Annotated in this window: 52 protein-coding genes (1 of these 52 running past the window's edge); 13 read left to right on the top strand and 39 right to left on the bottom strand. The window is 53.4% G+C overall.

All coding sequences use genetic code 11. The features are described from left to right. On the top strand, positions 1 to 817 hold the 3' portion of the coding sequence (locus OLTU_RS00260) for a glycoside hydrolase family 43 protein (RefSeq protein WP_141730772.1). It extends 215 nt beyond the left edge of the window; the window shows 817 of its 1,032 coding nt (coding positions 216-1,032); its start codon lies off the left edge, out of view; it ends in the stop codon at positions 815 to 817. Between the two features lie 65 nt (positions 818 to 882). Here OLTU_RS00260 and OLTU_RS00255 read toward each other — a convergent pair whose 3' ends face one another. The 12 genes from OLTU_RS00255 to OLTU_RS00200 form a co-directional block, all read right to left on the bottom strand. After that, the gene (locus OLTU_RS00255; protein WP_218109753.1) at positions 883 to 2,748 is read right to left on the bottom strand and encodes a hypothetical protein; all 1,866 of its coding nucleotides are present in this window, start codon (positions 2,746 to 2,748) and stop codon (positions 883 to 885) included. Between the two features lie 127 nt (positions 2,749 to 2,875). Then, on the bottom strand, positions 2,876 to 3,922 hold the full coding sequence (locus tag OLTU_RS00250) for a S66 family peptidase (protein ID WP_141730770.1): 1,047 nt from the start codon (positions 3,920 to 3,922) through the stop codon (positions 2,876 to 2,878). 35 nt (positions 3,923 to 3,957) lie between these two features. Beyond that, positions 3,958 to 4,740 carry a hypothetical protein gene (locus OLTU_RS00245; protein WP_141730769.1) on the bottom strand — a complete coding sequence of 261 codons (783 nt, stop codon included), beginning with the start codon at positions 4,738 to 4,740 and terminating at the stop codon, positions 3,958 to 3,960. A 137-nt stretch (positions 4,741 to 4,877) separates the two neighbouring features. Beyond that, the gene (locus tag OLTU_RS00240) at positions 4,878 to 5,873 is read right to left on the bottom strand and encodes a trypsin-like serine protease (RefSeq protein WP_218109752.1); all 996 of its coding nucleotides are present in this window, start codon (positions 5,871 to 5,873) and stop codon (positions 4,878 to 4,880) included. 267 nt (positions 5,874 to 6,140) lie between these two features. After that, positions 6,141 to 6,695 (bottom strand): hypothetical protein, encoded by a 555-nt coding sequence (locus OLTU_RS00235; RefSeq protein WP_141730767.1) that lies wholly within the window; start codon positions 6,693 to 6,695, stop codon positions 6,141 to 6,143. After that, entirely contained in the window at positions 6,692 to 7,099 is a 408-nt protein-coding gene (locus OLTU_RS00230) for a cupin domain-containing protein (protein ID WP_218109751.1), read from the bottom strand. The genes OLTU_RS00235 and OLTU_RS00230 overlap by 4 nt, the downstream gene beginning before the upstream one ends. A gap of 62 nt (positions 7,100 to 7,161) precedes the next feature. Then, a complete protein-coding gene (locus OLTU_RS00225) occupies positions 7,162 to 8,121 on the bottom strand; it encodes a shewanella-like protein phosphatase (protein ID WP_141730766.1) in 960 nt (319 codons plus the stop codon). Between the two features lie 85 nt (positions 8,122 to 8,206). Continuing rightward, positions 8,207 to 9,385, bottom strand: a complete 1,179-nt coding sequence (gene chrA / locus OLTU_RS00220) for a chromate efflux transporter (protein WP_176736212.1) — start codon at positions 9,383 to 9,385, stop codon at positions 8,207 to 8,209. Continuing rightward, positions 9,382 to 9,957 (bottom strand): phosphatase PAP2 family protein, encoded by a 576-nt coding sequence (locus tag OLTU_RS00215; protein WP_141730764.1) that lies wholly within the window; start codon positions 9,955 to 9,957, stop codon positions 9,382 to 9,384. The genes chrA and OLTU_RS00215 overlap by 4 nt, the downstream gene beginning before the upstream one ends. Continuing rightward, positions 9,954 to 10,391 carry a DoxX family protein gene (locus OLTU_RS00210; RefSeq protein WP_141730763.1) on the bottom strand — a complete coding sequence of 146 codons (438 nt, stop codon included), beginning with the start codon at positions 10,389 to 10,391 and terminating at the stop codon, positions 9,954 to 9,956. The genes OLTU_RS00215 and OLTU_RS00210 overlap by 4 nt, the downstream gene beginning before the upstream one ends. Before the next feature lie 40 nt (positions 10,392 to 10,431). After that, positions 10,432 to 10,563 (bottom strand): hypothetical protein, encoded by a 132-nt coding sequence (locus OLTU_RS00205; RefSeq protein WP_245676799.1) that lies wholly within the window; start codon positions 10,561 to 10,563, stop codon positions 10,432 to 10,434. A 345-nt stretch (positions 10,564 to 10,908) separates the two neighbouring features. Next, on the bottom strand, positions 10,909 to 11,712 hold the full coding sequence (locus OLTU_RS00200) for a class I SAM-dependent methyltransferase (protein WP_141730761.1): 804 nt from the start codon (positions 11,710 to 11,712) through the stop codon (positions 10,909 to 10,911). 535 nt (positions 11,713 to 12,247) lie between these two features. Between OLTU_RS00200 and OLTU_RS00195 the strand changes: the two genes are divergently transcribed. Together OLTU_RS00195 and OLTU_RS00190 are read left to right on the top strand one after the other, a co-directional pair. After that, on the top strand, positions 12,248 to 13,537 hold the full coding sequence (locus OLTU_RS00195; protein ID WP_141730760.1) for a coiled-coil domain-containing protein: 1,290 nt from the start codon (positions 12,248 to 12,250) through the stop codon (positions 13,535 to 13,537). A 116-nt stretch (positions 13,538 to 13,653) separates the two neighbouring features. Further along, on the top strand, positions 13,654 to 15,009 hold the full coding sequence (locus OLTU_RS00190) for a hypothetical protein (protein ID WP_141730759.1): 1,356 nt from the start codon (positions 13,654 to 13,656) through the stop codon (positions 15,007 to 15,009). A 17-nt stretch (positions 15,010 to 15,026) separates the two neighbouring features. Here the strand turns inward: OLTU_RS00190 and OLTU_RS00185 are convergent, their stop codons facing one another. The 3 genes from OLTU_RS00185 to OLTU_RS00175 all read right to left on the bottom strand — a co-directional run bounded on the left by OLTU_RS00185 (position 15,027) and on the right by OLTU_RS00175 (position 17,723). Continuing rightward, positions 15,027 to 15,713 carry a CBM21 domain-containing protein gene (locus OLTU_RS00185; protein ID WP_218109750.1) on the bottom strand — a complete coding sequence of 229 codons (687 nt, stop codon included), beginning with the start codon at positions 15,711 to 15,713 and terminating at the stop codon, positions 15,027 to 15,029. A gap of 105 nt (positions 15,714 to 15,818) precedes the next feature. Continuing rightward, positions 15,819 to 16,325 (bottom strand): hypothetical protein, encoded by a 507-nt coding sequence (locus OLTU_RS00180; RefSeq protein ID WP_141730757.1) that lies wholly within the window; start codon positions 16,323 to 16,325, stop codon positions 15,819 to 15,821. Between the two features lie 405 nt (positions 16,326 to 16,730). Further along, positions 16,731 to 17,723: a helix-turn-helix domain-containing protein gene (locus OLTU_RS00175; protein ID WP_176736210.1), complete on the bottom strand. Its 993-nt coding sequence runs from the start codon at positions 17,721 to 17,723 to the stop codon at positions 16,731 to 16,733. Between the two features lie 416 nt (positions 17,724 to 18,139). Between OLTU_RS00175 and OLTU_RS00170 the strand changes: the two genes are divergently transcribed. Beyond that, positions 18,140 to 18,781 (top strand): hypothetical protein, encoded by a 642-nt coding sequence (locus OLTU_RS00170; RefSeq protein ID WP_141730755.1) that lies wholly within the window; start codon positions 18,140 to 18,142, stop codon positions 18,779 to 18,781. A 12-nt stretch (positions 18,782 to 18,793) separates the two neighbouring features. Here OLTU_RS00170 and OLTU_RS00165 read toward each other — a convergent pair whose 3' ends face one another. Both OLTU_RS00165 and OLTU_RS00160 read right to left on the bottom strand, forming a co-directional pair. Further along, on the bottom strand, positions 18,794 to 19,156 hold the full coding sequence (locus tag OLTU_RS00165) for a DUF4180 domain-containing protein (RefSeq protein WP_141730754.1): 363 nt from the start codon (positions 19,154 to 19,156) through the stop codon (positions 18,794 to 18,796). A gap of 30 nt (positions 19,157 to 19,186) precedes the next feature. Then, complete coding sequence (locus OLTU_RS00160; protein ID WP_141730753.1) at positions 19,187 to 20,107, bottom strand: pseudouridine-5'-phosphate glycosidase; 921 nt, start codon at positions 20,105 to 20,107, stop codon at positions 19,187 to 19,189. A 154-nt stretch (positions 20,108 to 20,261) separates the two neighbouring features. On the opposite strand from OLTU_RS00160, the gene gcvT reads away from it, so the two are divergent. From gcvT to OLTU_RS00140, 4 genes are all read left to right on the top strand, one after another. Beyond that, a complete protein-coding gene (gene gcvT / locus OLTU_RS00155) occupies positions 20,262 to 21,371 on the top strand; it encodes a glycine cleavage system aminomethyltransferase GcvT (protein WP_141730752.1) in 1,110 nt (369 codons plus the stop codon). Positions 21,372 to 21,410: 39 nt separating this feature from the next. Then, positions 21,411 to 21,791, top strand: a complete 381-nt coding sequence (gene gcvH, locus OLTU_RS00150; RefSeq protein ID WP_141730751.1) for a glycine cleavage system protein GcvH — start codon at positions 21,411 to 21,413, stop codon at positions 21,789 to 21,791. A gap of 165 nt (positions 21,792 to 21,956) precedes the next feature. Beyond that, positions 21,957 to 22,175, top strand: coding sequence for a helix-turn-helix domain-containing protein (locus tag OLTU_RS00145; protein ID WP_141730750.1), 219 nt, complete (start codon positions 21,957 to 21,959; stop codon positions 22,173 to 22,175). Beyond that, positions 22,172 to 23,425 (top strand): type II toxin-antitoxin system HipA family toxin, encoded by a 1,254-nt coding sequence (locus OLTU_RS00140; RefSeq protein ID WP_141730749.1) that lies wholly within the window; start codon positions 22,172 to 22,174, stop codon positions 23,423 to 23,425. Before OLTU_RS00145 ends, OLTU_RS00140 begins: the two co-directional genes overlap by 4 nt. 14 nt (positions 23,426 to 23,439) lie before the next feature. Here OLTU_RS00140 and OLTU_RS00135 read toward each other — a convergent pair whose 3' ends face one another. The 4 genes from OLTU_RS00135 to OLTU_RS00120 form a co-directional block, all read right to left on the bottom strand. Continuing rightward, positions 23,440 to 24,432 carry a rod shape-determining protein gene (locus OLTU_RS00135; RefSeq protein ID WP_218109749.1) on the bottom strand — a complete coding sequence of 331 codons (993 nt, stop codon included), beginning with the start codon at positions 24,430 to 24,432 and terminating at the stop codon, positions 23,440 to 23,442. A gap of 117 nt (positions 24,433 to 24,549) precedes the next feature. Next, the gene (gene rnk, locus OLTU_RS00130) at positions 24,550 to 24,960 is read right to left on the bottom strand and encodes a nucleoside diphosphate kinase regulator (protein ID WP_176736209.1); all 411 of its coding nucleotides are present in this window, start codon (positions 24,958 to 24,960) and stop codon (positions 24,550 to 24,552) included. A 379-nt stretch (positions 24,961 to 25,339) separates the two neighbouring features. Next, positions 25,340 to 26,296 (bottom strand): sterol desaturase family protein, encoded by a 957-nt coding sequence (locus tag OLTU_RS00125; RefSeq protein WP_141730746.1) that lies wholly within the window; start codon positions 26,294 to 26,296, stop codon positions 25,340 to 25,342. After that, positions 26,289 to 27,488, bottom strand: coding sequence for an imelysin family protein (locus OLTU_RS00120; RefSeq protein WP_176736208.1), 1,200 nt, complete (start codon positions 27,486 to 27,488; stop codon positions 26,289 to 26,291). The genes OLTU_RS00125 and OLTU_RS00120 overlap by 8 nt, the downstream gene beginning before the upstream one ends. 339 nt (positions 27,489 to 27,827) lie before the next feature. Here OLTU_RS00120 and gcvP point away from each other — a divergent pair, with 339 nt between their 5' ends. Together gcvP and OLTU_RS00110 are read left to right on the top strand one after the other, a co-directional pair. Next, the gene (gene gcvP, locus OLTU_RS00115) at positions 27,828 to 30,698 is read left to right on the top strand and encodes an aminomethyl-transferring glycine dehydrogenase (RefSeq protein WP_141730744.1); all 2,871 of its coding nucleotides are present in this window, start codon (positions 27,828 to 27,830) and stop codon (positions 30,696 to 30,698) included. Between the two features lie 258 nt (positions 30,699 to 30,956). Beyond that, on the top strand, positions 30,957 to 31,277 hold the full coding sequence (locus OLTU_RS00110) for a DnaJ family domain-containing protein (RefSeq protein ID WP_141730743.1): 321 nt from the start codon (positions 30,957 to 30,959) through the stop codon (positions 31,275 to 31,277). 79 nt (positions 31,278 to 31,356) lie between these two features. Here the strand turns inward: OLTU_RS00110 and OLTU_RS00105 are convergent, their stop codons facing one another. Beyond that, entirely contained in the window at positions 31,357 to 32,553 is a 1,197-nt protein-coding gene (locus OLTU_RS00105; protein ID WP_141730742.1) for a hypothetical protein, read from the bottom strand. A gap of 136 nt (positions 32,554 to 32,689) precedes the next feature. Continuing rightward, the gene (locus tag OLTU_RS00100) at positions 32,690 to 33,493 is read right to left on the bottom strand and encodes a DUF4423 domain-containing protein (RefSeq protein WP_141730741.1); all 804 of its coding nucleotides are present in this window, start codon (positions 33,491 to 33,493) and stop codon (positions 32,690 to 32,692) included. 96 nt (positions 33,494 to 33,589) lie between these two features. Here OLTU_RS00100 and OLTU_RS00095 point away from each other — a divergent pair, with 96 nt between their 5' ends. After that, the gene (locus OLTU_RS00095) at positions 33,590 to 34,768 is read left to right on the top strand and encodes a hypothetical protein (protein WP_141730740.1); all 1,179 of its coding nucleotides are present in this window, start codon (positions 33,590 to 33,592) and stop codon (positions 34,766 to 34,768) included. Between the two features lie 24 nt (positions 34,769 to 34,792). Here the strand turns inward: OLTU_RS00095 and rapZ are convergent, their stop codons facing one another. The 7 genes from rapZ to pyrG all read right to left on the bottom strand — a co-directional run bounded on the left by rapZ (position 34,793) and on the right by pyrG (position 41,883). After that, a complete protein-coding gene (rapZ, locus tag OLTU_RS00090; RefSeq protein WP_141730739.1) occupies positions 34,793 to 35,695 on the bottom strand; it encodes an RNase adapter RapZ in 903 nt (300 codons plus the stop codon). 15 nt (positions 35,696 to 35,710) lie between these two features. Next, the gene (rpoN, locus tag OLTU_RS00085) at positions 35,711 to 37,171 is read right to left on the bottom strand and encodes an RNA polymerase factor sigma-54 (RefSeq protein WP_141730738.1); all 1,461 of its coding nucleotides are present in this window, start codon (positions 37,169 to 37,171) and stop codon (positions 35,711 to 35,713) included. 42 nt (positions 37,172 to 37,213) lie between these two features. Beyond that, positions 37,214 to 37,948: an LPS export ABC transporter ATP-binding protein gene (lptB, locus tag OLTU_RS00080; RefSeq protein ID WP_141730737.1), complete on the bottom strand. Its 735-nt coding sequence runs from the start codon at positions 37,946 to 37,948 to the stop codon at positions 37,214 to 37,216. Then, positions 37,945 to 38,661, bottom strand: coding sequence for an LptA/OstA family protein (locus OLTU_RS00075; protein WP_141730736.1), 717 nt, complete (start codon positions 38,659 to 38,661; stop codon positions 37,945 to 37,947). Before OLTU_RS00075 ends, lptB begins: the two co-directional genes overlap by 4 nt. Beyond that, positions 38,639 to 39,226: an LPS export ABC transporter periplasmic protein LptC gene (lptC, locus tag OLTU_RS00070; RefSeq protein WP_141730735.1), complete on the bottom strand. Its 588-nt coding sequence runs from the start codon at positions 39,224 to 39,226 to the stop codon at positions 38,639 to 38,641. Before lptC ends, OLTU_RS00075 begins: the two co-directional genes overlap by 23 nt. Positions 39,227 to 39,301: 75 nt before the next feature. Next, a complete protein-coding gene (locus OLTU_RS00065; RefSeq protein ID WP_141730734.1) occupies positions 39,302 to 40,267 on the bottom strand; it encodes a KpsF/GutQ family sugar-phosphate isomerase in 966 nt (321 codons plus the stop codon). Beyond that, the gene (gene pyrG, locus OLTU_RS00060) at positions 40,264 to 41,883 is read right to left on the bottom strand and encodes a CTP synthase (RefSeq protein WP_141730733.1); all 1,620 of its coding nucleotides are present in this window, start codon (positions 41,881 to 41,883) and stop codon (positions 40,264 to 40,266) included. The genes OLTU_RS00065 and pyrG overlap by 4 nt, the downstream gene beginning before the upstream one ends. A gap of 219 nt (positions 41,884 to 42,102) precedes the next feature. On the opposite strand from pyrG, the gene OLTU_RS00055 reads away from it, so the two are divergent. Next, positions 42,103 to 43,311: a hypothetical protein gene (locus OLTU_RS00055; RefSeq protein WP_141730732.1), complete on the top strand. Its 1,209-nt coding sequence runs from the start codon at positions 42,103 to 42,105 to the stop codon at positions 43,309 to 43,311. A gap of 20 nt (positions 43,312 to 43,331) precedes the next feature. Beyond that, the gene (locus OLTU_RS00050) at positions 43,332 to 44,396 is read left to right on the top strand and encodes a hypothetical protein (RefSeq protein WP_218109747.1); all 1,065 of its coding nucleotides are present in this window, start codon (positions 43,332 to 43,334) and stop codon (positions 44,394 to 44,396) included. On the opposite strand, the gene OLTU_RS00045 is transcribed toward OLTU_RS00050, so the two are convergent. From OLTU_RS00045 to dnaA, 9 genes are all read right to left on the bottom strand, one after another. Continuing rightward, positions 44,370 to 45,524 carry an NAD(P)/FAD-dependent oxidoreductase gene (locus OLTU_RS00045; protein WP_176736206.1) on the bottom strand — a complete coding sequence of 385 codons (1,155 nt, stop codon included), beginning with the start codon at positions 45,522 to 45,524 and terminating at the stop codon, positions 44,370 to 44,372. The two genes, OLTU_RS00050 and OLTU_RS00045, sit on opposite strands and share 27 nt — an antisense overlap. Next, a complete protein-coding gene (locus OLTU_RS00040; RefSeq protein WP_141730729.1) occupies positions 45,517 to 46,542 on the bottom strand; it encodes a serine hydrolase domain-containing protein in 1,026 nt (341 codons plus the stop codon). Before OLTU_RS00040 ends, OLTU_RS00045 begins: the two co-directional genes overlap by 8 nt. Next, entirely contained in the window at positions 46,529 to 48,016 is a 1,488-nt protein-coding gene (gene gatB, locus OLTU_RS00035) for an Asp-tRNA(Asn)/Glu-tRNA(Gln) amidotransferase subunit GatB (protein ID WP_141730728.1), read from the bottom strand. Before gatB ends, OLTU_RS00040 begins: the two co-directional genes overlap by 14 nt. Next, positions 47,970 to 49,457, bottom strand: coding sequence for an Asp-tRNA(Asn)/Glu-tRNA(Gln) amidotransferase subunit GatA (gatA, locus tag OLTU_RS00030; protein ID WP_141730727.1), 1,488 nt, complete (start codon positions 49,455 to 49,457; stop codon positions 47,970 to 47,972). Before gatA ends, gatB begins: the two co-directional genes overlap by 47 nt. Positions 49,458 to 49,478: 21 nt before the next feature. Continuing rightward, on the bottom strand, positions 49,479 to 49,772 hold the full coding sequence (locus OLTU_RS00025) for an Asp-tRNA(Asn)/Glu-tRNA(Gln) amidotransferase subunit GatC (RefSeq protein ID WP_141730726.1): 294 nt from the start codon (positions 49,770 to 49,772) through the stop codon (positions 49,479 to 49,481). Beyond that, the gene (gyrA, locus tag OLTU_RS00020; protein ID WP_141730725.1) at positions 49,772 to 52,213 is read right to left on the bottom strand and encodes a DNA gyrase subunit A; all 2,442 of its coding nucleotides are present in this window, start codon (positions 52,211 to 52,213) and stop codon (positions 49,772 to 49,774) included. The genes OLTU_RS00025 and gyrA overlap by 1 nt, the downstream gene beginning before the upstream one ends. An 18-nt stretch (positions 52,214 to 52,231) precedes the next feature. Next, positions 52,232 to 54,787 carry a DNA topoisomerase (ATP-hydrolyzing) subunit B gene (gene gyrB, locus OLTU_RS00015; protein WP_141730724.1) on the bottom strand — a complete coding sequence of 852 codons (2,556 nt, stop codon included), beginning with the start codon at positions 54,785 to 54,787 and terminating at the stop codon, positions 52,232 to 52,234. Positions 54,788 to 54,796: 9 nt separating this feature from the next. Beyond that, positions 54,797 to 55,915 carry a DNA polymerase III subunit beta gene (gene dnaN, locus OLTU_RS00010; protein ID WP_141730723.1) on the bottom strand — a complete coding sequence of 373 codons (1,119 nt, stop codon included), beginning with the start codon at positions 55,913 to 55,915 and terminating at the stop codon, positions 54,797 to 54,799. A 274-nt stretch (positions 55,916 to 56,189) separates the two neighbouring features. Next, positions 56,190 to 57,671, bottom strand: a 1,482-nt coding sequence (gene dnaA / locus OLTU_RS00005) for a chromosomal replication initiator protein DnaA (RefSeq protein ID WP_141730722.1), incomplete at its 5' end; no start/stop codon positions are given.

The following is a 57,671-nucleotide window of genomic DNA, read 5'->3' as shown; positions in this document are numbered from 1 at the left end:
GCTCGGACATAATTTCTGGGCGCCCGAAATCGCCACGGAAGGCGGGCGCTGGTATCTTTACTATTCCGTGGGTCACGGCGACAAACTTCATCAACTGCGTGTGGCCGTGAGCGATTCCCCTCTGGGACCTTATCTGGATTGTGCTCAGCTCACCGATCCCAAGGATGTGCCGTTTGCCATCGACCCGCATCCTTTCCGCGATGATGATGGGAAATGGTATCTGTTTCATGCGCGGGATTTTCTCGATACAAAGACCGATGCCATGGGCTCAATTCGAGCAGGAACGGCCCTGGTGGTTTCTGAGCTCGAAACGATGACCCGCCTTTCCTCGCGTGTGCACACGGTGTTGCGGTCCTATTGCGATTGGCAGCTTTTTGCAGCACAGCGGCCGATGTATGGACAGATCTTTGACTGGCATACGCTGGAAGGACCTTCGGTGATCAAGGAAGGGGGGCGTTACTACTGTCTTTACAGCGGCGGACGATGGGAGGCGGAGACCTATGGAGTCGATTATACGGTCGCCGATCATGTGCTGGGGCCTTATAAAATTGAGGTGGGAATCGAAGCGCCGCGCATTCTGCGGACGATTCCAGGGAAGGTGATTGGACCTGGGCATTGTTCAACGACCTTCGCGCCGGATGGGGTCACGCGGATGATTGTATATCATGCGTGGGATCCGGACATGCGGGCGCGGCGGATGTTTATTGATGAGCTTTATTTTGATCGTGGGGAGCCGCGGTCAGATGGCCCGACATGGATGCCTGCGGAGCTGCCGCAGGGGACGTTACGGGATGTGGATATGGGGGCCTCGGTTTAGTGGATGGGGCCTGGAGCCGTTGCTCCACGATGGGGTTCAGCCTGCCTGTTTCATAGGTGGGATCGTCACACCGCATGACCATGAAGCGGAACCAGGTTTCCTGCACTTTCACTCTTTCTGGAGTTTAAATGTACATAGAAGAGCCTCTTGGCTGCTGGGTCGTCTCTTACGACCACTCCACCTTCACCAAGTTCATATTCAGTGAACTCTTTCCGTAGCTCACGATCAAGGCTTATATGGACTTTCTCTTGAATAATCATTATGCTGCGCCCCTGATCTTTAAGAATAAGTTTTCGCATTCCCTCATACCGCGTTGACAAGATTAGGGCTCTTCCAAAGAGGTCATATTCTTTCGCCCCAGAATCTGGATAAAATCCAGACAGGCTATCAAGAGCAATACCAATACCGCAGCATATAGGTGTGTCCAGCTGAAGAAACTGCGATTCTTCCAGAAGGATTTTATAGAAGCGCTTTGCGAGATTTACGGCTTCATTTGCTGTATTAGGTGAAAGGGCTTGAAACGGATAACCAATTGAGCAAAGGAACCCATCGCCCATTTCCTTTATTCTGTATGCTGTTGACCTTAGGTTTTCACCATCATATCCATCAGCCATGACACTGTTGCATCTTGCAAAAAAGTTTCGATAGAATTCCTTTATACGAACATGCTGTATTTGAGAGCTACCTATTATATCAAAGCTAATGACACATGCTTCGCCAGGATGCGTGGGCATGGTCTTTTCAAGTTCAAAGGACTTCTTTATTAAATTGATTTGGTGTGGATAGAAAACCTTTTTAAGCTGCCTATAGGCGTGCTCGTTCTGCTTAAATGTCGAGTTGATCGACATCGTTAGCACAATGATCATGCTAAAATAGAAGACCAGCGACCAGAAATGCATAGGTATGTGAATACCCCGCGGGGCAAGTTCGAAGTGTCTGGCTATTTCCAACATGGAACTAATAAAAAGCCCCATGAGTCCAAATCCTACAACATTGCTGAAGGGTTCTTTATCTTTCATAGCTAATAAAGATCGAACAAAAATCGTTAAAGTTGCAAATGCAGTTACGGATTGACCTATATGTACAGTCGATAGAATTCGCACATAGCCGGATATAGAAAGAATAATGGATGCAGCAGCAAAAGCCAGTACAAGCCAAAATACAGTCCGCATGAACATGTAGTGTTTTTTCGAGAATATCTTTTCAAAAAAAAGAAAGGCAGGCAGTGGAACCAACAGTGTAGAGAAATGAAAAACATGGAAATTCAGATAGTAATTTTTGAATACAAACTGGCCCAAGACATTGGTTGGAACCAACATCAAGACGTTAGCAAGGAGAAATGCAAACAGCGACAGATGATGAATTTCTCTAAGTTTTAAATTCAGGCAACTAATTATCAGAAGAATAAGGGACATGAAATAGAACAGAAGCGCCACGGAGGAAACTGCGAGATTTGAAGAGAAGATGTCTTGAAGCAAGTTGGAGTAATTTCCTACCACGACATCGTAGAAAAGGCCTAAATTAACATGATCGGAATAGAGACGTATATAGAGGTGGTTTCCTTGATAATCAGCCGGAAGTCGTATGAGTGCGTGGCGAAACCCAGCAAATGTATCGTCCCCGAATTCAAAAAGAAGTTTATTCTTGAGATAAACCTTAATGGCGATATCGAAGCCCGGTATCAGAATCGTGGGATCCTTGACGTTCAAGTGCGTTGGCAACTTGACTCGCAACCATCCAATTTTATTCCCGTTCCGATGAGGAGGACGTGGGAGGTCTGCATGAAAGGCAGTCCAAGCGTTGTCATGAGTGTCAATTTCATAGGAATCAAGCTCAGTTCCAGGAGGAAAATCCCTCCAGTGATATTCCCAATCCAATAGCTTTATTGGTTCCGAAATTGTCCTATCCTGTGCCCGTAGGAAGGGCATCATGGAAAAGAATATGATGAGATAACGGATTATTTTACCCACTATGCATGCGGCCTTTAACTGATCTATAAGAAGATATTATAGAACGATGGGTATTTCATGCATACGGAATATTCTTCCTACTTGAGGCTTAGACAACTGATGAGTCGAGAATCGTTAGGCGACGCTCAATAGCATCCATTTCCATCAAAGCCCCATAAGGCAAAATCAGCATGGGCAGCGTATGTCCAAAATCAACATCGAAGCAGATGGGAAGATTCTGCTTTTTCTCCTGTTTCCGCACGATTCCGAGGACACTCTGCTTGATCTCCCAGGCAGTGTAATCAGAAACTTTGATGTGATGGCGGCCGATGATCAAGCCCTGGATCTGGTCCAGAATTCCCTGAGCGGCCAGATTTTGAAAAAACCAGCGCGTAAATTCCGCCTGGGCCATTTCATAGGACCACTCGAGAAACAGGATTTTGTCATTCCAAAAGCTCCTTGCGCGTGGCCAGATTTCCGTTCCAATCAAGAGAGGGCAAATGACCTCAACACAACCTCCAAAGAGTCGGCCTTGGGCTTTCGTTCCCCCCTCGGCCCAATCCCAGCCATTGGCCTGACGCCCGCGGACGGGATGCTTCAGCATTTCAGGTTTGTCCCAGGGCAAAGGTTCCACCGGCTTCAGGCCTTCGTATGGTTCCAGCACACCGATGGGGTCGGCCTGCATCAGTGTTCTTTCGAAGCTGGCCTTCGTGTAGGGATGAATGCCGCCGCCGTCGGCTATGCCGTACATGACGGTTGGGCTGTAATAACTGCGAACGCCTGCATGAAAGAACATGAGGTGGACCGCGGTGATATCGCTCATTCCACAAAAGACCTTGGGATACTGGCGGAGCTTGTCGAAATCCATGAAGCGCAAGAGCCGGATGCTGTCTTCGCCGCCTATGGTGGCGATGATTCCCTCGATATCCGGCCGCTCCAGGGCTTCATAAAGATCAGCGAGGCGAAGCTGGGGGGTTTCCGTCAGGACCTGCTGTGACGCCAGAGTGTGAGGCATCGCGACGACATCAAAGCCAAAGGCTTCGCGGAGCTGCTGGACGCCCCAGTTATAAACTCCAGGGAATTGGTGGCCAGCGGCCGACGAAACGCTGACAATGGCAACCCGGGATCCGCGGCTGAGGCGTTTGGGGATAATCATGAGTTCCTCCAGGCAAGCTTATCCCGCCCCGTGATCTAGAGCTGAACCGTCATCGCTTTCCGGGGCGGGCGCATGCGAAAGTAGATCAGCAAGGCCAAAGGACAGGCATAGCTCCCTGCCCGTTCAATAAACTCCCACATCGGGGCGCCCGACAAAGGATAAAGGAGTTCCGTGCAGATCTTCCAGATAAAAATGCCCAGAAAGATCAGAGGTGACGACCAGCCCAGTGCAGCAAAGCCCAGAATGATTTCAAACCAACCCAGCATCATGAACGACTGAGGATCCAGGCTCACTCCAACAGCCTGCCAGTGCTGCAGCAGCATTTTCTTTTGCATGAAAGCGCCGAATCCACCGTGACCAATCAGCAGGAGAGCCGTGGACATGCGCAGAACGAATATGGCCTTGCTGAATCGATGGTTGGTGTCTGGCATAAGGCGCGAGAAAAGTTTATGGCGATCAAAACCCCAATTGGAAAGCAAAAGGAGAGCAAACGGGGGACCATAGTTGCCGGCGCGCTCCAGAAATTCCCACCAGCCGAAGCCTGCCAGAGGGCGGCACATGGCGGTCCAGAGCGCCCAGAACGTCATGAACAGGAACGTGATGGGCATGGGGCGGAGCAGGGCCAGAATTCCCAGCGAAATGTCCATGACCCCAATCCATGGCATCAACTGAAGTGCCATGCCTTCCGAAATCCCCACAGTACCGAAGAATGGACACCAATCCTGCTTGGCCATGATGCCAAAGGCGCCGTGACCTATGAAGCAGAAGGCAGCACCCACCTGGCAAACGCGAAAGATCGTTGGATGAATCATTTGCATAGGACACCTCTCGACTTCATTTTAGATGGCTGTGTCGAAAGGAGTCAAACAAGGGGCTGGGAAGCTTACCCATTCCCTGAATCGTTCAACGCAAAGGAAAAAGCTCCGGTTGAACCGGAGCGTCGTGCTGATGTTTTTTATTGAACGACCGTTGTGCGATCACATGCGTCCTTGCTTTCATCCTTGAGCAGATAAGGCAGTGGCGTTCCGAGTTTCTCGTAGGCACAGCTCATCCAGCCTTGATGCGCGGTGATGTCCATCAAGGTTCCACTTCCCTGGGTGCAGCTGCCGTCGCCGGAGCGGCCAGGACCGGTGGTGGTACTGAGGGTTTTCAAACACATCCCGTTTTCGCTCAGAATGTAGCTGGGCCCACCGGAATCACCGAAGCAGCCACCCTGCTGTCCTCCAACCTGAAGCTGGATTTCCTTGAAGTTTCGATCGAAAAGAGCGACCGCTTTTTTAACCTGGGTGAGGGGGCGATCCTGCATGTCATCGTCGGAATAAGCTCCGTAACCGGCCAGGGTCACCTCGGTTCCAGCCTGGAGATTCGCCGTGGAGCCGACCGGTGCGATGCCAAAGCCCTGCGGGATCTTGCCATCAAAAGCAATGACGGCAACGTCGAAGAGTCTGACGTTGGGATAACCATTCTGCCCGATGGCGAGGCCCTTGTAATCGGGGTGTACGGAATAGCCTTTTACCTTCACATCAGGACTGGTGGCAGGCATGATTCCAAATTGAATCTGCATGGTATTAATCGCCGGGCTCTCTTCGAGGCAATGCGCAGCTGTGCTGATCTGGTTGGGACCTATGATAGTACCCGTGCACATGCCCTGGCCAATGATGAGGCGCACGGTGGATTTGGCCACCATATCATTCATGTTGGTCGGGGTTCCACCCACGATGCCGAGGCCACCGCAGTAAGTCGGAACAGGAGTCGATGTCGGTTTTGGTTCGGGCTTTGGATCCTTCGAGCCCTTGGGTTTGTCGGCATCAATGTCATCTTCGCCTTCAGAATCCTCTTCATCATCCGCGAGGATAGGATTCTGATTGCCGACGGGCGCGTTGGCGCTTGTTTGTGAACCTCTGTATCCAGCTGATTCCTGGGTACATCCTATGATCGGTATGCATGCCATCAATAAACAGATGAAAATAGTCTGCTGAGTCATACTCGGCCCTTTCTTGCGTTCGAAATTTTAGCTTGCAAGCGGCCCATTGCAAGGGGTGCACCAAATTCTTACGCGCAGTATGTCTCGCGTAAGATTGGGAAATTCAAGCGATGAGTCTGTCGACGGCTGATCATTCGACTGTCACTGCTGTATTTTTTCACAGACTGGGAAAAGGATCCGCTTTTTCGGCTTCCAAAGTGATAGGCCAATGCCTTGCAGGTTTTGGATATAACGCTATTTTTTGGACATGGTGTGAAGGAGCATAATGAGATCGAGAACGAGGCGATAGGGCTGAGGATCCTGCAGCGATTCCTTCCAGTGCTTTTCAATAATAAGGTCCAGTTCCTTGTTTTCAGAGAAATTATTCAGGATGACATGCACCTGACAGTCCGGTCTGCTGCTGCGCGACCCCATTTGGGGTGGACGGCACTGGGATATGATGTGAGCGTGGCTCCCTTTGGGTTGCTCCTTATTGTTGCGGAATTTTTGGATATGGGATGAGAGGCAGCTTTCGATAAAGGAGCTGAAGTTTGTGCTGCGTTCCAGCTGGACATCAAAGGGGCCTTTGTTCTGAATTATCTTGAAGCGTGCGTAACCCGATGGATAATGCCCATTGTGCATTTCAGAAAAACAGGACCGCATTTCATAGGCCAAAAGATTTTCGGATGTTCCTTGTCCGTTCTGCTCGCTCCAATTTGGAAAGAGCCGGGACCGGGCGTCGCCCGCCTGTGCGTTCCGCGGGAAGATGAAGACGATGACCAGCAGCAGGATAAAATTCACAACTTTCACTTCCGCGCATCACCTGGTGGGTTCTCCCGGAACCAGTCCACGATGGAGGGCATATCCTTTTCGAAGCCGCCAGGAATTGAAAAATTCAGGAGGCCGGCGCGCTGGTTGGTTCGATTCTCAAAATCATGCTTCATGCCACCGGGCGCGATGAGAAAGGAACCTTTCGGAGCATCGATCCACCGGTCGCCAAGCAGAAAGCTCAGGGTTCCTTCCAGGACATAGAAGACATCGTCCTCGTCATGCGAATGCGCACCAGGGCCGTGGGTATTGGGCTCCAGCCACCACTCTGATATGGAGTAGCGATCGCCGGTTTCCTCGCAATCGGCTTTAAAAATGCTGCTGATTCTTCCCATTGGGTAGGATCGTCCTGCGCCCGGTAAAAGAAATAGCCCTTTCCTACTCATGTTCGCCTCCTGCACGTCTGGTCTTATTATAGGCTTCCGGTCGCAGCCTGAACAGTCCCTTCTTAACGTGGGGCTGACAGCACCTTGACGTTATCACCCTGGATGTCCAGGACCTGAACATACTTTCCCTTGTAATAGGAGGAGAGACCGACATCAATGCGCCACACCTGGTTCTGGCAAGCGGCATTGATCCCGTTGTCCTGAACGCTGTGTCCCACCACCATGCGTTTGGCGCCCAAAGCTGCCAGGGTTTCCTTCAGCATGCCACAGGCCTCCGATGTTGGTGTGTCCGCGGAGTAGTCGCGCATCCAGAGGGGGCCCTTCGAATCCTTGACGAAGGATGGACGTTCGGATTTGCCGGACATCCACGCGGCGACCTCTTGATTCATGGAATCGATGCCTGCCTTCACATGCTCGGGGCGGATGCCACCATGTGCAAAGGCTGTGTTGCCCACGACCAGCATCACCGGGCGGGTCGCCAGAATTTTCGCATATCGGCCGCCCGGGAGAAAGGCGGCCGCGCGGGCCTGCTGATGGCTGGGCAGATCGGGAATTGGAGCCATGGTGGACGGGAGGTTTTCGGTAAAGTCCTTGAAGGATCCATCGGTCACGTAGCGGAAATCAAGGTAGACGTTCATCGCCTCATGGTTTCCGGAAAGCGGATACACCGAGCCGCCAGCAGCCTGAGCCTCGGTCCGCAGTCGTTCGAAGAGGTCGATCACCTGTCGGTCGTCGTCACCGCGGTCGATTTCATCGCCGGTTTGCACAACGATCATGTTGCCGCCAATCCAACGGCCTTTTGCGTCGACCGCTCCGGCGAGCTGCAGGGCTTTCATCGCTGCGGCAAGGTCACCATGGATGTCGCCGATTGCGACGATACGCTGGCTTGAGGCTGGGCGGAGTGGGGTGGTGGCTTTGAGTTGGGTCACGGCTGTGGGGTCGTGCGAGGGTTGACCGGAAAGGAGTTCACAGCCGAGCAGAGTGGAAATGAAGGCCAGGGCTAAATAGGTTTTCTGGTTCATGTGCTGGGAGTCCCCATGAGTTGAGTTGTTTGATCTGATGTTTATCAGCCGCGACGTGCGAGTAATGGCTTTCAATCGATGCCTCTCAGTTCATTCCGACCAGTAGACCAATCAATCCACCCCCGAGCACCAACCATGCTGAATTCACTTTATATCGGATAAGAAGCACGGCGCTACTTGCGGCTAAAATCAAAGTAGTGATATCGACCAATGCGCTGGTCGTAAGCTGTAGAGTAACAACAGCCATAAGCGCAAGTGAAGCAACATTCACCCCATCCAGGAATGCGCCAGCCAATTGCGACTTACGGAGTCGAGGAATCAATGGCCCGCTAAGTGCTACAAATATAAATGCAGGCAGGAAGATGCCAATGGTGGCAACCAATGCCCCAAGGTTCCCCGCGATCAGGTAACCAATAAATGTCGCCGTCGTAAAAACCGGACCAGGCGTGACCTGACCGATGGCAATCGCATCAAGGAGCTGAGACTCTGTTAACCATCCCAGCCGCTCGACGAGATCAGCCCGGAGAAAGGCTAGCAAAACGTATCCGCTTCCGAAAAGGACGGACCCGACTTTCAAAAAGAATAAGAAGAGACCTCCAAGGGAAGCTGGGACACCGAAGGACGCTGTGGAGACGGCAGTCCCCTGGCTCAACCAGCTCAATAGTACCCCGCCCCCGGCCATCGCAGAGCCGCCATCAGCAACCTGAGAGCGGCCCTTGACCCATCGCAGAAGCAGCATGCAGAGTCCCGCGCCGAATAAAACCGCCAGTTCGTTTATACCCAGATAGTTGAGGCCCGCGGCGATAATGCCAACTGCTGCGAGAACCCTGGTCTTGACTGCGGACTTGCTCAGTCCCCACAAGGCCTGGGCAACAACTCCAATGATGACGGGCTTGATACCGTAGAGCAGGTGAAGGACTTCCGGCTTGGCCCCGAATTTGACATAAGCCCACGCACAGGCTGTCACGATCAGCGCTGCGGGAAGGATGAATGCTGCGCCAGCAATCAATAGTCCGGGCCAACCCCCACGGCGATGGCCTAAATGAATCGCGAGTTCGGTTGAGTTTGGGCCAGGTATGAGGTTGGTTGCACCCAAGAGGTCAAGAAATTCTTCACGGCTAACCCATTTACGACGCCTCACAATTTCGTCTTCCATCATGGCGACATGCGCAGCCGGACCACCAAATGCTATGGTACCCAGTTTCAGGAATAACCAAAAAATTTCCTTCCGATGAGATACGGAATGCTTATTTGTCGATGTCACCAGTGCATCCTAGGATTTGTCTTCGCAACTCGATTTCGCGTATTTCCAGCCAGCAATGACCAGCAAAGATACATGAGAGTTCCTATGGTGCCACCCAACAGAAATCCTACAACAATATCGCTTGGGAAGTGCACGCCCAGGTAGACCCTCGACATGCCAGCGACGAGCGGGAGGAGAAGAAGCCATAACGACGACACCGTCCGCAGAAAATATATACCAGTGACGGCGACGGCCATCGTGTTGGCAGCATGATTGGAAGGCAAACTGTAAGTCCCTCCGCAGCTTTCCGCTGCAACTCTAACATTTGAAAGCTCATGGCATGGACGTAAGCGGCCAAAAGATGGTTTCAGCACACGAAATGCGATAACGTCTGCAAGAGCAGCAGACAAGGACGCAACCACCAACAGGTTGAGCCATGCTTTCTTTTTGAATACAACAGAGCCTATTAATAAGATGACACAAAGAACCACAGCCAGAATTTCGCTTGAAATCAGACGCATCAATGGGTCCAGGGCTGGAGTGCCGAGCTTGGAGTTGAACAGTTGAAGGAATATCGTATCAAAATAGTTCACGACTTCCTCGAATTGAGAAGCTTATGATCGAGAGACAATGCCCCAGCTCCCACAATCAGAAGGAAGATCGACCCCATGAGCATTGAAAAATCTGTTCTGGCGTCATGTGCCATCTTCCAAAATCCCTTATCCAGGAGAATAGGCACTTTGGTGGAAACTATTGCGACTGACATGATGCCTATGAGAGGTATTACAGATAGTCGGGTTAAAAAGCCTATAAGCACAAGTGTGCCAAAGACAATCTCATTGACTCCCACAAATGCAGCGACAAATTCAGGATTCGAAAAGCCAATTTTTTCAAAGCGGCCGGCACCTATATCAGCAGGAAACATGAACTTTTGAACTCCCTCTGAGAGGAAGATCAAGCCAACCATCAGTCTGATCAAAATTGCAGCCTTAGGCGCGTTCGATTTTAATAGTTTTTCCCATTGCATTCCAGTCATCCTGCTTTTTCAAGTCTCGAAGGACATCGCTTTATTCTTCGAACAATTCGCTGAATAGCTCTTTGACCTTCTCTTTTGCTGCGGCGAGTACCTTGCGGCCCGATGTGGTAGCACGATATTCGCGACGCAAGCTCCGACCATTTCTCAGTTCAACAGATTTCAAATATCCTTTCTTTTCCATCCTATCCAAGTACATACACGATTACGGAACGGCAAAAAACCCTATTTGCCTTGGCCGATTCGCTCCGAAGGTCAAATGGCGTCTTTTAAAACAGGACATCTCCCAATACCTGCCAAATGTATGGTTTTTTATCAAAGGCCTGGGCCGAAGATGCGATGTGGGTACCAGCAGGAAAACAGCACGGTTCTGACTAACGCCATCGGGGCTTGCAGATCAGGCCAGCTTGAGGGCTGGCGTTTGGCAGGAGCGAATGTTTCCGCAGGGACAGAACAGAGGCTGGAGCAGTGGGTAACTTTCGAAATGGAACAGATCCGGCTGTCCCGCGATCTAGTCTTGTGGCTTATAGAGAATTATCCGCAGGTATTCGTCATCAGCGGTTTGAAGTGGGTAGCTGTGCAGGACCGTGATAGGCAAATTGAAAGGACTGCTTTCCAGCCACAAACCTGTTCCATGGACCACGTCGCGGGTTCCGGAAAAATTGGGGATATCGTGGTTGGCCTTCTTTGTATCCTGAGTCGGCTGGGCGTCAGCTATAACAACATATTGGTATTTTTTCAGCTTCGGCAAAACCTTGAGGATGCTTTCATTGGATAAATGCTGAAAAACCTGGCGGATGATGCAAAGCTCACCATCGGGCAGTTCGTCGGTTATCATATTTCTTTGCAGAAAGTTGATCCGCTCGTTCCCGAATTTTTCCTGGTTATATTCGATCAACGGCCGCACGATATCGCAGCCGGTATAGTTAATACCCGGTTGTTGGGCCAGGTGACGTCCGACGCGAAAGTCACCGCAGCCCAGATCCACGATGGAATTGATATGATGCTTGCGAATGAAATCCTGCATGAACTGGATGTAGGGCAGGTAAGTCTCTTCGATGGAGCCCGTACCGGAAAAAAAAGGCGAATCGCTGCCCTTGCCCCATTTGCCTTGTAAATAAATATCGGTGAAGACGTCTTCAGCAGTTTTGGATTTAAGGTGCCACAATTTGACGCTCCGCAGGGACCTCAAAAAACCCTTTGGAATAAAACGCTTGGCCTGTTGAATCATAGTAGTCTCGTGGTATGAAGTCGAATGATGGCTAATTATACACATAGTTTCATATAACAAGATCAACGATTGCGCCAGCGTCACTTACCGTGGAGTGCGAGTATCCTCGCTTGGACCCAGGTATGGACAACAAGGATTGTGACACTTCCCACCACCTCAAAGCTCATCTTTGCTGAGATGCTCTTCGGTCTTGAATCACTGAGAACGATTTCTGCGACCTTATACTGAATCAGAAAGTTAACCGTCTCAGTTATTTTTTGGTCCTAGCCTGCCCAGGTGGCGATCTCTTGCGCTTCTGATTCGTTCCATAAAGGCGATTCTTTGAAACCATAAACTCCTTGGCAACCAATGGATCCAAATGAATTAACGATGACCGATTTTCTTTGACCGTTAAAATCCGTAACGGTTAAAGTTAATAATCTTATCAATATTTCCACGTATTCATCTTTTGATTTCTTAATATTGATCGGTTGACTTCTTTTCCTCTCTTCAATTATTCATCAGACGCGATGGGTGCTCTTCGCTCATCAATATAAGATTTCAACCCTATTCCATTTTCTGTGGACCAACATCAGCTCGCAGCTGGTGAGGTATTGTTTTTTCTTTCACTGGAGTATTCATGCAAATCAAGACACACTATGTTCTGGGCCTGGCTCTCGCTTTTTCTTTGGTCGCCTGCGGCAAGGATGAAAAAACCAAAACCGTCACAGTCGAAAATCCCAAAACTGTCGAAGCCCTCAAAGCGGCTGAAACGGAACGCGACAAGCTGAAAGCCGAGTTGGAACTCGTCGGCAATACCGAAGACGTGAAAGCCGAACTGGAAAAGGCCAACGCCCGCGTGGCTGAACTGGACAAGAGCATCAGTGACAAGGAAACCGAGATCGAGGCGGCAAAGAAGGAGCTTGAAGAAGCCCGGAAAAACGGTGACGCCAAGGCTTCGGAGCTGGAAGTCAAGGTCAAGGACCTGGAAGGTCAGAAGGGTGAGCTGAGCAAGGAACTGGAAACGGCCAAGAGTGACAAGACGCGCCTGGCGGCTCAAGTGGAAACTGCTCAGCGTGACGAAGAGCTTTTCAAGACTCTTCTGGACTATGCCGTCGCCCAGGACGCCAAGGACCGTGCCACCATTGGCGAAGCCCTCGATAAGGATATCCAGGCTATCGAGAAAACCCTGGAAGGTTTGGCTGGTAAGGAAGCCGATTTGAAAGCGAACATCACCACACAGGCTGAAGTTGTGGTGAAAGCGGCTGAGAATCTGGCGCATGTCAGTGAGAACATGAAAGGCGTTTATGATGCCTTGTCCGCGCGCGCGGAAAAAGGTGAAACGCTCTCCGCAGCTGATAAGTCCACTCTGGAAACATTGAAGGCTTATTATGATGCAGCGGCTGCAGAAGCGGCTGAAAAGAAAACCAAGGAGACGCTCGAAAAAGCAATCGGTGGCCTGAATCAGGACATCGCGACACTCAGTGCGTCCCTTGCAGCAGCTGAAAGCGATCTGGCCAAATACCAGGAAGAGCTTTTGGCTCTGGTTCTGACTGACAGCAAACTGGAGACTCCTCGGGCCAAGGAATTGACCTCGTTGATTGCAGATCGCAAAGGCAAGATTGCTCAAGCGATCAGCGACAAAGCGGCCAAAACCTCGGCTTTGGCTGAGCAGGACAAGCTTTTGACCGAAGCCAAGGGCAAGATCGAGGCGCTTGTCAAAACTCAGAATGAAAAGCTGACCGCTTATCAGGACAGCAATGTCTCGGCTGCTCGCGATGCCCTGACCAACGCTGAGAAGGAATTGGACGGTCGGGTCGCGGCTTATCATCAGTTTCAAAAGGACACTGCGGATGCTCAGAGCAAAAAAGCAGCCCTGACCGTTTTGAAAGAGTTTTACAATGCCAAGTTGAAGCCAGCTCAAGACTAAGAGTTGGGGAACTTTTGGGTCTCGTTTTAGGGTGGGTTCCTTGAACCCGCCCTTTCGTTTTTCGAGTGAATGATTGGTCTCTCTGTCGGAAAGTTAAACGCGGGAGAAACTTTGATATGAAAAAACTCTGGCTGGGCTGGTGGATCCTGGGTCTCTTGCATATGAATGCGTGTACCGGCAAAAGTCAGGATCAATCGCATGAACCACTGGACATTGATTTCTGCACGCGGATGTCTGGGGAGGGACTGGAGGAGTTTCAGCGCGAGCTTTTGCAAAAGATCAGTGCCAGCACCTGCCCGGGAACCTGTCCACTTGAGAATTTGGAGCTGACTCCAGGTGCGGCACGCGCGGAGAGTCTGGGACAGAGAATCCTACTGATTGATGATGCGGTGGACCTTCCAGCTTTCACGCGTTATCGTTCCCGAACCCTGGCCAGTCTGAGGCTTCATCCCTCGGGTCGTTATGAAGAAACACACTGGAAAACCAGCATCAATCGGGATGCTCTGGGAATCCTGGAGCAGGTGAACAACTACAAAAACTTTATTCCAGTCGCCTGTCTTGATGTGGCTCTGCCGTTTCTGGAGAAGTTTGGAGCACAACTGCCACAGCTCACGGGCCATGGCATGGATATCCTGCCCAGTCTGGCTGATGCCAATCCCAAGGCGCAGTTTGTCGTGAGCGAGGATCAGCTTTCCGATGTCTTGACCAAGGATCGCCTGTGTCCCTTGTTAAATGATGATGTAGGAGCCTGGTCGCAATTGGATGAGGCCATCAGTCATATGGAGGAATCTCTTGTGGCCGCTATACAGAAGCATGCGATCAACTACGTGCACCTTTCCTGGGGACTCGAGGATAAGGGTTTGCGGGAAAGGTTCAAGATGTGCGGATTGCAGCAGCCTTCAGTTGAAATCATACAGAAGATTTTGGATCGTTATGCGATGCTCTTTGAACGGATGACCCAATTGCGCAGCCCTACGGATCGGGGTGAGCAGCCGGTCTATATTTTTCAGGCGGCACCATCAGCTTCCTATACCCTACAGGAAAATGATCCGAATTATGCCCTGGATTGCCGTTTGATTCCTGGACGCATCCGTGTGAATGCAGCTTCGTATCATGGTTTCGATATCCCGGATGCGGGCAGTAGCGGAGCGCATGCGCTGGCGGCTCATGAAAGCAACGGCAAGGCTTGCACGAATTTTTACATTGTGACTGGATACAAGGGGCTCTTTGATCCTGAGGCTCGCAGGGAACGTATTCCTTCAGCTCCTCTGGGATTGGGTTATCTGCCCGCACCCAGCTGGCCTTCGGCTTCCTCCTTTGCCAATCCTCTGGGGTTGTCGCTGTTTCTATATCAAAGGCAGCTGTCTCCTCAGGCGGGGCATGAGGAGGTTTTGCAAGGGCTGTTAGGGCAGGGTTCGCCCAGGGTTTATGATCCTCTCCTGCACAAACAGCTGCAGATCTTTGAGGACTGAGCATGGGCCAAAGGCTGTCAGCGTCTGATGCGATAGTACAGCCCATAATTCGTATCCAGGAACTGGCCTGCCTTCGCTGAAATCAGAAGGCCGTTGACATCGAGGCCTTCGGAAACCGGAACAGCTGCCTGCCAAAGTTGAAAGCCGGATGGATAGGTTTCCTTATATTCAGCCTCCAGAGTCAGTACCTGATCTCCCTCTTCAAGCTGAACCTGCACCGGGTGGCCGTTGGCATAACGGCCATCCACAGCCAGGTCGATCCAAATCCTGTCATCTCCGCTCATGTGCGCGCTGGTCACGGCCAGGGGGCGGGCCTCGTCGAGGTGAAGGTCAATGCCATACCGTTTGTTTTGATAGTTTTGCCCCTGGTTGTTGTCCCAGTAGGTTGTGCCTGCCACGGAATAGGCGATGGCGAAAGCTTCCACGGGACCGGCGGCTTCGAAGGCCCAGGCTTCGTAACCATCATTGGCAGGCGCATGGTAAGTTGCCTTGGTTGTGATCCATTCGGTTCCGGTCCATGGGGTTTTGTAGGCGACTTCCACCACTTTTTCGAAGGCAAGATTTTTAACTTCGATGATGCCGAAGGTGCGTTCGTGGCGATAGCAGCCGCTGATCGGTGGGCATTGAATACTCTGAGCCCAGGCCAGGCGCACCTCCTCTGCGGCGAAGGTTGGAAGTGAGGAGCTGAATAGGATCAGAGCCATGAATCGTGTCAACATTGCTGTTCCCTTCTGTGTGATCGTTGCGTTGCGAGGATAGCTCAAACGATTTGTCTCGTCAGCTCGATCTGAGCAGGTTAACTGTCCAGCTTACGCAACATGCCCGGGAACACCAAACCGGGTCCTGCTTATTTCTTGACTCGCAAGCTCCTCCTCATCCGGAATCGTTCCACCATTCAAGAGAAGCCTCGCAGAGCCTGGTCTTCCGAGCTCCATTCCCAGGCGTTCCATGATGAGGTTGGCGAGAGTTGGACTCATGGCTTTGCCTTTGAATATATTCGTGACCGAGGCTTTGTGAAGGCCGAGAAGCTTTCCCAAGTCAGAGCGATTGACTCCCAGGATATCCTGTATGGCCTTAAGCTCGTCCGGAGTGATAGTACGTTGGCCCAGCAGGATAGGGCGGTACTGGTTTTTGAAAAACCTAAGGGCAAGTTCCCGTTCCATCCGGAGGATTTCAGTTGCAGAAATGCTGTAGTCGGCATTTTCAAGGTTTTCTTCATTGCTCCATCCATCAGGAACAGAGACGATCACTTGATCAAAAATCATTTCGCCAAAGGCGTTTCTGTATTTGTAATCGTTGATTGGTATGCTTCTCATTATTTTTCCCTCACGTCTCGATAGGCGTGAACCACCATTATTAATTGACCTGAATCATTGCGCTCAAAAAGTATTGCGATCTCAGTTTTTCGGCCCTCATCGTCCTTGCAAAGCCAAAGATACGAGCTGGGCAAGGCCGTTGGGTAACGATTATAATTGAAGGACGCCTTTGCTCTTGATGAGGCGGACCAGTTCCAGTGGAGAAAATCCTCTTTCCGGATGATCCTTCCAGGCGTGACGCCGTATTTCTATTGCGTTTCGGACTCGAAGCAGATTGAAGAGTTGTCGAGCCTCTTTTAGCTTCATCCCAACATATCCCCCTTTTCGGAAGTTGTCTAATACAACTTTAAACTGTACTTAATGTGGTCACTATGACCATTAAAAAGTCGTTCTTCTATTCTAAATTCAATGAGTTATACCTTGACCATGCACTGCAAAGGGGTACTGAAACAACTCAGCCATAAGCGAGGGCCACGGCTCGATATAGTTGTGAGACTTCTTCACAACAAACGAGGGAATCTGATCCATGATTTCCTGAATCTCGGCCTGGCTGTTTGCCATGGACAGGGCTTGATCCACTTTCTGAGTGATATCCCGTTTGTCTTTCTCAGCCATGTCGAAGCCTGAAAAAAGGAAATTGATACTATGAGCCCGACCCAGCAGATACGAATCCGACGCCAGCCTAAGCAGACGTTCCATATAAAAAATCTCATGCCCACGAATACGGACATATTGCTGAAGAAAAGTTTCCTTCTGTCCTTTGGTAACAGGCTTCTTTGTTACATCCTCCCAGACCTCAACAATCCGATCCACTTCAGACTTCATCGTGAAGATGTCACGGTCATCGGAACAGGAAGCTGTGGACTTGGGATTATCTTTCGGGTGGTCCTTCAAGGAATTAGGCAACGGCTCGCGATGGGGGGTGGTACGGGAACCGCGGGGGGAGGGGCCTTGTGAGGAGAGGGGAGGGGTGTGGATGAGAGTGAGACTCGAACGCCTGCGGATGCTTTTGATCTGGTTTCGGGAAGCCAGGACGTCGGTGTAAGTATCGAAGGCCTGGGTGGTGAAAGAGTAGTCGTTGGAGCTTTGCTGGAACTTGCCTTGTGTGTTGAGAAACCGCACGGTTTTGGTTTTGAGATAGTTCTTGGATTCGAGTGAGCGGAGTTTTTTGCGAACCGTGGATTCGCTAATTTTTGTGGAACGGGCAATCGTGGCTATGGAAGGGAAAGCCGGATGGTCGATAAAGCCTTTGTCGAAGGGCATCAGAGAGCCTAGATAGGTCAGGATGCTGTGTTCATAATGATCGATGTCATGCAAATGATCGAACGCTCTGAGGTAGCGACCGCCTGAAAATACTGGATGATCCGGGGAGTTATAAGAAAGCTGCGCGTTTGACATGAGTCCCTCATTCCATGAGGGAGACGCTGACATTGAAAAGCGGATGCAAGTCGCCTATGATCCGTCGAACGGAACGGCGGGGTCCGCTTTTTTGCGATTGTCAGGCTCCGTAGTTTCAGGAAGCTGGAGTTGGCGCTCCGGCTTCCACCAAAAGCCAAATGTTGCGCCTACCTTATGCACAACGGGTGAAAGTTCAAAGCGAAAATTTTGTCGTAAGTGAAAGCCCGCGCGTTGTTATCAAGAAAGCCCCAACCCGAACCGACCGCCTCTCCGAATCCCCTCCCAACGGACTATATAAATACCGACTGCCGGATGCAAAATACCTGCAATTTATTGATATTAATGCAGTTCTTGGCATTCTTATCCTTTTAGTAAGATTAGCCGATAAAGCTCTGAAATACAGAGCGAGAACCACCATGAAACAGAACCTGATCATCATAGTTTTCATGCTTCTGGCCTCTGCCATCGCACAGGCACAGAGTCAGGTTCCGACCAAACCACGTCCTGCCAGGTTTTCGCTTCAGCTTCCCGTTTTGAAATATACGACGAGTACCGTTGAGGCCAATGGGGCTTCAGAGAAGGTTAATGAACTGACCACTCAGGCGCTCGATGATGGTTTCATCGGTATCACGCACGGGAAAATCGGCCTCTACATTTTCCCCTTTGATGATGGGAATCACTTTGTCTCCATTGGCTACATGATCACCAATGACATCGAACTCGGTGCGGATATTGGCTTGAATCAGACGGCCAGCTCAGATTCCACGTTATTTGGCGGCTGGGGTGTATATTACACGTCCTGGGGATCCCTGGATCTCGAACATGGGGCGAGCTTTTCCTTAAGCAGCCGAACCGATAAAAATCCACCCAACCCGGATTCCAAGTCGAGTGAAACGTCCATTAAAATATCCGAGACGATTGTCTATCCCCTGGCGCGAAATCTTCGCTATTTCGGAGGCGCCTTCATTCGCAATAAGAGCGGGGAAGCGAACGGGGCCAAAACCTCGGCGTTTCAAATTGGTTTCATCCTGGCTGGTTTGCGGATCAAGTGGCTCTAAGGCCCCCGAATTTCAAGCTTGAGACAATTTCTTCACAGCAGCATCAATATCGTCAACAAAGAAAACTGTCCTGCCTCGATTGCATTCCACGATAAAATCGCGAAGGCTTTGGCTTTCATATTTGTCGAACGAACCGACGATGGCGAGTCGCATGCGGTAATTTGAGAACTTCTGCAGAATTTCACCTGCGATCCTGGTTTTCAGGTCGAAAAAATCCGGATCAAAATTTTTTTCATGAATGATGAGATTCTGGCAACCGTCGTAGCTGGCTGTCGCCATGATGTCGAGAATGTCCTGGGCTTCTTTTAACTGCAGGTCATCTGAAACAAGCTCGCCAAAAGTCTGACCATTCCGCTCAAAGATCCGAATTTCCATGTCCTCTCCCTTGCGCAGTCTTGTGGCGGATCAACGAGCGTCGCCTGCCGCCACACTTACAGCCAGCCGCGCCCCCACACGCGCATTGTTTTTCACCAGGGCGATATTGGATTTCAAGCTTCTCCCCTGCGTGCGCTCCACAATGTTTTTCAGCAAAAACGGGGTGACAGCCTTGCCGGAAATCCCCTGACGTTGAGCGTCACTCAATGCCTCTTCGATAGTCTTATCGATTTCGATAGCAGGAATCTCGTGTTCCGCAGGGATCGGGTTCGCCACGACCACGCCGCCCTTCAAACCCAGTTCATACTTGGTCCTGATGATGCCAGCCAGGGCCGCGAGGTCATCAACCCGTTGCAGCACAGGGCATCCACTCGATCGCGTGAAGAACGCAGGGAACTCATCCGTGCCATATCCGATCACGGGGACGCCCGATGTTTCCAGGACTTCGAGGGTCTTCGGTATATCCAGGATGGACTTCACGCCTGCACAAATAACGCACACATCCGTTTGCATGAGTTCGGTCAGATCCGCGGAAATATCCCAGCTCTCCGCAGCCCCGCGATGCACGCCTCCCAATCCTCCGGTCACAAAAATCCGGATGCCGGCCCATTGCGCCGCGATCATCGTTCCGGCGACCGTGGTGGCTCCGTCCATTTTTTGAGCAACCAAAAGAGGAAAGTCGCGTCGTGATACTTTTTCCACCGAACGGTTCTGTCCAAAGCTTTCCAGCTCCTCCTCGGTGAGCCCGATCTTGACCCGCCCCTTGATGATCCCAATCGTGGCCGGCACGGCTCCCTCCGATCGGATGATCGCTTCCACCTCACGCGCGGTGGCCACATTCTGCGGGTAAGGCATGCCGTGCGAGATGATCGTCGATTCCAGGGCGACGACCGCGCGCCCTTCCGCTTTGGCCTGGGCTACTTCGGGATGTATGTCAAGATAAGGGTGCATACCAGAGTCCTTTCCTTCGATCGAATGACCGGCTGACAAGACCTTTTTTTGCGACTCAAGTCAACTGCTCTGACGTCGGTGTGCTCTGGACTTTCGCAGGCGGCTTGAGTACCCTCGGGGCCTCGGTAAAATCGTTAGAAATAGGGGCGCCAATATGGAAGAAAAGCTCAAGACCACACCGTTATACGCCATCCATAAAAAGCTGAAAGCGAAGACAGCAGGATTTGGCGGCTGGGATATGCCCATCAGTTACGAAGGCGTGCTCGCGGAACATAAAACCGTGCGGGAAAGCTGCGGGATTTTTGATGTCTCCCACATGGGTGAGATTTTCGTTTCCGGCCCCGATGCTCTGAAATTTCTGCAGTTCCACACCGTGAACGACGTCAGCCGCCTCGGCATCGGCAATGGCCAGTACAGTGCGCTGCCCACGCCGGACGCGGGCTTTGTGGATGACCTCATTATATACAGATTGGCGGAAGACACCTATCTGCTCTGCGTGAATGCTTCGAATGCGGACAAGGATTATCAGTGGCTCGTCGATCACAAGGCCGGCAACAACGTGAAACTGGACAATCAATCCCCGCAGTGGGCGCAGATTGCCGTTCAAGGGCCGAAGAGCCAGGAATGTTTGAAAGCGCTTTTGAATCCGAATGATCAGAAGAAAGTCGAGGCGCTGAAATATACCGATATCGTGCCCACGGAATTTTTCGGACAGATGGGCTATACCGCACGCACGGGTTACACCGGCGAGTGGGGTTATGAAATCTATCTGCCGAACGCGGTGGCTGAGCAGGCGTTCGTGACTTTGCTCGAAAAAACACCAGCAAAACCGATCGGCCTCGGCGCGCGGGATACGCTGCGTTTGGAAGCCTGTTATCTGCTCTATGGCAATGACATGGATGAAACCGTGTCGCCGATCGAAGCGGGCATCGGCTGGGCTGTGCGTTTTGAAAAGGGTGATTTCCTCGGCAAGGAAAAGATGGAAGCGCAAAAAGCTGGGAAAATTCCTGCACGCAAAATGGTGGCCTTCCAGCTGGAAGAGCAGGGAATTCCCCGTCACGGCATGGATATTTATAAGGGCGATCGCAAGATCGGTGTCGTGACCAGCGGTTCGCATCTGCCGACGCTCAACTTTGCGGGCGGCATGGCGCTGATTGAAAAGGATGGCGGCCAGCCGGGTGACACGTTTGACGTTGATGTACGCGGCAAAAGAAAAGTTGCGAAGATCGTGAAAAGACCCCTATATTCGTCCCAGGTTAAGTGATCGCCTGAGCCGTATTTTCATGCTTGAAAGAGGTAAACAATGTCATTTCCTAAGGACCTGAAATACACCCGTGAACATGAGTGGATCCGCCTTGAAAACGGCAAAGCAACCATCGGCGTGACGGGCTATGCTTTGGAGCAGCTGGGCGACGTGGTTCACCTGGAACTCCCCAAAGTGGGTGAGACTTTCAAGGCTGGTTCAACCTTTGGCACCATCGAATCCACCAAGACGGTGTCGGACCTCTATATGCCGATCACCTGCAAGGTATCGGCTGTCAATGCCGATGCCACCAAAAACCTCGAAAGTCTGGCGGAAGATCCTTATAAAAAAGGCTGGCTGATTCAGGTTGAGTACGCGAAGGAAGACGGCGAGCTGATCTCGGCGTCAGAGTACGAGTCGTATATCGCGGAAGAAGAGTGAATTGTCCGGGCCGCCGGTCCAACCGGCCTGATTTTGTATAGCGTACTATACATTTTAGGCCGATATCCCGCCTTTCCCGCTCGGAAGTATAGTATTCTATACATTCTTTACCCGGTCCCTCCTGAAGCCTGATAAAGTATACTGAAGTATACATGGGAGGCGCGTATGCATATCAAGACCACGGCCCAACTCATCGAATTTCTTCGGGAAACACGCAAGAGACAGCATGTCACGCAGGAGCAGTTGGCCGACTTCACCGGTTTGCAGCGCATTGGTATTGTGCGTATTGAATCGGGGCAGACCGAACCCAGGATTTCCACAGTTTTGAGAATATGTGAGATGCTCGGCGTCAAACTCATCTGTCAGACCGATGGTGATGCATGAATCCGCTCTATCTGTTTTATGAAAAAAAACGGGTGGGGGCCTTTACACCAGATGAATCCCTGCGGCTGGAGTTTCAATACGATGAGACCTGGATCAAATGGTCTGAAGCTTTTCCGCTGTCACTCTCTTTGCCTCTGCAGAAGGCGGTTCATCTGCATCCACGTCCCGCCATATTTCTTGAAAACCTTCTGCCGGAGGAAAAAATTCGTCGGACCATTGAACAGGCGTATAAGCTGCCCAAGGATAGCCCTTACCAGTTTCTGAAAGAGTTTGGTGAAGACATAGCCGGAGCCTTTGTTATATCCGAGCACGAAGAAGCCGTGTCCCAGGCTGGTCAATTGATCGAAGTTCCTCTACAAACCATTGAAGATGCCATTGAAGACGGCCAGCAGCTCTATCAGTCCATGACCGCTACTTATGGCACAAAATTTTCACTGGCCGGTGCTCAGGATAAGTTTTGTATAGTGTACCAGGATGGAAAAGTCCATGTTGCAACGGGAAGTGCCCCATCCACACACATAGCCAAGGTGAATCTGGACTTTAGAAATTCACAAACAGTCTTCAACGAATATTTTTGCATGAAACTGGCTGAAAAGGTCGGCTTATCCGTGCCGGAGGTGGTCCTGATTCCCAAGCCTGCGCTGCTGATCATCAAGCGTTTTGATCGCACGGCTCAAGGCAGAACAGTTAAACGCATCCATCAGGAGGACTTCTGTCAAGCACAAGGAATAGCCAGCGGGCAGAAATACGAGGACCGCGGCGGCCCGGGTATTACACGGAATTACGAGTTGATTCGCCAACACAGTACGCAGCCCATCAAGGATCTTGAAGCCTTTCTGGATTGGATCGCATTCAACCTGATCATAGGAAACAATGATTCGCATTCGAAGAATATCAGCCTGCTCTACCACGAAAAAAATATCAGACTGGCTCCGTTCTATGACTTGCTCTCAACAACAGTTTATGAGCGGAGGTTTAGTCCGGATTTCGCGTTCAAGATCGGCAGCACCACGCGCTATGATGCCATACGCCGCTCAGACATTCAAATTCTTGAAAAATCCATCGGCGTTCGTGATGGCAAGTTTCTGAAAAATATGGCCCGTATCAGTGAAACCATTGCAGCTCATCTGGCTGATGTCAGAGCGTCCCTTGAAGAGCAGGCGCCAATGGCTACAATTGGCTCCCGCATTGAGCATGAAGTTCGCCAACGCCTTAAACATTTTCGGAAGCACGGGCATATCATCCCATGAAGGGCCGCGCAGACTCAGCTGCGCAACATCCGCAAAACCTCCATCTCCTCCAGCATACGGCCCGTTCCCCGCAGTGTTGCGCCGGCTGAATCGTTGGCGATGCGGACGGGGATGCCGAAGGACTCCTCGATCAGACAGCTGAGGTTTTTCAGTAGAGCGGAACCGCCGGTAAGGATGATGCCGCGATCGATCAGGTCGCCGGACAGCGTCGGTGGTGTGTTTTCCAGCGTCAGGCGAATCGTGCGAAGAATGGCGCTGACAGGGCCGAGGATGGCATCCTTGACCTGGCCCGAGGTGATTTTGCGCGTCTGGGGCAGATAGGAATGCACATCGATGCCTTTGACGGTGATTGTCTCCTCGGCCTGGCCATAGACATCGCAGAGCATGGGTTTCAGGCTTTCAATGGTGCGTTCACCAACAATCAGATCGCAGTGATTTCTAAAATAGTTGACCAGCGCATCGGTGATGGCATCACCGCCGACGCGGATGGATTCGGAATGCACGATGCCGCCCAGTGAGATGACGACAGCCTCGGTGATGCCGCTGCCGACATCGACGATCATGTTCGCCACGCTCTCGGAAATGTCGATATCCGCTCCAATCGCGGCGGCCAGGGGTTCCTCCACGACTCTGACGGTCGAGGTTTCAAAGACACTGGCCGCATCGAGAACGGCCCGCCGCTCCACATCGGAAATGCAGAAGGGCGCGCCGATCAGCACGCGGGGTTTTTTCAGGAAGCGGCCGATCCTGGTCCGCCGGGCAATCTCCCGAAGCATGAGTTTGGTGGCATCGAGCTGATCGATGACGCCGCCGTGCAGGGGGCGCACGGTTTCAACGCCGACCGGCTCCTTGCCGCGAATTTTGGAGGCCTCGTCGCCGATGGCCAGAATCGCTTTTTTGTGGCCGTACTCCCGAAAGCTGATGACAGAGGGTTCTTCGTAGACCCGCCCTTCGCCCTTGATGAAGACTGCCGTCTTTGATGTACCCAGGTCGATGGCAATGTCCATGGAGCTCAAATTTCTGTAGAACCTTTTCATCATCGAGAACAGTCCCCCTTTATTTCCTGTTCATGAGCTTAAAAAACTGGCTTGTCAATCCCTGAAGACCTGGAGCCAAACGCGCACCTAAAGATGCCAGTCGCCGCTGGACTCAGGCTGATACAGGATGGAGTCCACAACCAGGTTTCTGGTACGTCCGTTTCTACATTTCCAGGTGATGCGACGGCCCACGCGGGCGCCCAGCAGGGCCAGACCCAGGGGAGCCATGATCGAAATTCTGCCTTCATCAATATTGGCTTCGTGCGGAAAAACCAGCGACAGTTCGCCTATTTTTTCCAATTCACTATCCTCGCGGCAGCGAAACCTGGAATGCATGGTCACAAGATCAGACGGCACTTCGCTCTGCGGAATGATCTGCGCCCGTTCCATCTTCTCCTCCCAGGCTTCCAGAGCCGTGACGTCGACGGCAACATTATCCAGACAGTGGAGAATTCTTTCCAGGTCCTGATCTGTGATCATTTCATTCCATTTTACCATGTTTATGTCCCGAGTATTGAAGGTCCTGAGCATGAACGTTTCCTCCGATTTTTTGCAATGGAGTCAAGCAAACGCAATGTTCCAACGCATCTGAAGGATTCCAGATGGATGGGACATACGGATGCTATGTTTGTTTTGTGGGCTCCCCAGGATGCCTGGAGTTTTCCTGGCAGGAAAGTCCGTTGCACCCTGGGCTTAAGAGCGTGTGGGAACAGTAAGTCGACCAATACAAGTCAGCGAACCATTGGAAAATAGAACGCGAAGGCAGGCAATGCGCGAGATTCCCGGCAGAAAATTCTGTTTTTTGAGGAAATTATGCATAGCTCCACCACGGATCGACACGGATGCTCCAGGAACTATGGCACAACCTTGGGGGAAGTCAACCCGGGTTTTTCCGGCTGAAGGCCCGAAGATCACGGAAAGGCTGAAAATACAGGGTGATGACACTCTGCCGTTCATCCGACAGAGGCGAATCCTCGAGTCCAAAACGGAGGGGCTGCTGAACATTTTGCGGAAGAAAGTGGGTTTTCCAGAGCTTGTCCCACACGGCCAGACAGACCCCGAAATTTTTATCGTAATGCACGGAATCGCGACTGTGGTGAATCTGATGGGCTGCGGGACTGAGAAAGATCCGCTCCAGAGGACCGAAGTTTATCCAGACCTGAGAGTGTCGCAAATTGGAGCCGGCGAAATTGAAGAGAAAACCCAGGGCTTCCGCCCCGATGATATCCCAGCCGGAGACAGCTGAACCAAAGAGAAAGAAGAAAACGCCCGTGACCACACCATAGGTCAGCGCATTGCGAATGCGGGCCCAGAGAATGTCCACGGGATGGGTTCGCATCAGGGTCAGAGGCGTCATCACCAGCGCACTGTGATGAACCTGATGAAAGCACCAGAGCCAGCGCCAGCGGTGCTGCAAATAATGAAAGAAAAAACGGGCGAAGTCGTCGGCCAGAAAGATGACAACACTGTAAAGGGCTGTGACCCCGAACGGCGACCAGCCAAGGTCGGGCTTGCCGCCCATGATTTTGGTGAGCAGCAGGGAAATCACGGCCGCAATGCCGACCGCCGTGATGAAGGAGCTGGGAAAGACGAGCAGGCGGAAAAGATTATTGATCAAAATGATCTTCATATCCGCGAGCGAGGAGCGATGAAACCAGATACGCGGTGCAAACAGGGTTTTGAGGTTCTCCCCGCGCCGTGAGCCGGACACCACGATAATAAGCAGAAGGGAAGCCAGAAGGCTTCCCCAGAAAAATCGCTTGCTCGGATCGAAAAACATCAATCCGGGTTCAAGCAGCTGCTCAAGAACCATGTCCGGCTTTGTTTCAGTCATTATCACCCGAGCTTTGTGCTGGCGTGGACAGTTTCAGGATCTCCACGAATTCCGTCTTCAACTCATCCGTGATGACCTTGACATCCTGATAAAGAGCGCAGATCGCGACCTTGCGATCATCCGTCGTGGTCGCAGCGCAAGCGGCCTGATCCAGATTATTGATGAAATCCAAAAGGCTTTCGTCCGCGAGACTTTCCGCTGACGCCACAGCCTCGTCGATATCGGTCTGCATTTGCGTGGCCAGAGCCTCACCACCCGCGGCCTTCAGGTAATCATCAAAGCCGGCCTCGAACGCGGCCTTGAAACCGATCAGATTGTGCTGCACCGCGGCAAGACTTTGCTGAGACAGGGGATGCTCGATGCTTTCAGGACAGACATCGGTGCGGCAGGAGGAGTGAATTCCCAAGGGGATGCCGAGCTTTTTATCCTTCAGCGTGGCGTCGAGGAAGAAGAGGCTGTCTGAAATTACATTGATGCGGGTTTGCAGGTCCGTGTCTCCGGCCTCCGCAATCAGCTGATAATGATAACCCTGACTGCCATCATTCCACTTGTTTTGCAGGGTTTCGGCCTGGGTCACAAGGTCGGTCGCGAGCAACTTGAGATAGCCGCAGCGCAGCTCATGACGGGCGGCCTCCGTCCTGTCGTTCCAACCCTGCACCTGGGTATCATCGGCCTTGCAGGCGTGCAGGCTGTCATCATCATAAAGAAGATATTCGATGGCACTGAGACTTTTGGTCCCGTCGTCGGTCGACAGCGAGTAAGTTGCCGCATTCTGGGCCATGGCATTGACCTGACGATCCACGGCACAGGCGTTCAACACAGGCCAGGTGTAGATATCATAGCGCAGAATGCTTTCCTGATCGGTGAGAGGCCCGAATTGGAAGGCCTCAACCTCCTGCCAGAGAGCCATTGTTTCCTTCCATTCATTCTGAACGGGCGTCACGGCCGTAGCCCAGGCCGAACCGGTCGTCAAATTCTGGCAAAAGGAGTCCGTGACGGTTTTCAGAGCCTGGGTCCGCTCCACAAAACTCGCATAACGCGGCTGAATCACACCTTCGCTGATATCTTTCAAAAGTCCAAGACGATCAAAAGCAGGCAGCTGCTCCACAGCGGGGCTGTTGCTGCTGTTTTCTCCACAGCCTGCCACCGTAAAAGGCAGGGCCAATAAAAGGGTCCAATTCTTTTTCATCATCGCGTCACACTCGGCAGTATTGGCGTTAGAGGTCGGCAGCCGGCTCATCGGCTGTGCGCTATTATCCATGCTTCATGCAGGACCCTGAAGGATTAAATGATTTTGATTATCATTTCCATTGGAAATTGCCGGGTTCGCGCGGTGTTTTTGGAGAAAAACCAAGGAAAATAGCCGATGGGCCCGCAAAGGCCAAAGTCCTGGTATTCTTCCCAGTATTACACGAGGTTACGGCCGCCTGTCACAGCGCACTAAGTCGCGAGGATCATTTGCGTTTTCTCTCTCCTTTAGCTAGATTACCGACGTTCATGACAACTCACGACACAAAGGTGGACCATTTCCATGTCTCACGTCTGGGAAAAAGCAAATGATGTTCAGCAGTTTTCTGGTCGTCACATCGGACCGTCGGATTCCGATGTCCAAGCTATGCTGCAAGAGCTCGGTTATGCCAGTCTTGATGAATTAACCCGTACCGCTTTGCCCAAAGCCATTCAGGACACAGCGCTTTTGGATCTTCCGGCTGCCTTGCAGGAGCATGAGGCGCTCGCTGAGCTGAAGCGCATCATGAGCCAAAATAAATTGAATCGTTCCTATATCGGTCTCGGATACTACGACACGGTCACACCTTCCGTTGTGCTGCGGAACATCATCGAAAATCCCGCCTGGTATACCCAGTACACGCCTTATCAGGCGGAGATTGCTCAGGGCCGCATGGAGGCGCTGATCAACTTCCAGACCATGGTTTCTGATCTGACCGGCCTGCCTTTCTCCAACGCCTCGCTTCTGGATGAAGGCACGGCGGCGGCGGAAGCGATGTCGATGAGTCGGGATCTGGCCGCGGAAGGTCTGGGTGATGTGTATTACATCGCTCAAAACTGTCTGCCGCAAACCATTGAAGTCGTCCGCACCCGGGCTCTGGCTCTGGGGCTGAAGGTTTCGGTCGTGGATCCACAGAAGGTGAACTTCGGCAGTGAGGCCTTCGGTCTTCTGCTGCAGTATCCCGCTGCCGACGGCCGCGTCGAGGATTACCGGAATCTGATCGCCCAGGCGAAAAACAAGGGACTGATTGTCACACTCGCCACCGATCTCTTGGCGCTTTGTGTGCTGGCCGCGCCGGGTGAACTGGGCGCGGATATTGCGGTTGGGAGCTCGCAGCGCTTTGGTGTGCCGCTCGGCTACGGCGGACCACACGCCGGTTTCTTTGCCACCAAGGATGAATTCAAGCGCCGCATGCCAGGTCGTATCATTGGGGTTTCCAAGGATGCGAATGGACAGAACGGTTTCCGTCTCTCGCTGCAAACGCGCGAGCAGCATATTCGCCGTGACAAGGCGACCAGTAACATCTGTACCGCCCAGGTTCTGCTGGCGATCATGGCTTCGATGTATGCCGTCTATCACGGTCCCAAAGGCCTGAAGCGCATTGCGGAACGCACCCATGCCCTGACCCGGGTCCTCGGAACAGGTCTGAAAAAGCTGGGTTATGCCCTGAAATCGGAAAATTATTTCGATACCCTTGCGGTGAAGCTGGATCAGGCGCAGGCGGACGGTCTGATGCGGGCTGCGCTGGCGAAGAACGTCAACCTCGGTCGATTGGATGATAGCGTTCTGATCGCCCTGGATGAGAAGGCCGATGCCCAGCAGGTCAGCGAACTTCTTTCGATCTTTGCGGAAGGCAAGCCGGTGCCGGTTCTGAAGGATCTGGCCGCGGCGGCTGGTGAAGCGATTCCTGCGGCTCTGGTCCGGACTTCGGCTTACCTGCAGCACCCGATCTTCAATAGCTATCAATCGGAATCGGAGATGATGCGGTATATCCGCAAGCTGGAGTCGCGCGATCTTTCGCTGACCCGTTCGATGATTCCGCTTGGATCCTGTACGATGAAGCTGAATGCTGCTTCGGAACTTCTGCCCATCACCTGGCCGGAAGTGAATGGGCTGCATCCTTTTGTGCCCGTGGATCAGGCGAAAGGTTACAAACAGCTCTTTGAGCAGCTCGAAAATTACCTTGCGGTTTGTACGGGCTTTGACGCCATCTCTCTGCAGCCGAACTCCGGCGCGCAAGGGGAGTATGCGGGTCTGCTTGTCATCAACAAGTTCCATGAGTCGCAGGGTCAGGGTCATCGCAAGGTGTGCCTGATCCCCAGCTCGGCGCACGGCACCAACCCGGCTTCGGCTGTGATGGCCGGCATGCAGGTCATCGTCGTGAAGTGTGACAATGACGGCAACATCGACCTTGCGGATCTGAAGACAAAAGCGGTGGAACACAAGAATGATCTGGCCGCTCTGATGATCACCTATCCTTCGACGCACGGCGTGTTCGAAGAGGAGATCGTGCAGATCTGTAACATCATTCATGAGAATGGTGGCCAGGTTTATATGGACGGCGCGAACCTGAATGCTCAGATCGGTCTCTGCCGGCCTGGGAAATATGGTCCGGATGTTTGCCATTTGAATCTGCACAAGACCTTCTGCATTCCGCACGGTGGCGGGGGACCTGGCGTCGGACCGATCGGCGTGAAAAAGCATCTGGCTCCGTTCCTGCCGAATCATCCTCTGGTGAAAATGGGCGGTGACAAGGGCGTCGGTCCCATCGCGGCCGCTCCCTGGGGCAGTGCCAGCATTCTGCCGATCTCGTGGATGTATATACGCATGATGGGTCCTGACGGTTTGAAAAAGGCCACCCAGGTGGCCATCCTGAATGCGAACTACATGGCGAAGCGCCTCGACAGTTCCTTCCCGGTGGTTTATCGCGCGAAAAATGGCCTTGTGGCTCATGAGTGTATCGTCGATCTGAAGGAAGTGAAGAAAACCGCGGATGTCAGCGTCGATGATATTGCCAAGCGTTTGATCGACTATGGTTATCATGCTCCGACCGTTTCCTGGCCGGTTCCCAACACCATGATGATCGAGCCGACTGAATCGGAGTCGAAGGCGGAGCTTGATCGGTTCTGCGAGACGATGATCAGCATTCGGAATGAGATTCGTGAAGTGGAGCAGGGCAAGGCGCCGAAGGATAATAACGTGCTGAAGCATGCGCCGCATACGGCAGCCGTTCTTACCGGTGGCTGGGATCGGCCTTACAGTCGTGAACAGGCCGCGTTTCCGAAGGCATGGGTGAAGGAGAACAAGTTCTGGCCTTATGTGGGACGTGTGGACAATGCCTACGGGGATCGGAATTTGGTTTGTACGTGTCCGGATATTTCCTCTTATAGCTAAGCTCACAAGCCAAGGGGGCTGCCAAATGACAGCCCCCTTGCCACGAGCCATTGGATTGTTTTTCCAGTTAGAAGTCTATTGAGGTAGCTAATTGGTAATTTTCTTCCAATAATAGACTGTCATTCAGTACTAATCTTCCAATAAGCAGCCGCGACCAGATGCCTGTCACGCATAATAAATCAATATAAACAATGACTTATACCTGAGAACGATCTTCTTTGGAGAAAAAATACCGAGTATGCGGCACAAGGCATTGCCATGGAAAAAAGCTTTCTCATCAGTGCCTATGCCCCAGGAGGCTATCACATGAAGTCCAGTTGGCAGATTGAAAACTTGATTCGAGAGGCTATCGAGGCAGGTGAATTCGATAATCTTCCTGGTGCTGGAAAACCTTTGGAGATTGACACCAACCAGGACGTCATGCAGTCCAAGTTGCGGGACCTTGGCTTTGTTCCGAAAGAAGTTCATCTACGCAAGCAGCTGGCATTACTGGAAAATACGCCGGCCAACTTCAAATTGCGACAGGAGCTTATGATAGAGATTGATATATTGACTCAAACCCGCCTTGGAAAAATTTGAGAATTCCGCTGGGTGAAAAGAGAGTATGGACGATATTCGTCGTCCATACTCATCAAGATTGCAAAGACTTCGAACGGGGTTATTGCAGATGTGTTGCCAGCCAGTTGAGATCCCAGGCCACATCACGTCGCACGCGTTCGGCCAGGGAAATCTGCGGCAAACCTACAAAATAAGACATATTGTGAAAATCATTGCCGTCCTGATTAAAGCGATGACAGCTCGCGCAGCTCGTATTGTTGGGCAGGATCTGATTGCGATCCGCAAGGCGTGGCAGGAGGCGATTGCGATCCACAGCATTGAAGATCACGGAATTTCTCAGCTCCTGGGCGATGGCGGCCGAAACGGGTGTGCGCAGGAGGCGAGGATCATCCTGCTGCCGACTGGCTGAACTATGATCGCCAAAGTTGAAGATTTCCGTTCCATCCCTGGTGGAGAGAATGGAGAGATTGCGCGGCTGAAGCTGGCCCGACTGGCCATGGAAGGCGATAAAACTCCAGCCATTGATGGCTCCCGGAGCCCGACCGGCAGGCAGCGAGAAGGCTGTGGCTTCCTTGATGAGGTGCGCAGGCGCATAGGCCTGAAGCCAGGTCAAAAGCCGACTGCGGAAGAGGGCAAACTCGGGGCGACCATACTCAGGTCGCAGGCCATGTCCTGCATATGAGGCATTCAGGGTCCGCAGCCAGATGGTATTGCCGATGAGACGCTGAACGACCTTGTTCCGGAGGGCACGGAATTCCGCTTCCTCCTGGGCATTCAGAAGATTGTTCGGATCCTTGAAGCCCCAGTAGTAGGAGAAAAGGCGATTCCGCAAGGCGATGACGCGGCTCAGCTCCTCCTGACTCAGAGCATCCGTTGGAAAAACATCGTAAGTCGCATGAATCGCGCGATCATCAGCAAACAGACCGCCCGTCGTGGTTCGCACGATCGGCTGCCAGACGAGCCGCACCTCAGGCCAGCAATGTTCCCGGACATTGTCCGTGGGAACAAGGCCGATGGGCATGCAGGGCGCCACACGAATCCCGGTCAGCTGCCAATGATCGTAAACGTTCTCACGTTCCAGGGCATCGCCAACCGGCGTCTGCCGAAAACCGTTCAGAACAGCCTGATACCAGGATTGGGGAAAAAGAATTCCCGCGCCTGCATTCTGAAAACGAATGGCCTGGGCGGGATCGCGATCCAGCACAAGGGCGAGATCCTTTTCCGCCAAAGCCTGGCCCATCAAGGGCCGTGACAGCACGAGGATGAACAGGAGACAAGATCGATACCAGAGTTTCATGATGCCCTCTCTTCATAACAAGGTGAAGCGATGAGCCTTACTCTAGCGTTTCGCTGCCGGCTGACTACGCATTAGCGATTAATCTTCAGGCGGAATATTGCCTAACTATGAACATCGGGAACCATCTTTCTCCAACTCAGTAGAGATCCAGAGTCAGGACATAAGCCTGTTCCACGCGCGGACAAGCGGCCACGAGGCTCTGGGCCTGGACGATGGCTGATTTGAAGATCTCCTTGATGCGCCCCTTGGTATCAGCGTCGCAGGTGAAGGTTGCCGAGAAATGATAGTCGTGCGGCTGGCGCTCCGAACTCGTCAGGTGATGCAGGGCATCGATTCGCCAGTTCTTATGGTTCTGCAGGGAGAGCGGATGATGTTCATCGAGGTGAATGCTCTGCTCCACGTGATGAACGGCGCCTCCATGGAAGCGAATGAGCCCCAGCTGATGCAGGCGTTCCAGAAGCTTTTGCAGTTCATGCTCGCTGAGCCCGAGGCGCCGGGAAATCTGCTGAGGATAGGCGCGGAAGCGCGGCACGGTCAGCAGCATATGGACCTTGGCCAGACGGATATCGCTGAAGTAAAGATCGATTTGCTCAGGGCCCAGCCGGGTCATTTCCCCCTGCAATTGCTGGCTCAAACGCAGGTGCTCCTCCTGAACCGCCTCGATGCGTTGCTTCAAAAACTGCTTGTGTTCATGGTGGCTGCTGCGGCTTAGTTCGCCCAACATCAGAACAAAGTTGATGTCCTCCTCCTGCAGCTCCATGGCCTTACAGATCTTGAAAAGCTGCTCTGCTGAAAATTCAGCATCACCGGTCATGACCCGGGAAAAGTAACTCGTATGAATCTGGCAGGCAGTGGCCAGAGCGCGATGCGAGCTATCGTGGCTTTTGACGAAAGCCCGTATAATTTCGCGATAACATTGGTGTCCATAAATCCTGTTCACTTGAAAGCAATTTCCAAAGCGGGTTTATACAAATTTTTCGTATACATGACTGTTTCATGCGACTAATGTCAAGCGAAGCTTGGCTTTGGAGGTGATATGACAGCTGCAGGACGCTGCGTGTTCCTTGTCATGTTGATGTGTGAAGTTCTTTATGCGAGGGCGGCCCCCGCGGGAAAGCCTGATTCCGGCGGCTGGTCGGGCAATGGTGGTGGCCTTTATCAGGTCAACGATAACGTCTGGTATTTGGGTTCGGAAGCCATCCGTTACTGTGTACGGGTCGGGGAGGGGTTTCCCTTGCCGGCCGCGGACGTTGAGGAAATGATCCGACGGGGCTTCCGAACCTGGCAGCAGTTTTTTTCACGCTATCAGATCGGCAGTCCTTCCACACTGAATGGCCTTCTGCCCGGATATTTCCCCCACATGACCCTTGTGAGTCGTGAGGTGGCGTGTGCGGATAAGCCCGAACTGGAGTTTTATATTGGCCTCGATAATGAGGAGCTGCGTCTCTATCGAAGCCTGAATGAAAGCGATGGCTACGGTCTGGCCCTGCGCCGCTCGTATGATCACGCCAGACACCGGCAGCAGGGCTACGTCTGGATTCCGGCCTTCAGCCAGGATGCACGCAAGATCGAGCACATGCTCCTGCATGAACTGGGTCATATCTTTGGCATGAAACACGATACGGTCTTCGTCATGGATCGTCACGTGGCTCTGACCTTAAAGAAGATCACGAATGCGGATGCAGCCTATGCTTTTCTGGGGAAGGTTGAAGCGGATTTCTGGCCTTTTGATATGATGACCGGATCACAGATCGCGCTGATGCCCGAAGCCCAGACCCCGGGCTGTAGCACTGGCAGCTTTTCCCTGGGCTATGTTCCCTATAATTTCCATCCCCGTCCCCCCATGCGCCTCGTCCCCTGCGCCCGCCTGCATCTGCAAAGGAACAGCGAAGCGCTGGCGAATAATTTTCAGCTGAACATGACCAATGAAAACGGGCAATGGCTCCAGACCATCTTTGGAACGTTCCAGATGCTGGAAGCCGGCGATGATCTGCCGATGGTTCCTGGAACCTTGTCGACCTGGCAAAACGTTCCCCGCACGCCCATGCAATGGGTCTTTGTTCCTTATGCCCTGCGGAACATGCACACGCAGCTCAGTGGATATTTCATCGTCGGTATGATCCGTTATCCGGCCCGGATATCCTGGAAACGCGGTCTTTCGCTGGAGATTTTCATTCCGGATCAGGCGCGCTGGTGGGTCATCCATTCCGTATAGGGAGGCAGGACAGTCCGCCAGGCCTCACATCCCAACGTCGATATCACGATGGTTGACACTCACGGCGATCTGCGGAATGCAAAGATTCGCCAGATCCACCGCCAGCCGTTCGGCGATGGCCACGCTCCGGTGCTTGCCGCCGGTGCAGCCGATGCCGATGCGGAAGTAGTGTTTACCTTCCTTATAATATTCAGGAAGCAGAAACTGGTGCAGATCCACGATTTTATCGAGGAAGACTTTCGCGTTGGGATCCGCGAAGACATAGTTGGAAACCGCCGCTTCCAGCCCGGTGCGATCCTTGAGCACAGGATCGAAGTAGGGATTGCGCAGAAACCGCACATCAAAGACGGTATCCGCGGGTTTCAGAAGACCGTTCTTGAAACCAAAGCTTGTGACGTTCACATGCAGCTGGCGTCCCACCACGCCACCGGAATAGCGTTCCTCGATTTTGCGCGCGAGAAAGTGCACGCTCCAGGTCGTGGTATCGAAGGAAACATCCGCGAGACGTTCGATACCTTGCAGGGCATGAATTTCCCGTTTGATGGCGGCGATCAACTGGCCGCCGCTGTCGAGCATAGGATGTTTGCGCCGCGTGGTGCTGTATCGTTCCGCCAGCTGATCCGGGGCGCAGGTTAAAAAAAGTACATCGAGTTTAATGCGCCGCTTGAGCCGCGTTTGCAGGTCAGCAAAGCCGGTCAGAAAGTCCTTATCCCTTGCGTCCATACCCAGGGCATAGCGCCTCGGCGTCCACTTGCTCTGCAGCAGGTGATCCACCGCGCTATCCACCATGGCAAAAGGGAGATTGTCGATACAGAAAAAGGAGAGATCTTCCAGGGCTTTGATCGCTGTGGATTTTCCAGCCCCGGAAAGGCCGGTGACAATCACCAGAAGCGGTGGATCGTGGATATCGGCCGTCGATAAGGTCATGATTTTGCCCAACTGCTAGTAGTACTTTTTCCGCTTACTGCTCGGCAAAATTCCTAGTTGTTCCCGATATTTGGCAACCGTTCGACGCGCCAACTGAATGCCGCGTTCTTCCAGAATTTCGACGATCCTTTGATCCGCGAGCGGATGACGAGGGTCCTCTTTACCAATAATATCAGAGATGATCTTTTTCACGGAAGCACTTGCCAGACTGTCCCCGCTGGACATGGAGACGGAGCTGTTGAAGAAGTACTTCAGCTCAAAAATACCCTGGGGCGTGTGCACATATTTGTTGCTGGTCACGCGGCTGATGGTGGATTCATGCATCCCGATATCATCGGCAATATCACGCAGCACCATCGGCTTCAGATATTCCACGCCTCTTTCAAAGAAGTCCTTCTGCCGTTCGACGAGCTTTTCCGTCACCCGCAGGATGGTCTTTTGTCTTTGCTGTATGGATTTGATCAGCCACTGCGCGGATTTCAATTTATCCTGCAGATAATCCTTGTTGGTGCCGCCCACCTTGCCTGCCATCTTCTCGTACATTTTGGAGACTTTCAGATGCGGCAGACCCTCATCATTCAGGGTCACGATCCATTCACCGGCCACCTTGAAAACGTAGACATCGGGCACCACATACTGGGCTTCGAGGCCACCAAACTGCCGGCCAGGAACGGGTTCCAGTTCGGCGATGATCTGGACGTTTTCAATCACCGATTCCAAAGTAATCTTCATCGCCTTGGCTATGGCCTGGAAGTTACGGGTTTCCAGTTCAGGCAGGTGACTTTCGATGATCTTCTCAACGACACCGTTCTTCAGGCGACCGGCCCGCAACTGCAGCATGAGACATTCTTTCAGATCGCGCGCGCCGACACCATTGGGGTCGAGATGCTGCACGACATCGAGCATGTCCTCGATCAGATCGAGCGGAACACCGTCCTTTTCCGCAATTTCCTCGATGGAGGCCTGCAGATAACCGCGGTCATCGATGTTGCCGATGACCAGCCCGGCGGCACCTTTTTCCTCGTCATTCAGATCCATTTCACCGATCTGGGACAGAAGGTAATCCTGCAGCGTGCCCGCGCGGGATAGGTTTTCATGACTCGGGAATTCATCGTCGCCATCGCGCTTCGAGGAGCTGGTGGGCGCGTTGTTGAAATCCTGCATGCGGTTGAACGTTTCCCAGTCCATGTCGCCGGGCTTTTCGTCACCGACCGATTCCACGATGCTCGCGGCCTCGCTCATGCGCTCATTGACAACTTCGCCTTCCGTGCGTTCGCGTTCCCGTTCGACGGAAATGCGTTCCTCCATGGACTCGGTGACACCCTCTTCAAGCACTGGATTTTCTGCCAACTGCTGGGTGACGAACTCTTCCAACTCCAAACGCGACAGCTGGAGCAACTTGATCGCCTGCTGAAGCTGTGGCGTCATTAGGAGTTGCTGACTGAGTTTGAGCGACTGTTTTAAATCCAATGCCATATCGTATACACCTGACTCATGTGACCGTGGCCCCAAAGACCATCACATTCGGAAATTCTCCCCAAGATATACACTCCGCACCTTGGGGTCAGCAGCAATCGCCTCAGGATTACCGTGAGCAATGATTTGCCCACTGGTGAGAATGTAGGCCCGATCGCAACTCCCTAGCGTCTCGCGAACGTTGTGGTCTGTGATCAGGACCCCTAATCCATCCTCGTCCCTTAGCTTTTCGATTATTTTTTGAATTTCTTGAACAGTAACTGGGTCGATACCTGCAAAGGGTTCATCCAAAAGCAGGAATTTCGGCTTAATTATCAACGCTCTGGCAATTTCCACACGACGGCGCTCGCCGCCAGAAAGTGCCGCCCCGAGGGACTTCGCGATGTGGGTAATCTGGAACTTGTTCAGCAATTGCTCGATCGAGTCCTTCCGCTCATGAGAAGGAATACCCACGACTTCCATGATAGCGCGAAGATTTTCCTCCACGGTCAACTTCCGGAAAATCGACATGTTTTGCGGCAGATAGCTGATTCCCCGCCGGGCCCGGACATGCATCGGCAGGTCCGTGATATCCTCGCCGTTGAGCAGAATATGGCCTTCATTCGGGAAAAGCAGGCCCACCACCATATAGAAGCTCGTGGTCTTGCCCGCACCGTTGGGCCCCAGGAGCCCCACGACTTCGCCCTGCGCAACATTGAAGTTGACAGTTTTGACAACTTCACGCGCGCGAAAGAATTTTCGGATGTCCCGAGCTTCCAGAATCTGCTTGTCGCTCATTTGCCCGCTTTCTCCGGTTGCACGATCCCTTGCGCGCGATCGACTTTGATCATGCCCGTGACAATTTCATAAACGATGCGATCGCCTTTAATCAGATGACCGTCCTTTAAAAGTCGGGCGTTGCCGTCCAGAGTGACCTTCTGAGCCTCGTTATCAAAAATCGCCTTATCACTTTTCGCGGTAATCTGTTCCGTCGGGTCCTTGGAGAAACGCGAAAACTTGACTTTGCCATTCACCTCGACGGTTTGCACGGAATTATTATTTTCCTTTTTGCCATCCGGCGAAAACAGCACCCGCGCCTCATCGGATTGAAGACGGATGTCGTCCTGAGTGATCACCACATTTTTTTGCAGATGCACCACCGAGCCATTGCGCGAGTAGGTGGAAGTCCCTTCGCTCTGCAGGTGAATAGGGGCATCGCGGCGGGTCTGGACCGTTTTCTTATCCTTGGCCTTCTCCGGAGCCTTGCCATTGGGCTTCGGCTCCTGGCTTGTCGGCATTGGCTGCTCTTCCGGCTCGGGAATCAGGTCCGGCGTGGGACTTGGCGTGGGCTGCGCGGTCGGCTTCGGCTGCGGTGTTTTCTTATCCTTTTTCGGCAGAAGCTCATCGATATCGTCGATGATATCCGCCTGCACCGTGACCGGTACGCTGAGAGACAAAAATCCAAAAAGGAAAATACACCAGATTCTTTTATTGCGGTTTATCTGCGGCACGCATGGTCCCTTCCAACGGTCCGTAAACTTTGAGATCACCTGTGTTGTTGTTAAAGTCGAAACCTTTCTCACCCTTCAACTCCAATTGGGGGCCCTGAATGCGAACAGGCAGGTCAGACGTCAGACGTCCTTCTTCGTTCAAATACTTGGCGTAATCCGTGTAAAGAATGAGATCGTCATAACCAAAGCGCACCTGATTCTCGATCTCAGTCTTGATGATGCGGCTGTTTTTCGCCAGATCCACCACGCCCTTGGCGGCGAATTGAACTGTAGCAGACTCAGAGGCAAAAAATTCCTTCTTTTTCGCCTTATGATTGAAGCCCTGAACGGCCCCAAATATTTCGAGAGTGTCAGGATCCACGAAATTGGCAAAACGCCCACTGATGGTGGAGACCGTTTTGTGCTGCTCATACTTGTAGACGGTAAAATCCTCGAGACTGATCCGCGGGACCTGGTCCTTGCTGCCAACCCGTTCGGATTTGTCCTGCCTGTCCCTTTGGATAAAAACAAAGATCGCGGCGGCCAATATGGCAACAAACAGCGCCACTATGATGTTTTTTCCCATAAAACTCCCGTCAAAGGCCGGCTGGGCCTTTCGGGTAGTTTAGCACAAGGTGATCCAAGCTCCAAAACGCGGCGATTAGACGATTTTGGCGGCCAGCAGGTCGTGCATGCGAATCAGGCCGAGCACTTTGTGCTGGTCGTCGGCGACAAAGAGGGAGGTGATGCGGCAGTCTTCCATCACGCGAACGGCGTCCAGGGCAAGGCGTTCCGGGCTGATGGTCTTGGGTTTTTGCGTCATGAGGGCGAGCGCATTCATGCTGAAGACCTTCTCCCGCGCCGTTTTCAGAGCACGTCTGAGGTCGCCATCGGTGATGGCGCCAATCAATTCATGCTGCGAATCGAAGACACCGGCAATTCCATAGTTCTGCGCTGTGATCACCGCCACAACCTTATCGAAGGAATCATCAGGTGCCAAAGGAGCAAGATCGGTGCGCATGTGATCCTGAACGAGCGAAAGCTGCCGTCCGAGGCTCCCATCCGGATGAAAGCGGGCGAAGTCCTTTTCCTCAAAACCGCGCGCATGCATGAGGGCAATGGCCAGCGCATCCCCAAGGGCCATGGCCACGGTGGTGGAGCTGGTGGGCGCGAGATTCAAAGGACAGGCCTCACGGCTGACAGATCCATCGATGATCACATCAGAAATCTTGGCTAGAGAGGATTGCAAACGGCCGGTCAGAGCGATGACAGGAATCCGGCGCCTTTGCGCAAATTTGGCCACTTCAAGGGTTTCCCGGGTTTCCCCGCCAAAGGCAATGACCAAAAGGACATCGGCGGGCTGCAGCATGCCAAGGTCCCCATGCAGAGCCTCGGAGGGATGCAGGAAGAAGGCAGCCGTCCCGGTCGAGGCGAGGGTGGCCGCAATCTTGCGACCGACGTGGCCCGATTTTCCCAAACCGGAGACCACGACCTTGCCCTGCGAAGCCCGCATGAATTCCACAGCCCGCGCAAAGTTTTGATCCAGCCGATCGGCGGCCGCAAGCAAAGCCTGGCTTTCATCCTTCAGGGCCTCACGACCATGCTGAATCAAGGACTCTGGTTTCATGGGCGATACTCACGATTGTTCAGGGCAGCCATGACAAAGTGTTTGAACAGGGGATGGGGATGCATGGGTTTCGACTTCAATTCCGGATGGAACTGACAGGCGACATACCAGGGGTGATCCTCCAGCTCGATCATTTCCACAAGGCGTCCATCCGGTGACAGTCCGGAAAAATGCATGCCGTGGGACGCAAAGGACTCGCGGAAGTCGTTATTGAATTCATAACGATGGCGGTGGCGTTCGGAAATCGTCCCGGCTTCATAAGCGGCCGCGGCCCGGCTGCCTGGCTCGAGCTGGCAAGGGTAGGCGCCGAGGCGCATGGTGCCGCCCATGTCCTTGACCGATTTTTGATCTTCCATCAGGTGAATGATTTGATTCGGGCTCTTCGGATTGAATTCCTGACTGTCCGCATCGGCGAGCTTCACCACATTGCGGGCAAATTCAATGGCCGCGAGCTGCATGCCAAGGCAGATGCCGAGGAACGGAATCCGGTTGGTCCTGAGATATTCAATGGCCGCAATCTTGCCTTCAATGCCGCGATTGCCAAAGCCGCCGGGAATGATAACCCCGTCCAGGCCTCGAAGTTTTTCGGCAACGTTGCCCGTATGCAGCGTGGCGGCATCGAAGTAGGTAACGTCCACCTTGGTATGGCTGTAAATGCCGGCGTGAATCAGCGATTCATTGATGGATTTATAGGAATCGATGACGTCCACATACTTGCCGACGATCCCAATATTGATGGTGGCGCGGGGTTTATCGAGCGCCTCTTCAATGCGATGCCATTCGCTCAGATCGGGATTGCGCGTCCAGATGTTGAGGATATCGACGATGATCTGATCCAGACCCTGGTTGTGCAGATAAAGCGGCACTTTATAGATGCTGTCGAGATCGCAGGAATCAATCACGCGCTCCGGTTTCACGTTACAGAAAAGACCGATCTTTTCCCGCAAATCCTGGGGCACCGGACGATCCGCGCGGCAAACGAGGATATGCGGCTGAATCCCGATCTGTCTCAGTTCCTTGACCGAATGCTGCGTGGGTTTGGTTTTCAGTTCATGCGCGGCCCCGATATACGGCACCAGGGTCAAATGGATGTAAAGAACGTTTTCCTCACCAAGGTCATAACGAATCTGCCGAATCGCTTCGATGAAGGGAAGACTTTCAATATCACCCACGGTCCCACCGATCTCGACGATGCCAACGTCAGCACCCTCGGCCGAGGCGTAGATGTTCTCTTTGATTTGATCGGTTACATGGGGAATGACCTGCACCGTGCCACCGAGGTAATCCCCGCGCCGTTCCTTGGAAAGAACGCGATCATAGACCTGACCGGTCGAGAAACTGTTAAGGCGACTCAGACTCGCGTTGGTGAAACGCTCGTAGTGGCCAATATCCAGATCTGTTTCCGCGCCGTCGTCGGTAACGAAGACTTCACCATGCTGAAAAGGACTCATGGTGCCGGGATCGACGTTCAGATAAGGGTCGACCTTGGTCAGGCTCACGCGCAGGCCGCGGCTCTCCAGGAGAGCCCCTATGCTGGCGGCAACAATGCCTTTACCCAAGGAGGAAACCACACCTCCCGTCACGAAAATGTACTTCGTCCGATGACGCTTTCTCATCTTTTTTCTCGTAAATAGGAGTGTTTTCGGATTGTTACACCTTGAGAATCAGAATTGCTTCTTTGACGGGAGCTTAGGATACCTCCCCGCATAGGGATGGTCAAGGTGCTTTCCTTTGGCGACAGGACTGGGGTTCAGGCCAGGGGGCTACTAAGGTCATTTCGATGTTGCTAAAATGAGAGTGTCGTCTCTCACGTTTGCTTTCCATTGAGCGTGCCTGTGTTGAGAACCATCTTCACATTTCTGTTTTTCGCCAATCTTTCAACGGCCTGCAAGATCATGCCGCATTCGATCCGGAGTGATCTGAAAAACGCGGAGGTCTTCGGGCTGCTGGACGAAAGCACGATTCGCTTTGCCCGAAGCCCATCCGGAACGAGCGGGGATCTGACCTTTGAACTCAAAGGCACCCACAGCTGCCGCGTGGAGTACTGGACGGAGGATCCGAACGGTAAACCGCCGATCGGCTCGCCCCTGAGCCTCAATTGCCCAAATGATGGCAAGACCACTGCCGTCAAGCTGGGCGTTGATGGGCTGGTCGCCGGCATTCCCTTGACCTTTCGCATTACGGTCTGGCCGAAGGCCCTGAATGCGCTCAGCGGTTTTCCGCTCGAATTTCGCGAAAGCCAAAACCTTGACACGGTCCAGGCCGGCTTTCTCGTGATTGCGCGTTATGTGGCACCCCGGCAGAGCAATGAGATCTATACCTATCAGCTGCCCAAAGTGATAAGCCTTTCCGAAGTGAAAGCGAAAATGAGCGCCAGCTATGATCAGGACGAGGCGGTGGAGTGCAGCGAAACCACAGCGTCCACCGAACCTCCGTTTACCCGCATTACATCCGTGGAGGATGCTCAAAAACGTCCCATGCATGGCCTGAGTGAAGTGTCCACCGATGGCTTTGGACGGGCCGCGGCGGCGCAGCATCCCTTTTTCGCCACGCGACTTGTCCAATTTTATGAAGGCATCGAACGCCAGCAGAACTGGATCTGGAATTTTAAATGGGAAGAAAGTGCGGCAAGCTTTGAAACCTTTCCGCCTGGTTATATTGCCAATCTCAGCACCATCGATGTGGAAAACCGGACGGTCATCCTGCGCAATCGCGCGCTGAGCAATGTGATTCCCGCTGTGGAAGCCGGGCCGAAATCCTTTCGGTTGACCGCGAGCATTCTTTATCCGACCGAGATCAGTCGCTACGAACTTGTGATTAAAACTGCGGATGCGAGTCGTACAGTGCTACGCTGTCAGTATACAATTGATCAGGAAACGCTGACGATTCCCGATGACCATTATCAAAAGCTGGCGGCAGGGGAGTATCTGGCCACATTGGTTTTTGAAACCAATCAGATTCACTTCAAAGATGGGGCATCCTATCCCCCCTGGTTGATTACGGCTCAGGATTGGATTCACTTCAAAATCAACAAGAAGATGTGAGGTCAACTGTGATCAGGACGATGCGAGGAATCCTCTTCCTTTTGTCCGTAGCGGCCACTCCAGGCTATGCGGCTAAAGTTGTCAAGATTGATGCACAAAGAAAAGTCGTCATGATAGATGAAGGTACGAATACACAGTACGTGAAGAAGGCCAAGGTCTGCTTCTATGATGCCAGCAACGTGAAGGTGGGCTGCAGCTTTATTCGAACAGCAAAGCCCAAATTTTCCTTTATAAAAATTCGGGGTGAGAAGCTTTTCGCCAAAATTCAGGTCGGCATGATGGCGAAAATGGAAGGTGCTCCACCGGCGCCTGGCACACCGCCTGGCATTACCGGCGAAATTCCGTCGCCGGTGCCGGCCACACCAACCGACAGCCCCAAGAGTTACGTCACGGGTCTGTTCCTTCTGCCTCTGGCGGGGCCGATCACCTATCAAAACCTGGTGTACGAAACCCCTGTGGGTCGGCAGGTTGATAGCATGTGGTCCTCCGACTCTCCGGTCAGCAATCTGGGCTTTGGTCTTGAGCTGGGCCTCGGCATCAGTTCGTTTCAGCTGACAGCCGGTCTGCGTTCGCGGTTCTTTACGCCGAAGAAAATTTCCTCGGACTATAATGATGCGGACGGTGACAACCAGTTTGAACAGTTCATGGATACGACTGCGCCCGGTACCAGCTTTGGCGCGTGGGTCGACTTTTACTGGTTGATCGTGGATTTCGGAGTGGTGGATTTCCGCCTTGGGAATGGTATCGAGTTTGACAGCTCGACCGTGAACTTCGAAGCGAAGCAGCTCTCGGATCTGAACGATGAATCCAATACCATGTATTCAGCCAAGTCGACTCTGACTGCTCTGTCTCTGCGTATTCTGCCGACGCTTGATTTTATCTTTGGGCCGATCGATTTCACGCTGGGTACGGTGATCTATATTCCCGTCTCGCAGTCCTCGAAATTCAATCTTGGGGAATCGAACGATCCTTTTGTCTCTTTTCTCAACGAGGGCAAATCACCGGAGCAGGACCTGAAGGATTCGCTCAAGCATGAAGCGAAGCCGGGTGCGGATCTCCTAATCAGTGCCGGCTTTGTTTTCTGATCCGTTGAGCGCACAGTGCCGCGGTGGGCTGCCAGGAGCACGGCGGCCGCTGCGAAAAAAGCGGCTGATGTGAAAGGCTTCCCCAAATTCGCTCAAGGGTTCGCCCTGAAGTTCCCTCAGCAGCTGGACGGCACAAAGATCGGCCAGCTGCTGACCATTTTTATAAAATCCGGTTAAAATCGAGAGCCTTTTTTGGACGGAAGCCTCCGGCCAAAGTCCAAGCGCCGGCATCCGATCGGTAAAGCGGAGGCGTGTGCCCCAGTTGGATTGGATGTCTTTCGCAACAGGGGACGTGAAACCGAAGGAGGCTGCGCCCTGGGCCAGAAGCTGCGTGCGGTCCGAATCAAGGTCGGGATCCCTGCCGGGTTCCGGCTTCCATGAGCTGGAGCCGAGGATCCTTCGATCAGGCAGTACGGCGAGACTCAGCGTGCCTTTCACCAGAATGCGGGTTTCGGAAATCGCGGCATGCTTCCAGACGAGGCTTTGACCGGCGACCTGAAAGGATTTGGGAACTTCAAGATTCAATGTTCTGAGAAGGTCCATGCTCATGGCCCCGGCGGCCACGACGGTGTGATCAAAGCGGTCGAGGAGGGGTTTGAGATCCGCGATCGTTTCCTCGATAAATGGGGCGCCCTGAAGAACGCAGGCTTTTTCCAGGGCATTCATCGCCCTATCGACATCAAACCAGGCATCATCCGGATAGTGCAGATAGCCTTCCGGCTTTTTGAAATCAGAAAGCCAGGGGTGGGCTGGGCGATTTTTTGGGCGGTAGCAGCCCCAGAAATTGCCACGATAGACGCGCGCCACCGTAGTCTGGAAATCCTCCTCCGACCAGTAGGGTTCATCAACTCCGATCCAGGTACGGGGAATCGTCAGGCCGCTGGCCTTTTCCACGGTGCTGAGCCAGGCTTCGAGGTTTTTCAGGCTTTGCAGTTTGGCCCGAAACAAGGGGGATTCGGCAAAGATGAGCCCTTTGTTGCAGACGATGCCCTGGGCGCAGCGGCTGGCGTTGGCTGGACCGTGGGCCTTGCCAAAAATGGTGGGCCGCAAACCCGCCTGCACCATGCGAAAGGCGAGGGTGAGTCCAGCCAGACCGCGTCCGATAATGGCGATCGATTGTTCAGCCAAGGCTCGCATCCAGAAGGTGAAAGACCTTTCTGCGCAGCTCCGTGATGCGCGGCGACACGCGGCCGCTGATCACACGATTGGTGAGAAAGATCACATATTTTTTGCTGGACCATTCCAGCCAGAAGGCAGTGCCGGTGAAACCAGGATGGCCCATGCCGTTGCCGTTGGCAAAGACGCCGGCGCTGAGGCCATTGCCGCGGCGCAGACCGAGGAGACCTTCTCGCGTCGTCTCACGACGGGTTTTTTCATTGGCTTCAAAATATTGAATACCCAGGGCATCACGGGCGAGTGTTTTCAGATACTGACTGACCGCTTCCCCTGTTCCAAAGAGTCCGGCATGTCCGGAAATGCCGCCGAGGGCGGCGCAGTTCTCGTCATGGACTTCGCCACGGAGCTGACGTTCCCGGATTCTGCAGTATCCGGTGGGGATATAGGCTTCCGTCTTTAACTTCAAATCGGGCGCATAACCCAAGGGTTCGGATAGGGTTTCCGCAAGCCAGGGTTTCAGGCTTTTTTGCGCCTTTTTTTCGAGCAGATAGCCCAGCAGAATGTAGCCGACATCGGAATAGAGATCCTTTTTTTCGGTGCCGAGCGGAATGCGGCCGAGGACCTCCTCCATGCGCGCGAGCGCTTCGGCCCGGGTCGACGGCTCCTTATGCCCCAGATGATGCATCCAAAAATTCCACCAGGCAGGCAGGCCCGAGACATGGCCCAAAACCTCCTCCGTGGTCAGCTGAAGGAAGGCGGGCGGCAGATGAATATCCTGAGGCGCCCACTCCGCGAGCGGGGCTCTGAGTTTGCCATGCGCCGCCTGGAGAGCCTGATGCACGAGCGGACCTGTGACCAGGGCTTTGGTGAGGCTGGCCAGATCAAAGACGGTGCCTGCGTTGCTCGTGAAATATTGAAGGCGGGCTTCCGCCCGGTCGAGAAATCCGGATTCGACATAGGCGGCCGTGAAATACCCCTGCTGCGTTTCCTCATGCAGCAGGTCTTTCAACTCCTTTTCAGGATTTGCCATGAAGGGCTTCCTTCAGACATTCATTGAGAAGATTGGGGTTGAAGCGGCCGGCGGAGATCTTCATCACCTGGCCCACGAGAAAACCATAGACCTTCTGTTTGCCGGAAAGATACTGCGCGACCTGTTCAGGATGGGCGGCGATCACCTGATCCACCACGGCTTTGATGGCCGCACTGTCATTGATCTGCACCAGCCCCTTGGCGGCGATGATGCCGTCGGGATCGGCACCTGTGGCGGCCATTTCCTCGAAAACGGTTTTGGCAATTCTGCCGGAAATGGTGCCCTCACCAAGAAGTTTCAGAAGGCGCGCAAAGCGCTCGCTCGAAACAAAGGGCTGATCAAAGCGCCACTCGCGGGCATTGAACTCCCGCAGATACTCGCTGAGCATCCAGTTGGCCACGATCTTCGGTGCCACCGCACCGTCCACCCTCTGCACGACGTCTTCAAAAAACTCCGCCAGTTCCTTTTCCTCGGTCAGCTGCCGCGCATCCGCCTCGGGAATGCTGAAGGCTGCCTGGAACCTCTGCACCTTCTCTTCGGGAAGTTCCCGGATATTGGCCCGCACGTTCTGAACGCGAGCCGCATCGATGAGAAGAACACCAAGGTCCGGATCCGGAAAATAGCGGTAGTCGGGCGAATCCTCCTTGCTGCGCATCACGATGGTGCGACCGATCGCAGCATCAAACTGCAATGTCACCTGTCGGACCTGGCCACCGCTTTCCAGTATATCCGCCTGCCGCAGGATTTCGTAGGTGATGGCCTTTTCCACATTGCGAAAGGAGTTCAGGTTTTTAATTTCCGTGCGCGTCCCAAGGGTTTGGGAACCGACCGGGCGCAGGGAAACGTTGGCATCACAGCGGAACGAGCCTTCCTCGAGGTTGCCGTCACTGATATCAAGATAGCGGGCGATGGCCCGGAGTTTTTTCAGATACTCCGCAGCCTCGGCCGGACCGCTCAATTCCGGTGCCGAGACGATTTCGAGCAGCGGAATGCCGGCGCGATTCAGGTCCACATACGAGGCGTTGTCGCCGTGAATGTTTTTGCCGGCGTCCTCTTCCATGTGAATGCGCTGGATGTGAATGCGACGGCCGCTGTCGAGTTGCAGCGAACCATTTTCACAGTAGGGAAGATCATACTGGGTCAGCTGATAGCCCTTGGGAAGATCCGGATAAAAATACTGTTTGCGGGCGAAAACGCTGCGCTCGCGAATGGTCGCACCCACGGCCAGGGCCATGCGAATGGCATATTCCACGGCCTCGTGATTGAGCACAGGCAGGACACCGGGCAGCCCCAGACAGAGGGGACAGGTATTTTGATTGGCCAATGCCCCGAAGGTGGTTTTGCAGCCGCAGAAAAGTTTGCTCTCGGTTTTCAGCTGACAGTGGACCTCAAGGCCAATGACCGGCTCAAAACGCGCGAGGATGCTGTTAAATCCGTGGTCGGAACTTTTCGGTTCCGTTGATTTGCTGCTCATAGACCTGGGCGCTCCTAAGCAAAGTCTCTTCACCAAAGGCCGGAGCCATCAATTGCATACCGATGGGCAGTCCCTTGCGGCAGAGGCCGATCGGTTGGGAAAGTGCCGGAATTCCGGCGAGATTGGCTGCGAGCGTATAAATGTCGCTGAGGTACATGGCCAGCGAATCCTGTGTTTTTTGTCCCAATTCAAAGGCGGTGGTCGGGGCGGTGGGCGCGGCGATCAGATCAAAGCCCTGCTCAAAAACGCCCTGAATCTCCCGGCGAATCATCTCGCGAATCCGATTGGCCTTGGCATAGTAGGCATCATAATAACCGGATGACAGCACATAGGTGCCCAGCATGATGCGCTGTTTCACTTCCCGACCAAAACCCTCGGAGCGCGACTGGACATAAAGTTCCCGCAGACTCACGCCCGGTTTTTGGGTGCGGACTCCATAGCGAATGCCATCAAATCGCGCCAGGTTCGAGGAAGCCTCGGCCGTGGCGATAATATAATAAACGGGAATGCTGTGCGCGAGATGGGGGAGGGACACCGTTTCCACCGTGGCGCCCGCTTCCCGATAAACCTGCATGGCCTGTTCAAAGTGCGTGCGCACGTCCTCATCCAAACCTTCGGCCATGAATTCCTTGATCATGGCCAGACGTTTTCCCTTCAAAGTCCAGGCTGAGCCGAGCGTCCCCTGAGGCGCGGGAAGCCGGGCCGAGGTGGAATCAGAGGGATCATGGCCAGCGATGACTTCATAGAGCAGCGCCGTGTCCTCGACCGAGGTCGCAAAGGTTCCGATTTGATCCAGCGAGGAACCATAGGCCACCAGCCCATAGCGGCTCACGCGGCCATAGGTTGGCTTCAAACCCACAACACCGCAAAAGCTTGCCGGCTGGCGCACCGAGCCCCCTGTATCGGAACCAAGGGCCAGGGGAGCCAGACGCGCGGCCACGGCAGCGGCCGATCCTCCCGAGGATCCGCCTGCGACATGACGCCGATTCCAGGGGTTCACCGTCGGTCCGTAGCTGCTGTTTTCACAGGATGAACCCATCGCGAATTCATCCATATTCGTGCGACCGAAGATCAGAGCTCCGGCCGCCTTTAATTTTTGCACCACCGTGGCATCATAGGCCGCACGATGATTGCGCAGAAGCTGTGAGCCGCAGCTCACCCTCTGCGAGTCGACCATGATGTTATCCTTGATCGCAATCGGCACACCGGCCAGCGGCAGATTTTTTTGGGCATAGCGGGCGGCTTCAATATAGGCGAGCTGCTTGTCGACTTCATTGAGGACCGCGTCCTTGTCCCATTCGATATGGGTATTGAGCTCGCGATGCAGATTTTCCACGCGCCGGGCATAGGCGGCAGCCACATCCTGGGCCTTCAGGCTGCCGGCATTGACCTCCTGGGCCAATACTGAGGCGGACAGAGCTAAGGGGTCCAGTGGGCGCATAGGGCGGCCTCTTCCATCAAATTACTCAATTATTCTAGGAACTTGAAAGGCCGTCCCCACGACTTTGGGAGCGGCCCTTAAAACTTTTTCCACGGCGTTCGAAGGCTGGGCAACATCCGGTCTTTCCGGAGTGACAGGCAGGGCAAGGTCCGCCCGCCAATCAGCAGGCAGACTATCCGTGACGCTGTCGAGCTGTTGCATATAATCCAGAACGCGATCGAGCTGCTTTTGGTAGTAGACGATTTCCTCCTCGCTGAGCTTGAGATAAGCCAGCGAGGCCACCTTTTCCACCGTTTGCCGATCGATGCGCGACACTAGATTTCCTCACCTTCGATCATCTGTATTTTCGCCAGACTGGTGACCTTCTCACCGGCCTCGACATTCATCAGACGCACACCCTGCGTCAGACGACCGATCAGGCCGACCTCGGCCACCGTAAAGCGCATGACCTTGCCGGCGGATGTCATCACCATCAGATGATCATCATCAGCCACCTGCATGATACCCACCACGGGGCCGTTGCGTTCGGTCACCTTGATGGTGTAGATGCCTTTGCCGGCCCGGGTTTGAATTCGATATTCCTCGATCGGGGTGCGCTTGCCGTAGCCATTTTCGCAGACGGACAGAATCGCATCCTTATTGTTGACCACTTCGAGACCGATCACTTCATCGTTATCTTCCGAGAATTTGATACCGGTCACACCACGTGCCGAGCGTCCCATGGGGCGCGCTTCCTTCTCGTCAAAGCGGATGGCCTTGCCGAGCTTGGTGGCGATGAGGATATGGTCCTCACCCGAGGTGATCTTGCAATCGACCAGACGATCGCCTTCGTCCAGACCCAGACCAATGATACCAGTGGTGCGGAGGTTGGCGTAAGCCATGAGGTCGGTTTTTTTGATATATCCTTTGGCCGTAACTGAGATGATGTACTGGCCTTCTTTGAATTCCTTAACCGGCAGAACTGATACCACTTTTTCGGTGGGATTCAGCTTGATCAGGTTGGCAAAGTGATTGCCCCGGCCCGCCAAAGGAACTTCAGGCAGACGGTAAACTTTCAGCTCGTAGACCCGGCCTTCATCCGTGAAACACATGATGGACTGGTGGTTGGAGCTGATAAAGAGATCCCGCACCACATCGTCCGTCTTGGTTTTCATGCCGGAGCGGCCTTTTCCACCGCGTTTTTGCGCGCGGATTTCAGCCAGAGGCGTGCGTTTCACATAACCGGCGACGGTGATGGTCACGGCCACTTCCTCGTCGGCCACGAGGCTTTCCATCGTAAATTCATCGGCGTCGCTGGCGACGATTTCCGTTTTGCGCTGATCGCCAAACTGTTCCCGCATCTCGGTCATCTCGGCTTTGATGATCGCGATCACGCGAGCCGGGGTGGCGAGGATATTCTTGAGGTCGGCAATGACAGCCATGATGTCTTCATATTCGGCTACGATCTTATCGCGTTCCAAACCGGTCAAGCGCGCGAGGCGCATGTCGAGGATGGCCTTGGCCTGAATATCAGACAGATTGAAGCGTTGAACCAGACCCTCATGGGCCGAGTCCGTATCCGGCGCGTTGCGGATCAGCTGGACGACCTCATCGAGCGCTTCGACGGCGATCTTCAAACCGACCAAAATATGAGCACGTTCCTCCGCCTTGCGCAGCTCGAAGGCTGTGCGACGGATGATGACTTCCTTGCGATGCAGGAAGAACTGCTCCAGCACATCCTTGAGGTTGACGATCCGTGGCGTACCGTTGACCAGGGCCACCATGTTCACGCCGAAACTCGACTGCAGCGGGGTGAGCTTGAAGAGGTTGTTCAAGATGATTTCGCCCATCTCGCCCTTGCGCAGCTCGATGACGATGCGGATTTCCTCCTGCGCGGATTCATCGCGCAGGTCGGTAATGCCTTCGATTTTCTTTTCATTGACCAGCTCGGCGATTTTCTCGATGAGCTTGGCCTTGTTCACCTGATAGGGAAGTTCGGTGACGATAATCCTCTGCTTGCCACTGCTGGCCATGTCCTCGACATGAGCGCGGGCGCGCATGCTGATGGCGCCGCGACCGGTAAGGTAGGCCTGCTGAATGCCGGCCCGACCATAAATCAAACCGGCCGTCGGGAAATCCGGACCGCTGACATGTTCCATCAGCTCCATGATCGAAATATCAGGGTTATCGATCAGGGCTTCCAGAGCACTGAGGATTTCCGTCAGGTTATGCGGCGGAATATTGGTTGCCATGCCCACCGCAATCCCGCTGGCCCCGTTGACCAGAAGGCTCGGGAATTTGGCAGGCAGAACAAGGGGTTCCTCTTCCTTGTTATCGTAGTTCGGACCAAAGTCGACCGTTTCCTTTTCAATGTCCTGCAGAAGGAGTTCGGTCAATTTTTGCAGGCGAACTTCGGTGTAACGCATGGCGGCTGCGGAGTCGCCGTCCACCGAGCCGAAGTTACCCTGGCCATCGACCAGGGGATAGCGCATGGAAAAGTCCTGGGCCATACGCACCAGGGCGTCGTAGACCGCGGAGTCACCATGCGGGTGAAAGCGACCGATCACGTCCCCGACGATACGCGCTGATTTCAGATAAGGACGATTCTGAAAGTTTTTCAGCTGGTACATCGCATAAAGGATACGACGGTGAACGGGTTTCAAACCGTCCCGGATATCCGGCAGGGCCCGGGAAACGATGACGCTCATCGAATAGTCCAGGAATGAGGATTTCAGTTCTTCCTCAATGTGGACAGCCTGTATGTTCTTATGATCCATGCATCACCTAAAAATATGTTAAGTATCCAGGTTCTTGACGTTCAGGGCGTTGGTCTGGATGAAGTCCCGTCGTGGTTCGACGTCGTCGCCCATCAGCGTCGAGAACAGAAGGTCGGCCTCGATGGCATCATCGATTTCGACCTTCAGGAGCGTGCGCTTCTCCGGATCCATCGTGGTTTCCTGCAGCTGGTCGGCGTTCATTTCGCCCAAACCTTTGTAGCGCTGCACGTAGGCGCCTTTCCGGCCTTCCTGCACTATGAAATCACGAAGCTCATCAAAGGTTGTGAGGCGGCCGCTGCCGGAGTTGTTGGCCGGCGGCCCTCCATCCGAACCTTCCTCGATTTCGGCTTTTTCCTTTTCCTTCTTGCCGCCGACGCGTTCAAAGGTGAAGGGAGCCTCGGCGATCTCTTCGATCTGCTTTTTAATGCGACGCAGCTCAATGATTTCACCACCGCTGAAGATGCTGGCATCGATGAAGGAAACCTTGGGCACGTCCCGAACACGGGTTTCGATCTTGAGCTTGTAGCGGCTGTATTCCTGATCAAAGATCACCTGACCTTCCGCTTGAATGCGGCTGGTCGGATAATCCGTAACCAGATGGTGGATGATCGCATCCAGAGTTTCCTTGGCTTTCTCTTCACTGGCCATGGAGCTGGCGTCGATCTCCGGATGCTGGACGAGATAATCGATCAGCTCCTTGATGCGGCGCTTGCTGGCCATTTCCTGTAGCTCGCTGTAGCGGGCAAAGCGCGAGAGGACTCCCTTGATCATCGTGCGATCCAGGGCCCGACCGGCCTTGTCACGGATTTCCACGTTATTCATGCCGACTTCACTGAGGAAATCGAGCAGCTCGCGGTTGTCCTTGAGGTAACGCTCCACCTTGCCCTTTTTATATTTATAAAGGGGCGGCTGCGCGATGTAGAGGTAGCCGCGCTCGATGATCTCCGGCATTTGCCGGAAAAAGAAGGTCAAAATCAGGGTCCGGATGTGGGCGCCGTCGACGTCCGCATCGGTCATGATTATGATCTTGTGGTAACGGATCTTGCTGACATCAAAATCCTCTTTGCCGATGCCGGTGCCGATCGCTTTGATCAGGAGCTTGATCTCCTGCGACGACAGCATCTTGTCATAACGGGCCTTTTCCACGTTCAGGATCTTGCCGCGCAGAGGCAGGACCGCCTGCACGCGCCGTTCACGAGCCTGTTTCGCGGAACCACCGGCGGAATCACCCTCGACGAGGAAGAGCTCGCACTCGGCCGGATCACGGGATTGGCAGTCGGCCATCTTCCCGGGTAGACCGGCAAAGTCGAGCGCACCCTTGCGGCGGGTGAGTTCGCGGGCTTTTTTCGCCGCGAGGCGGGCCCGGGCGGCATCGATGATCTTTTGCACCACGCGTTTGACGATCGCGGGGTTTTCATTGAAATAGTCGCTGAGTTTTTCCGCAACGACAGTCTCCACCCATTGCCGCACTTCGGTATTGCCGAGCTTGGTTTTGGTCTGGCCCTGGAATTCCGGGTTTTTCACGCGAACCGAGCAAATGCCGACGAGGCCTTCCCGGATGTCTTCACCCGTGATGCCTTCCTTGAAGGTTTTCAGCATGCCCGAGGATTCGGCAAAGCCGTTGACCACCCGGGTCAGAGCGGCTTTCAGACCGGTCAGGTGGGTACCACCTTCCACGGTGCTGATATTATTCACAAACGAGAAAAGGCTCTCGTTATAGGCATCGGTCCATTGCAGAACGACTTCGACCTGGCCTTGCAGCTGGCCGCCGTCGCTGAATTGCTGACCGAAGATATAAAGGGGCTTATCGTGCAGAGGCGTTTTGCCTTTGCCGAGAAACTCGCAGTAGGACACCACACCGCCTTCATAGCAGAAGTCGCCGGCCTGGTCGGTCCGTTCATCGTTCAATTTGATGCGCAGGCCGCGGTTCAGGAACGCCAGTTCCTTGAGACGCCGGCTGAGGGTTTCAAAGCTGAAGTTGGTATCCGGAAAAATCTCGGGATCCGGCTTGAAACGGGTATGGGTCCCATGCTCGTCGGTGGTTCCGATAACTTCCAGCGGGCCATTGGGTTTGCCGCGCTGATAGGATTGTTTGTGCACCTTGCCTTCACGGCGAACTTCCACGTAGCACCATTCGGAGAGGGCGTTCACAACCGAAGCGCCCACACCGTGCAAACCGCCGGAAAAGGCAAAGGCCTTGTCGTCAAACTTGCCACCGGCATGGAGCACAGTCATGACGACTTCAACCGCCGACCTGTTTTCCTTGGCATGCATGGTAACGGGGATACCGCGGCCATTGTCGCGAACGGATGCCGAACCGTCGAGATGCAGCATGACGTCAATGGAATTGCAATGCCCCCCCATGGCTTCATCGATGGAGTTGTCCACGATCTCGTAGACAAGATGATGGAGACCGTCGACAGAAGTCGAGCCGATGTACATACCAGGACGCTTGCGAACCGCATCCAGACCCTCGAGGACCTGGATATTGTCGGCTGTATAATCCTCATCGCGGTTTTGCGCCTGCGTGCGATTCAGATCGCTCGTGGGTGTATTGGGAGTGATCTCGCTCATACGCATCCTTTAGCTTTCTTTTATGGGAACCAAGACGTGCATCGAATGGCAACTGGTGGGTTCGGAATAGGGTACCAGGACTATGGGATCTTCATCCGAGCCGAAATTAATCGTCACCTCGTCACTCGACATAGTCGAGAAAACATCTGTTAGGAACTTGCCGTTGATAGCCAGCTCGCGCTCACCGTCAGAGTAATCCGCCAATGCGATACTTTCCTGTCCTTCTGAGCTTCCCAGCGTCCTCGATCTTAGGGTAAGCGAGTAATCTGAAAAGCACAACTGCAAAGCTCGTGTCTTGTCCGAGGCCAGCAGTACACGTTTGGCAACGTTTTGCAGATACGGGCGCTGTACCTTGACAGTGCTCAGACTGTTGCGCGGCAGGACCCCGTAATAGTTGGGATAACGCACAGCAGACAGTCGGACAAAGAGCTGATAGCCGGGCACACGGGCTTCCATGGTGGTCTGATCCTGTGAAACGGCGAGGGCAATCTCCGTGAAACCCTCGGAGCACATCCGATGCAGCTCCTGCAAAGCACGTTTGGAGAGACAGACGCCGTTTTTCAGGAAAGGCTCGGGCAGTTCGAGATCCACTTCGGCATAGGACAAACGGTAGCCGTCCGTTCCGACAAGGCGCAGGATATTATCCTTCGGCCTATGCAGAAAACCCACAGAGCCATAATTCCTCGGTGAGTCAGGAACAACGCAGAACTGCACCTGATCGATGACGTAAGCCAGTTTTTCGGTTGGCAGCAGCGCTTCACTCGAAGCCTCGAGAACAGGAGGTTCCTGCCAGGCGCGATCCTCGACGCGCGGCAGTTTCATGGTGAACTCCTTTTTCTCACCAGCGATCACGATGACCTGGTTTTCCTCAGAGATGATTTCGACGGTCCCTTCGGGCAATTCCCGCACAACATCGGAGAAGAGCTTCGCTGGGACAAAAACCGAGCCTTCTGCCAGGACCTCACAGTCGAGACGATTGTAGATGGCAATCACGCGATCTGCGGCTGCAATATGGAGCTGACCTTCCCGTGCAAGAAATCCCAGTTGAGCGAGGTTTCTTTCGGATACCGCTCCCTGCGACCTGGATGTCGCTGTGCTGAGTTGTCCCTTTTCGATCTTCACCCGCATCGTCTTTTTTCCTCCGACTGCCTTCTTCTGTTTTTAAATTAAGTTTTTAATTTCTCTAGTAATAGTAGTAGTAGTGGAGGGGGTCGCGCTGTGGAAAACTCGCCATCCTCCTGTTTTTATTTATTTAAACACCGTCCTGGCTTGTGGACAACCCTGTGGAAAACCTGTGGATTAAAATGTGGATAAGTTTGAGCCTGAAGTTATCCACACTTTATCCCCAGGTTGTCCACAGACTTATCCACAAGGTTGTCCACAAGCGCATATTGACTCCAGATCAGGAAATCACATCCAGTTTACGTTCAATCGCTTCGAGCTGCGCTTTGAGTTCCAAGTCCTTTTTGCGATCCTTTTCGATTTTTTTGACTGCGTGCATGACCGTCGTATGATCCTTGCCGCCAAAAAAGGTCCCGATTTCGGGAAAGGATGATTGCGTGCGCACCCGCGACAGAAACATCGCAATCTGCCTGGGAAAGGACAGGGCGCGCTGGCGCTTTTTGGACTTCAGGTCCGAGACCTTGATCTTGAAGTGCTCCGCCACAACCTTTTGGATTGATTCAATCGAGAGGTTGCTGTCGCTATTCTTATCGACCAGGACATCCTGCAGGATTTCCGAGGCCAGCTGCACATTGATGGCGCGGCCCTGCAGAGCGGCAAACGCGATCACCCGGCGCAGGGCGCCTTCCAGAACGCGGATATTGCCCTTGGCGTGCGTGGCGATGTATTCGGCCACCGCCGATTGCAGGATCATGCCCTGCTTTTCTGCCTTGTTCATGAGAATCGCCACGCGATGTTCGATATCGGGGGGCTGGATGTCGGCGATCAGACCCCATTGGAAGCGGTTCCGCAGACGATCCTCGATATCCGGAATGTCCTGTGGGAAAATATCGGAGGTCACAACGATCTGTTTTTTCGCTTCATAGAGTGCATTGAAGGTGTGAAAAAACTCCTCCTGGGTGCGCTCCTTGCCGGAAATGAACTGAATATCGTCGACCAAAAGCACATCGCAGTTGCGGTATTTCCGGCGAAAATCCCACATTTTATTGAAGCGCAGGCAGTAGATCAGTTCATTCATAAAGCGTTCGCTCGTGATGTAGGTGATCACGGCGTTTCTTTTGGTCTTCAGGACCTTGTTGCCAACGGCGTGCAGAAGGTGGGTCTTGCCCAGGCCTGTGCCACCATAGAGAAACAGAGGATTATAGGTTTGTCCCGGCGCATCCGCCACAGCCAGGCAGGAGGCATGAGCAAACTGGTTGCTGGGGCCATTCACAAAGGTTTGAAAGGTGTACTCGGCGTTCAGCTGGGACTGCAGAGTCAGAGCGCGCGCGACGATGTTCGAGCCTTCGCGGGTATCGCTGGGGTACTGGGTATCCGGTTCGGGATAACCATCCGGCGCCCGGGGCACATCGTTCAACGCGGTATAATCGAGGTCGAGCGGATCCCCATCGTTGGGCGTGGCGCCTTCAATTTCAAACCGGAGAAGGACGGGCAGGCCCAGCGTGGCTTTGCAGTAATCGAGCTGGTCCATGTACGAATTGAGAACCTTTTGATAGGAGCTCATATCCGGAAACGTCAGTACGATCTCGGAATCCGAGACAACGCGGGACTTCAGAGGCTCGATCCACTGCTGAAAATCCACCTCGGGCAGCATCTGCCTGAGTGCCTCTTTGATACGTTGCCAGTTGTCGCTGCTCTCGCCTTCGAAACCTGCGGAAGGTTTCTTCGCGTCATGACCATGAGATGGAAAGAGAGTTTGCAT

Origin of the sequence: Oligoflexus tunisiensis (assembly GCF_001748245.1) — a bacterium.
GTDB lineage: Bacteria > Bdellovibrionota_B > Oligoflexia > Oligoflexales > Oligoflexaceae > Oligoflexus > Oligoflexus tunisiensis.
This window is presented reverse-complemented; position numbering and strand designations above follow the sequence as displayed.

Bases quoted from the DNA above. Each gene is read 5' to 3' on its own strand.
- OLTU_RS00255 (WP_218109753.1), bottom strand. From the start codon at position 2,748: ATGATGCCCTTCCTACGGGCACAGGATAGGACAATTTCGGAACCAATA.
- OLTU_RS00250 (WP_141730770.1), bottom strand. From the start codon at position 3,922: ATGATTATCCCCAAACGCCTCAGCCGCGGATCCCGGGTTGCCATTGTC.
- OLTU_RS00245 (WP_141730769.1), bottom strand. From the start codon at position 4,740: ATGCAAATGATTCATCCAACGATCTTTCGCGTTTGCCAGGTGGGTGCT.
- OLTU_RS00240 (WP_218109752.1), bottom strand. From the start codon at position 5,873: ATGGCATGCATACCGATCATAGGATGTACCCAGGAATCAGCTGGATAC.
- OLTU_RS00230 (WP_218109751.1), bottom strand. From the start codon at position 7,099: ATGAGTAGGAAAGGGCTATTTCTTTTACCGGGCGCAGGACGATCCTAC.
- OLTU_RS00225 (WP_141730766.1), bottom strand. From the start codon at position 8,121: ATGAACCAGAAAACCTATTTAGCCCTGGCCTTCATTTCCACTCTGCTC.
- OLTU_RS00210 (WP_141730763.1), bottom strand. From the start codon at position 10,391: ATGCAATGGGAAAAACTATTAAAATCGAACGCGCCTAAGGCTGCAATT.
- OLTU_RS00195 (WP_141730760.1), top strand. From the start codon at position 12,248: ATGCAAATCAAGACACACTATGTTCTGGGCCTGGCTCTCGCTTTTTCT.
- OLTU_RS00190 (WP_141730759.1), top strand. From the start codon at position 13,654: ATGAAAAAACTCTGGCTGGGCTGGTGGATCCTGGGTCTCTTGCATATG.
- OLTU_RS00185 (WP_218109750.1), bottom strand. From the start codon at position 15,713: ATGGCTCTGATCCTATTCAGCTCCTCACTTCCAACCTTCGCCGCAGAG.
- OLTU_RS00180 (WP_141730757.1), bottom strand. From the start codon at position 16,325: ATGAGAAGCATACCAATCAACGATTACAAATACAGAAACGCCTTTGGC.
- OLTU_RS00175 (WP_176736210.1), bottom strand. From the start codon at position 17,723: ATGTCAAACGCGCAGCTTTCTTATAACTCCCCGGATCATCCAGTATTT.
- OLTU_RS00170 (WP_141730755.1), top strand. From the start codon at position 18,140: ATGAAACAGAACCTGATCATCATAGTTTTCATGCTTCTGGCCTCTGCC.
- OLTU_RS00165 (WP_141730754.1), bottom strand. From the start codon at position 19,156: ATGGAAATTCGGATCTTTGAGCGGAATGGTCAGACTTTTGGCGAGCTT.
- OLTU_RS00160 (WP_141730753.1), bottom strand. From the start codon at position 20,107: ATGCACCCTTATCTTGACATACATCCCGAAGTAGCCCAGGCCAAAGCG.
- gcvT (WP_141730752.1), top strand. From the start codon at position 20,262: ATGGAAGAAAAGCTCAAGACCACACCGTTATACGCCATCCATAAAAAG.
- gcvH (WP_141730751.1), top strand. From the start codon at position 21,411: ATGTCATTTCCTAAGGACCTGAAATACACCCGTGAACATGAGTGGATC.
- OLTU_RS00145 (WP_141730750.1), top strand. From the start codon at position 21,957: ATGCATATCAAGACCACGGCCCAACTCATCGAATTTCTTCGGGAAACA.
- OLTU_RS00140 (WP_141730749.1), top strand. From the start codon at position 22,172: ATGAATCCGCTCTATCTGTTTTATGAAAAAAAACGGGTGGGGGCCTTT.
- OLTU_RS00135 (WP_218109749.1), bottom strand. From the start codon at position 24,432: ATGGACATTGCCATCGACCTGGGTACATCAAAGACGGCAGTCTTCATC.
- rnk (WP_176736209.1), bottom strand. From the start codon at position 24,960: ATGGTAAAATGGAATGAAATGATCACAGATCAGGACCTGGAAAGAATT.
- OLTU_RS00125 (WP_141730746.1), bottom strand. From the start codon at position 26,296: ATGACTGAAACAAAGCCGGACATGGTTCTTGAGCAGCTGCTTGAACCC.
- OLTU_RS00120 (WP_176736208.1), bottom strand. From the start codon at position 27,488: ATGATGAAAAAGAATTGGACCCTTTTATTGGCCCTGCCTTTTACGGTG.
- gcvP (WP_141730744.1), top strand. From the start codon at position 27,828: ATGTCTCACGTCTGGGAAAAAGCAAATGATGTTCAGCAGTTTTCTGGT.
- OLTU_RS00110 (WP_141730743.1), top strand. From the start codon at position 30,957: ATGGAAAAAAGCTTTCTCATCAGTGCCTATGCCCCAGGAGGCTATCAC.
- OLTU_RS00105 (WP_141730742.1), bottom strand. From the start codon at position 32,553: ATGAAACTCTGGTATCGATCTTGTCTCCTGTTCATCCTCGTGCTGTCA.
- OLTU_RS00095 (WP_141730740.1), top strand. From the start codon at position 33,590: ATGACAGCTGCAGGACGCTGCGTGTTCCTTGTCATGTTGATGTGTGAA.
- rapZ (WP_141730739.1), bottom strand. From the start codon at position 35,695: ATGACCTTATCGACGGCCGATATCCACGATCCACCGCTTCTGGTGATT.
- rpoN (WP_141730738.1), bottom strand. From the start codon at position 37,171: ATGGCATTGGATTTAAAACAGTCGCTCAAACTCAGTCAGCAACTCCTA.
- lptB (WP_141730737.1), bottom strand. From the start codon at position 37,948: ATGAGCGACAAGCAGATTCTGGAAGCTCGGGACATCCGAAAATTCTTT.
- lptC (WP_141730735.1), bottom strand. From the start codon at position 39,226: ATGGGAAAAAACATCATAGTGGCGCTGTTTGTTGCCATATTGGCCGCC.
- OLTU_RS00065 (WP_141730734.1), bottom strand. From the start codon at position 40,267: ATGAAACCAGAGTCCTTGATTCAGCATGGTCGTGAGGCCCTGAAGGAT.
- pyrG (WP_141730733.1), bottom strand. From the start codon at position 41,883: ATGAGAAAGCGTCATCGGACGAAGTACATTTTCGTGACGGGAGGTGTG.
- OLTU_RS00050 (WP_218109747.1), top strand. From the start codon at position 43,332: ATGCGAGGAATCCTCTTCCTTTTGTCCGTAGCGGCCACTCCAGGCTAT.
- OLTU_RS00040 (WP_141730729.1), bottom strand. From the start codon at position 46,542: ATGGCAAATCCTGAAAAGGAGTTGAAAGACCTGCTGCATGAGGAAACG.
- gatB (WP_141730728.1), bottom strand. From the start codon at position 48,016: ATGAGCAGCAAATCAACGGAACCGAAAAGTTCCGACCACGGATTTAAC.
- gatA (WP_141730727.1), bottom strand. From the start codon at position 49,457: ATGCGCCCACTGGACCCCTTAGCTCTGTCCGCCTCAGTATTGGCCCAG.
- gyrA (WP_141730725.1), bottom strand. From the start codon at position 52,213: ATGGATCATAAGAACATACAGGCTGTCCACATTGAGGAAGAACTGAAA.
- gyrB (WP_141730724.1), bottom strand. From the start codon at position 54,787: ATGAGCGAGATCACTCCCAATACACCCACGAGCGATCTGAATCGCACG.
- dnaN (WP_141730723.1), bottom strand. From the start codon at position 55,915: ATGCGGGTGAAGATCGAAAAGGGACAACTCAGCACAGCGACATCCAGG.